The sequence below is a fragment of the Arthrobacter sp. JSM 101049 genome (genome assembly GCF_041679245.1).
In the GTDB taxonomy this organism is placed as follows: Bacteria; Actinomycetota; Actinomycetes; order Actinomycetales; family Micrococcaceae; genus Arthrobacter_H.
This window is the reverse complement of the sequence record NZ_JBGFFC010000002.1, coordinates 113,616-171,286: the sequence shown is the minus strand read 5'-3', so window position 1 is coordinate 171,286 and position 57,671 is coordinate 113,616. Positions and strand designations below refer to the sequence as shown.

Below are 57,671 nucleotides of genomic sequence, written 5' to 3'. Positions count from 1 at the left end.
CAACGCCAGCCCGAGGCGAGGCGGCAGCGGACGACGGCCTCGAGCTCCCGCAGCCCGTCAGCGCTGCAGGACTGGCCACCAGCGACCCGTCGGGTGGCATCCCGCACGAAACCCCCATCATGTCGACGGACGCGGACAACTCGCGGGAGGAGCCGTCGTCGGACCCGGTCGAAGGCACCAGCGGGGAAACACCCGCCCCGGAGGCTCGCAGCTTCCGGCTTCCCGCCGGGCACCGGGTGCGGACCCTGGCGGCCAGCGCCGACGGTGCCTGGCTCGCCGTCGCCGCGGAAACCGGCCACACGTTCCTGCTGGAAACCGCCACCGGCAGCTGGCACCACGTCAGCGAAGGCGGCCACGGCGCCGTGCAACGGGTCGCCTTTTCCCCCGATGGCCGGTGGCTGGCCTTCGCCGAACCGGTAACGGCCTTCGGGGACCGCAGCCGGATCCTGCTCGTCTCCACTCAGGATCCCGCGGAAGCCCCGATCGAGGCGACGGACGGCCGGTTCCGCGACCATGCGCCGTCGTTCACCCCCGACGGGAAGTACCTGGCCTTCTTGTCCGATCGGAGCTTCGACCCGCTGTACGACACGCACGGCTTCGACCTGTCGTTCCCCGCATCGACGAAGCCCTTCCTGATCGCGCTGGACGACCGCACCCCCTCGCTGTACGGGCCCGGGGTCTACGGGCAGGGGACCACCGGCGAGGCCGCGTCCGGCGAGACGACATCTACGGTCCCAACGATCGATCCTGCCGGCGGGCAGCCAACCGGGACCAGCGGCGGCGATGCCCCGGCACCGCAGACCACGGTCGTGTCCGAGGGACTGCCATCGCGCCTGTTCGCCGCCCCGGTTCCGCAGGGACGCTACGAATCGCTGGTCGCCGTCGCCGGCGGGCTGCTGTGGCTGTCCGACGTCTCCACCGGGGTGACGGGCGACGGCCGCGCACCCGACGCGGCTGCCGAGGCGAAGCACCTGGAGCGGTTCGACCATGAAACCCAGCAGACCTCGATCCTGCTCGAGGCGGCCGAGTCCTTCGCGGTCAGCGGCGACGGCAAGCGCCTCGTGGCGGTCAACGACGGCACCGTGCGGGCCGTTCCCACCGACAGGCCCGCGGAGAAGGACTCGCCGGATGCCCAGGACGTCGACCTCGGGCGGATCCGGGTGCGGCTGGACCCGCCGGCCGTCTGGGCGCAGGCCTTCGACGAAGCCTGGCGCCTCCAACGCGACTTCTACTGGGTCGAGGACATGGCGGGTCAGGACTGGGACGCGATCGCCGAAACCTACCGTCCCCTCGTGGACGGCCTCGGCGGGCACGACGACCTCGTGGACCTGCTGTGGGAGCTGCATGGCGAATTGGGCACTTCCCACGCCTACGTGACGCCGATGCCCTCGACGGACGGCGAGCGGCAGGGCCTGCTCGGCGCGGACCTCGAGTTCGTGGACGGGCAATGGCGGATCGCCGACGTCCTGGCCGGGGAGTCCTCCGACCCACAGGCCTATTCGCCCCTCGCGGCACCCGGTGTCGGCGTCCGCGCCGGGGACACGCTGCTGGCGGTCGACGGGATACCCGTCCCGGACTCCGGGCCCGCCCGGCTTCTCCAGGGGGCCGCGGGGAAGACCGTCGAGTTGACCGTGCGTGATGGCGAGCAGTCCCCGGCCCCCGGATCGGTCCGCCGTGTCGGGGCGGTTCCCGTACGAGACGACCAGCGCCTGCGCTACCACCAGTGGGTCGAGCGGAACCGGCGCGAGGTCCGTGAGGCATCGGAGGGGACGTTCGGCTACCTGCACATCCCCGACATGATGCCGCTGGGGTGGGCACAACTGTTCCGGGACCTGGACCAGGAGGCCTCGCGGGACGCGTTGCTCATCGACGTGCGCCGCAACCGGGGTGGGCACACCTCCCAGCTCGTCGCCGAGGTCATCTCCCGCAAGGTGACGGCCTGGTCCGTGGCCCGTGAGATGGAACCGTGGACCTACCCGGCCAGTGCCACGCGGGGCCCGGTGGTCATCCTCACCGACGAGTGGGCCGGATCCGACGGCGACATCATCACCCAGGTCAGCAAGCTGCGGGGGATCGGGCCCGTGGTCGGCGTCCGCACCTGGGGCGGGGTGATCGGCATCGACGGGCAGTTCGACCTCGTCGACGGGACCCAGGTCACGCAACCGCGCTACGCCACCTGGTTCACCGGGGGAGTCGGCTGGGGTGTGGAGAACCGGGGAGTGGACCCCGACATCGAGGTCCCGTATCCGCCGCATGCCTACCTGGCCGGACAGGATCCCCAACTGGAGCAGGCCGTGGCAGTGCTCAAGGAGATGTTGCGCGAGATCCCGACGCAGCTGCCCCCGGAACGCGCCGGGTACCCGTCGCGCCGTCCGGGCCCCCTGCCGGAACGGCCCCAGGCGGCCACCGGGCACTGAGACGCCCCCAACAACGCACAGGGCGCCGGAACCTCCACGGTTCCGGCGCCCTGTGCGCGTTGTGCGGCCAGGCCGCGGGCTGCTGCTAGCTGACCAGTGTGGCGTCCAGGGTGATGCTCGGTACCGAGGCCAGCGCCTTGGAGACCGGGCAGCCCTCCTTGGCGCCCTGGGCGGCCTCCTGGAAGGCTGCCTCGTCGATGCCCGGCACGGTGGCCTTGAGGACCAGGCGGATCTCGGAGATCAGCGGTCCGTTGGTCGTGTCGAAGTCGACCTCGGCCGTGGTCTCGAGTGACTCCGGGGCGAAGCCGGCCTCCTTCAACGTGTTGCTCAGGGCCATCGAGTAGCACGAGGCGTGGGCAGCGGCGATGAGCTCCTCGGGGCTGGTCTTGCCCTCGGCCTGTTCGGCGCGGGCCTTCCAGGTGATGTCGTAGGTGCCGATGCCGGACGTTTCGAAGGTGGTCTGACCGTTGCCGGTGAAAAGGTCGCCGTTCCAAACGGTGCGGGCTGAACGGGTTGTAGCCATGGTGACTCCTCCACATCTGGGCTGGACGCCCGGTTCCGGACGCCATCTCCCATCCTATGGCCCGCCGCCGGGGTGGCAAGCCGATGACCCCGGACACACGACGACCCCCGCTGGAACTGGTAGGTCCACGGGGGTCGTGCGAAGGGTGCGGGTCAGACCCAGAGGACGGCGATGGCGATGTTGACCAGGGCCAGGCCGCCGACGGCATGTGCGATGCCGGTGGGGACCTCGTCGCTGTTCTTGACCTTCTTGCGCCCGATCCAGGCGGCGACGAGGATGCCCAGCCCGATGATCAGCTTGATGCCCAGCTTGATCCGGTTGGGTTCGCCGTCGCCCATTTCCAGCAGGCCGAACATAATGATCCCGGTGACGACCTGGGTGATCGCGCCGATCCACTGCCACAGCCCCACGGTCGGGTTCTTGAAGGAGGCGAGCCAGCCGCCGAAGATCGCGGCCGCACCGAGGATGTGCAGGAAGATGAGCAAGGTGAAGAGGATGTCCATGGGCCCAGTCTAGGGCCGACTTCGACGGCCTGTCGAAACCGCTGTGGGTCCAGTGCACGACGACGGCTGGTGGCTTCCGTTCGGAAGCCACCAGCCGTCGTCGTGCAGTGCCATGGCCGCCCGGGCGGCCGGGATGCCTAGAGGCCGAGGTCGGCCTCGAAGGCGCCCTCCTCCAGGCGCTTGCGCAGCGTCTGCAGGAAGCGGCCGGCGTCGGCGCCATCGACCAGGCGGTGGTCGTAGGTCAGCGACAGGTACATCATGTGGCGGATGGCGATGGTGTCATCGCCGTCCGGCCCGGTGACGACCATCGGGCGCTTGACGATCGCCCCGGTGCCCAGGATGGCGACCTGCGGCTGGTTGATGATCGGCGTGTCGAACAGGGCGCCAACGGAGCCGATGTTCGTGATCGAGAACGTGCCGCCGGAGAGCTCGTCGGGGCCGATCTTGTTGTCCCGGGTGCGCTTGGCGACGTCGGCGATCTTGCCCGCCACCCCGGCCAGGTTCAGGTCGCCGGCGTTGGCGATGACCGGAACGAGCAGGCCCTTCTCGGTGTCCACCGCGATCGCCAGGTGCTCTGCATCGTGGTAGGTGATCTCCTGCTTGTCCTCGTCGTACTCGGCGTTCAGCTTCGGGTGCTGCTTCAATGCCTCGGCCACGGCCTTGGCGATGAACGGCAGGAACGTCAGCTTGGTGCCGTTGACGGCCTGGAACTGGTCCTTGGCGGCGGTGCGCAGCTTCGCGACGCGGGTCATGTCGACCTCGTGCACCTGGGTCAGCTGCGTGGAAACGTCCAGCGACTCGCGCATGCGGCGGGCGATAACCTGGCGGATTCGCGGGGCCTTCTCCGTCTTCCCGCGCAGGGAGGACGGCACGACGGCGGCCGGTGCCTGGGGTGCCGAACCCTGGGCTGCTGCCGGGGCAGGTGCCGAGGCCTTCTTTGCCTCCACCGCGTCGAGGACGTCCTGCTTGCGGATGCGCCCGCCCACGCCGGTGCCGGAGACCGTCGAGAGGTCGATGTCGTTCTGCGATGCCAGGCGGCGTACCAGCGGAGTGACGTAGCCGTCGTTGCCCGCAGCCGGAGCCGGAGTGGAAGCGGCCGGGGCGGCTTCCTGCTTCGCGGCTTCCTGCTTGGGGGCTTCCTCCTTGGGTGCCTCCTGCTTGGGAGCTTCCTCCTTGGGCGCCTCCTGCTTCGGGGCTTCCTCCTTGGGTGCCTCCTCCTGCTTCGGAGCCTCTTCCTTGGGGGCTTCCTGGGTGGGGGCCGAACCCGAACCGACGACGGCCAGGACGGAGCCGACCTCGGCCGTTTCGTCCTCATTGACCTTGATTTCCAGCAGCGTGCCGGCAACGGGCGAGGGGATCTCGGTGTCGACCTTGTCGGTGGAGACCTCGAGCAGCGGCTCGTCGACCTCGACGCTGTCGCCGACCTGCTTGAGCCAGCGGGTGACGGTGCCTTCGGTGACGCTTTCGCCCAATGCGGGCAGGGTGACGTCGGCCCGTTCGCCGGAGTCGTCCGAGCCGCCGGACTGGGCGGGGGCCTCCTCCTGCTCCTGCGCGGGCGCTTCGGAGGCCGGCGCCGAATCCTCGGCAGGTGCCTCGGCTGGTTCGGAGTCCTCGGCAGGGGCCTCGTCGGACGAGCCCGATCCCGAGCCGTCGCCGATGCGCACCAGCGGCGCTCCGACGTCGGCGGTCTCGTCCTCGGGCACGAGGATCTCCTCGATGACCCCGGCAATGGGGGAGGGGATCTCGGTGTCGACCTTGTCGGTGGAGACCTCGAGCAGCGGCTCGTCTACCTCGACGCTGTCGCCGACCTGCTTGAGCCAGCGCGTCACGGTGCCTTCGGTGACGCTTTCACCGAGGGCGGGCAAGTTCACGGTTTCAGACATGGTGTCCCCGTTCTCCTAAAGCTATATGTCTTGACTTGGACGGCCGGCTACGAGAGCGGAGCGGCCGGTGTTCGGCTTGGTTCGAGCTTAGTCCACGCTGACCGGGCTCCGGGAAGCCCGGTCAGCGTGGACGCCCGAGCCGGTTAACCGTGAAGCGGCTTGCCCGCCAGGGCCAATGCCGTTTCGCCCAGGGACTCGTTCTGGGTCGGGTGCGCGTGCACCAGCTGGGCGACATCCTCGGGGTAGGCCTCCCAGTTCACGATGAGCTGGGCCTCGCCGATCTGCTCCCCGATGCGGCCGCCGATGCCGTGGACGCCCACGATCGGGCCGTTCTTCACGCGCACCATCTTGATGATGCCGGACGTGCCCAGGATGGAGGACTTGCCGTTGCCGGCCAGGTTGTACTCCTGGATCTCGACCTGGTCCTCGCCGAACTTCTCCTTGGCCTTGGGCTCGGAGTAGCCGACGGAGGCGATCTCCGGCTCGCAGAAGGTGACCTTCGGGATGTTGATGTCCTCGACGACCACCGGGTTCTGCCCGGCGATCTCCTCGGCCACGAAGATGCCGTGCTGGTAGCCGCGGTGGGCCAACTGCACGCCCGGGACGATGTCGCCGATGGCGTAGATGTTGCCGACGCCGGTGTGCTGGCGCTCGTCGGTGATCACGAAACCGCGGTCCACCGTGATGCCCTGTTCCTCGAAGCCCAGGCCCTCGGTGACCGGGCCGCGGCCGACCGCGACGAGGACGATGTCGGCCTCGAGGACCTTGCCGTCGGCGAGGGTGACCTTGGCGGAGTTCTCGTCCTGCTCGACCTTCTCGAAGAAGACGCCGGTGTTGAACTTGATGCCGCGCTTCTTGAAGGCACGCTCGAGGTTCTTGATGATCGAGGGGTCCTCGTTCGGGACCAGCGACGGCAGGCCCTCCACGATGGTGACCTCGACGCCGAAGGACTTCCAGACGGAGGCGAACTCGACGCCGATGACGCCGCCGCCGAGGACGATGGCGCTCTTCGGGATGGAATCCATGTTGAGCGCCTCAGTGCTCGTCAGCACGCGGCCGCCGATCTCCAGGCCCATGGTCTTCGAGGTCGAGCCCGTGGCCAGGATGATGTTCTTGCCCTTGTAGGCGACGCCATCGACATCGATCGTGTCCTGGGAGACCAGGCGTCCGTTGCCCTCGATGACATTGACCTTCTTCATCTTCAGCAGCCCGGACAGGCCCTTGTACTTGCCGGCGACGACGCCGTCCTTGTACTTGCGCACCGCACCCATGTCGATCGACTCTAGGGTGGTGTTGATGCCGTACTTGGCGCCTTCACGGGCGTTTTCGGCCAGTTCTGCAGAGTGCAGGTACGCCTTGGTCGGGATGCAGCCGGTGTGCAGGCACGTGCCGCCGAGCTTGGCCTTCTCCACGAGCCCGACAGTGAAGCCGAGCTGGACGGCGCGCAGTGCGGCCGAATAGCCGGCGCTGCCGCCACCAAGGATGAGTACATCGAATTCTTGCGTTGTTGCCGAATCGGCCACGTTAACGCTCCCTCGCGAGTGAGATCGGGCCCCCGTGCTGCGGGGGCTCATTCCTTGTGTTTTGCCTGATCGACGGGTCGGCCGGGCAGGCACTGCCTACTGTTCTTTCACCGTTCACCTTAGCGTGGTCCCGGGCCCATCCTCCACACGCCGTGACCGGCGGAGCCGGGCGTGGTGACCAGTTTCACGGGCGGCGGCCGGGAACTACTTTGCGGCCAGCCGTTCGGCGAATGCCAGCAAGGTGCGCAGACCGGCTCCGGTGCCGTTTTTGGGCACGTAGGCGTAGGGGGCGACGTCGTTGAAGGCGGGACCCGCGATGTCGATGTGTCCCCAGGGGATCTTCTGGCCGTCCACCTCGCCGACGAACTCCTGCAGGAAGACGGCGGCAGTCATCATCCCCCCGTTCCGGTCCCCGGCATTGGCCAGATCGGCCACGGTCGAATCGAGTGCAGGCCGCAGCTCTTCGGGCAAAGGCATGCCCCACGCCGTCTCGCCGGACAGGGTTGCCGCCTCGACCAAAGCATCGCGGACGCCGTCGTCGCCCATGATTCCGCTGGTCCGACGCCCGAGCGCCACCATCTGGGCCCCGGTGAGGGTCGCGATGTCGATGACGACATCGGGCTTTTCGGCGCTGGCCGCGACCAGCCCGTCGGCCATCACGAGCCGGCCCTCGGCGTCGGTGTTCAGGATTTCAACGGTCTTGCCGCCAAACATGGTGAAGACATCGCCGGGACGTGCGGCGTTTCCCCCGGGCATGTTCTCGGCCAGACAGAGCCAGGCGGTGGTACGCACCGGAAGCCCCAGCTCGGCGATGGCCGAGATCGTCCCCAACACGGTGGCCGCGCCGGCCATGTCGGACTTCATGTGGTGCATGTTTGCCGGCGGCTTGAGCGAGATGCCGCCGGTGTCGAAGGTGATGCCCTTGCCCACCAGTGCGAGGTGCTGGGAGGCCTTGGCGGGTGTGTATTCCAGTTTCACCAGGCGTGGTGGCCGGGACGAGCCCTTGCCGACGCCCATCAAACCGCCGTATCCGTCCTTTTCCAGGCGCTTCTCGTCGTAGACGGTCACCTTGACGGGGAGTGGCTTGGCCACCGTGCGGACTTCGTTGGCGAAGGATTCGGGGAAGAGGTCGTTCGGCGCGGTGTTGACCAGGTCGCGGACGCTGCGGACGGCCCGGCCGACCACTGCGGCCCGGCGCAACGCGGCCGGCAACGCCTGGTGGGTCGAAGCGGCCGTGGCGATGACCCCTTCGACGAGTGGGCCCTTCTCCGGGGCCTTGGAACGATGGTTGGAGAAGGAGTAGGCACCCAGTGCGACACCTTCGGCGACGGCTGCGGCCAGGTCGACGGTGGGCGCAGGCAGCGCAAAGACGATCTTGGCGATGCCGGTGACCTGGCGGGCGGCCGAACCGGCGGCGCGGCGCAGGGTTTCCGCATCGGGCGTCTCGCCGCTGATCTTGCCGACGCCGGTGAGCACCAGGACGCCTGCCTTGAGCGAATCGGTGGCCGGAAGCCGGACCACTTCGTCGGCGGCGCCCGTGACCCCGAGCGACGACAAGGAATCCTGGAGTGCTGCTGACTCGGCCTTGGGCAGTGGCGAGTCCAGCAGGCGCGGTCCCTGCTTGGCCTGGGCGACGGCGACGACGACGGCACCGGCCGCCACCCGTCGTGCGTCGGGCGAGACGGCAGTCAGCTTCAGTTCGCTGGCGTTGATCACGGATCAGTTCCTTAATGCGGCCTTCGGGTGGGGCCGCGGTTGGCGAATCGACGGGAATGTTACGTTCCCCTCGATCGTAGCGCCCAGCAATGTGTCCTGGGCCGCACGGGTCCCGGGAAGCCCGGGGGCCAACCGATAGACTGGCACAGGCGCCGGGAAGCATTCCGGCCGCGTCAGTGTTGAACCCCACGGTGCATGCCCCGAGTCCCTGGAAGGAGACATCATGCTCGATCCCCTGTCCCTGGTCAGGCTCAACGAAGAGGTCATCGATGATGAGCGTCTCCAGGGTCTCGGAATGCTCGTGTCCCTGACCGGCCATGCCGACGCCGGACACGTGAGCCAACAGATCCGCCGCGAACTGCTTGGCAACCTGGACTCGGAAGTCGTCGCGGTCTTCGATGTCGACCAGCTGGTGAACTACCGCGAACGGCGGCCGCGCGTCTCCCTGGCGGGGGACCATTTCGCCGAGTATGTTGCTCCCGCGATCGAGTTGTACCGCCTCACGGACGGCCTCGGCAAGGATTTCCTCTTCCTCACCGGCTCGGAACCCGACCTGCAATGGGAACGCTTCGTCGCCGCCGTCGTGCTGTTGGCCCGGGGGCTGAATATCCGCCTGACCGCCGGCATCGGGGCCGCCCCCTTGCCTGTTCCCCACACGCGCCGCATCGGTGTCACGGTCCATGGCAACCGGCCGGACCTCGGCGAGGGGATCTCGACCTGGAATCCGAGCGCCGAGATCCCGGCGGCCGCCACGCATCTGCTGGAGATGCGCCTCGACAAGGACGGGCGCGACGTCGTCGGATACGACCTGCACATTCCCCACTACCTCGCCGATTCGGAATATCCGCAGGCCGCGGTTGCCGCCCTGGAATTCCTCGGCGCAGCACTCAATCTCGGACTGCCGACCGACAGCCTGCGCGAATCCGCACGCAAGGTCGAGGGCCAGATCGCCGAACAAGTGGCAGAGACCCCGGACATCCAGCGGATGGTCTCCACCTTCGAGCAGCGGTTCGACGCGCATGTCCCGGAGGTCGAGCGCCGGTCGCTGCTGCTGCCGCTCGATGAGGACCTGCCCGACGGCGAGGACCTGGCCTCGGCGGCCGAGGCGTTCCTGTCCTCCCAGGCGGCCAAGGGCAGCCCGGACGAAGGTGGTCAGTGACCCGCCACACGGCACGGGCCGGATCGGGGCGCGCCTGGTGGGTGTGGGGGATCGGGGTCTTCGCGTATCTCGTGGCCGTCACGCAGCGCACCAGCTTCGGCGTCGCGGGCCTGGAGGCGACCGAGCGTTTCGACGCAACCGCGTCGATCCTGGCCACCTTCAGCGTCGTCCAACTCGTCGTCTACGCGGCGCTGCAAATCCCCGTCGGCCTGCTGATCGACAAATTCGGGTCCCGGCGGCTGATCGTCTTCGGGGCGGTGCTGATGGCCGTTGGACAGGCGCTGCTGGCCTTGGCCGGTTCCGTTCCGGCCGGGCTGGTCGGGCGGTTCTTCGTCGGTGCAGGCGATGCCATGACCTTCGTGTCGGTGATCCGCCTCATCTCCGCCTGGTTCCCGGGCTACCGGGTTCCCATGCTCACCCAGTTCACCGGCATGGTCGGCCAACTCGGGCAGCTGCTGAGCCTGGTGCCGTTCGTGGCGCTGCTGCACTGGGCCGGCTGGACCTCGTCGTTCCTGTCCCTGGCGGCCTTGTGCGTGGTGTCCTTCGTGCTGTCGCTGGTTGCCGTGCGCGACCAGCCGGCGGGCACGCCGCCGCTGCCGGCCGGGCCCCAGCCCAAGTCCTGGGCGGTCCTGCGCGATGCCTGGCGCGAGCCCGGGACCCGGCTCGGGTTCTGGACCCACTTCGGCCTCCAGTTCTCCTCCAATGTCTTCCTGCTGGCCTGGGGTTTTCCGTTCCTGGTGTCGGGGCAGGGCCTTGAGCCGACGACGGCCTCGGCGCTGATGACGATCTTCGTCGTCGTCGCACTGGTCTTCGGTCCCTTCTTCGGCGCCCTGGTGGCCCGCCATCCCCTGCGAAGATCGACCCTGGCCCTGGGGATCATCGCCCTGATCGCCCTGGCGTGGGCCGTCGTCCTGTCGTGGCCGGGGACGGCACCGGTCCCGGTCCTGGTGGTCCTCATCGTCCTGGTGGCGGTCGGGGGTCCCGGCTCGATGATCGGTTTCGACTTCGCCCGGACGTTCAACGCCCCGCGGATCACGGGCACGGCAACGGGAATCGTGAATGTCGGGGGATTCACCGCTGCCCTGGGCAGCGTCTACTTCATCGGATTGATCCTTGACCTGCACTTCGCCGCCCGTGGGGGAGCCGGCGAGCTCTACAACCTCGACGCCTTCCGCTGGGCACTGGCGTTCCAATTCATTCCGCTGGCCCTCGGCGCGGCGGGGATCATCGCGACACGGCGCAAGGCCCGGGCGAACCTTGCCGAAAGCGGCGTGATTGTCGTGCCCCTTCTCCAGGCCATCGCAGAGCGCCGGTGGCGCCGGGACGGGCGCCCGGGTATCTGAAACGCCGGGCCGGCGGCGTCGACATGCCCCTCACCGGCCCGGGGCCGGGGGATACGCACGGCCGCCATCCACAAGCTGATGGAAGGGGCCGCTTCCGGTCGGCCCCGGGTCCACGGTGGGATCATGAACAGCTCACAGGGTCAACTATCAGTCACCGATGCCGAGGGGGTGATCTCCTTGGTGCCACACATGCTGGGCTTCCACCCGCGGGAAAGCCTGGTCGTGCTGATCATGCGGGACGCTTCCCTCGAGGCGACGCTGCGCGTGGACCTGCCCGCTCCCGACATCGGTCTGGCCTCCTCCCGCCGGCTGGCCCGCCACCTCGTGGACTACATGCGTGCGGCCCCCGAGGCGAACGGTGCCTGCCTGGTCCTCTATTCGGAGCCGGCACCCCGCCCGGGGGCGGGCCTGCCCTACCAGGGCTTCGTCGACGTCGTGGCAACCCAACTCCAGCGCAGCGGATACCGCATACCGGACGCCTGGGCCGTGGGGAGCGAGCGCTGGTGGTCGTACTTCTGTTCGGAAGCGGCGTGCTGCCCAGCCGAAGGGCGGCCGCTCGAGTCGGTGGCCCTTTCCGAGGCCAACTTGGGAATGGTCGTCCGAGGGTCCAGCCCACTGGCGGACCTCTGGGATGGCACCACCAGTGCGGACTGGCCGGGCGTGGAAGCCGTGCGTTCGGTCGTCGACGCCCAAGAGGCATCGGGGACCGGGTGGCGGGAAACGATCCGGGGGCTGGAACGGTGGTGCCTGGCCCTGGATCAGGACCCCGAAGACCTGCTGTCCCGGTTGCGGGCCAATCCGGCGGACACCGGCGCCCTGCTGGCCGCCCTGCATGTGCAGATGGTCCGGGATGCACTGCCCTTTGCCGCCGGCGCCTCCACGGAAGGGGCCCGCAGCGCCCTCGTGGGCCAACTCCGCCATGCCGGATCGGGGGCCCAGCTGCGTGACCTCGGGGAATTCATGCTGGGGAACTCGGATCGGGCACCGCACTGGACAACGCTCGAGCGATTGTGGACCGTCGGACGCGGGGTACTGCCCGCGGCCCGCGGCACGGACCGTTGCGCGCTCCTGTGCATCCTCGCGTGGATTGAGTGGGCCAAGGGGCATAGCAGCGGAGCGCACGCGCTCATCACCACCTGCCGAACCGAGGATCCGGACTATCGGCTGGCCTCGCTGCTGGATGCATTCCTGGCGCGCGGGCGGCTCCCGCGGTGGGCCACGCAACGGGAGACGGCGTGGACCCAGGGAATTGAGGCGTGACCAATGACGGCGATGGCCGCGAAACGTGAGACACTGGATGTCGCAGACCCGGTTGGGTCCGTGTCCGTTGGAGGCGTTATGAATTGCCTCGTCCGGGATCCATGCGTGGATCCGGGAACAATGGGCCGAATGCAGGCGTTGGAACCTTAGACCCTGCATTCGGATCCGCCTTGTGGCGGAACCCGGACTTGACAGGGTCATAGTGGTGTTACCCGTCAGGTGGCGCCGCGGTCGATCCGTGAGAAAGGTTATTCGTGCCAGCTTCCAAATCAAGCTCCAAGGCCACCAGCAGCCGGGGCAAGAAGCCCGCTTCCGCAGCGGGCGCAGTGGATACAGCCGATGAGACGGACGAGTTGACGCCCCAGCAGAAGGCCGCCCAGACGCGTGCCAACAACAAGGCGAAGAAGGCCTCCCAGGCCGGACCCGATACCTCGTCGAACGACGTGGTGCCCGTTGCGGAACAGGACGAGGAGGGCGAGGGAACAGCCAAGCCCGATGCCGAGAAGTCAGGTGCCCCGGCAGATCCGGCGGCCCCGGAGGACGAAGCGCGCGGCTTCATCATCACCAGCGACGACGACGATGCCCCGCAGCAGCAGGTCCTGGTCGCCGGTGCCACGGCGGACCCCGTCAAGGACTACCTGAAGCAGATCGGCAAGGTCGCGCTGCTCAATGCGGAGCAGGAAGTCGACCTGGCGTTGCGGATCGAGGCCGGTCTCTACGCCACCGAGAAGCTCAAAGCCGGCGACGACCTTCCCAAGCGGCTGCGCTGGGACCTGGAACAGGTCGTCCACGACGGCAAAATCGCCAAGAACCACCTGCTCGAGGCCAACCTGCGCCTCGTGGTCTCCCTGGCCAAGCGCTACACCGGTCGGGGCATGCTCTTCCTGGACCTGATCCAGGAAGGGAACCTGGGCCTGATCCGTGCCGTCGAGAAGTTCGACTACACGAAGGGCTTCAAGTTCTCCACGTATGCGACCTGGTGGATCCGGCAGGCCATCACCCGGGCCATGGCCGACCAGGCGCGGACCATCCGCATCCCGGTCCACATGGTCGAGGTCATCAACAAGCTCGCCCGCGTCCAGCGGCAGATGCTCCAGGACCTCGGGCGCGAGCCGACGCCCGACGAGCTGGCCAAGGAACTCGACATGACCCCCGAAAAGGTCGTCGAGGTCCAGAAATACGGCCGTGAACCCATTTCGCTGCACACGCCCTTGGGTGAAGATGGCGACTCGGAGTTCGGTGACCTGATCGAGGACTCCGAAGCCGTGGTCCCGGCCGACGCCGTGAGCTTCACGCTGCTGCAGGAGCAATTGCACTCCGTGCTCGATACGTTGTCCGAACGCGAAGCCGGCGTCGTCGCCATGCGCTTCGGCCTGACCGATGGCCAGCCGAAGACTTTAGACGAAATCGGCAAAGTCTACGGCGTGACCCGCGAACGCATCCGCCAGATCGAATCCAAAACGATGTCCAAGCTGCGCCACCCCTCGCGGTCGCAGGTCCTGCGGGACTACCTGGACTAGAAAGTCTGGGCATCCGCGAGCGTTGCGGGACCATGCGGCGCTCGAGTGGGCCAAGGCTTCCGGCTATGTGAGGGACGGCTACCAGAGCCACTGGAAGGCCCTGATTGCCCTGGGTGTTCCGCCTGAGTCGGGGGCCCGTGTCCATGGGCGTCGCATGGCCGGCGCCGCCCGACATCGTTCGGCATGACAGCATGAATTGGCCCCGGCCCTCCCGTTGTTGGAGGGTCGGGGCCTTCCGTCGTTGGCGCGAGACCGGCAGGAGATGGTCAAGGTACTCAGCGCCGAGGGCATGTCTACGCGGGCAGCCGCACCGATTGTCGGGGGCAGCCACAAGACCGTCGTGAAGGACTCGCAAGCACGCCGCGAGGTGGTACCCGAGGTACCACCTGCCGACGCTCCCCAGTTCGATCCCGATCCGATCGTCACCGGACGCGACGGCAAGACCTACGTGCGGCCAGAACCCAAGCCGGAAGCAACCGAGGAGAAGGATGAAGTGACCATGGCTCTCGCCGAGCGCCCCAAGCTCAGCGGCCCGAACGGCGCGGCATCACCCGGGCCACGTCGCCGTCCCAAACTGTCGCACCGCGGCATAAGGCTGGAGCTATGAAATTCGAAACCATGATCACCGTTGCCGTCATTGCGGGTCTCGGCGTTGTCTTCCTGCCGCTCGATCCCCCGGTGAAGCCACTTATCGGGGCGGGCGTGCTATTGGTCGGCATGGCCGCTCTCGTGATGGCACTCAAAGGGAAGGCTAAGGCGTGATACTGATATTGAAGCACCGCCTGACGGCTTCCCTGGCTGTCACGGGCATGGTCATGGCATCTATGACCCTGATTGGCGGCGACGCTCACCCGGTTTGGTATGCCATCTTATGGGCCGCGTTCGCTGTTACCGTGGGATTTGCCTCGGTCTCTATCCGACGCGACCTCAAAGACGAGGCCGGAGGAAGACCCCGGGACGAATAGGCAGAACCATGGACATCTGGGCGACTCTCATTCCGGCCGTTCTCACAGGTGCCCTCGGCTACCTCGCCGGGTACTTGCGCGACCACAACCAGTTCAAAGCCAACCGCCTGGACTAGGCAACCACTTGCTGGTGGGCGGCGACCAGCCAACAACGGACGGCCGCCTCCTTCGGGAGCCGGCCGTCCGTCCATATCGATGCCTGCGCGCGCCGGGCAGGACCGCTTGCTCCGACTCCACCGGAGTCCGATAGTCCACGGCTGAAACGCAAAACAGCGGGAACCGTGGATCACGGTTCCCGCTGGCAGCTGGTCTTGGCGTCCGGTGAGGAGCCTCGGACGAGGAGGTTAGTCCTCGTCCGCGTAGACCGGCTTTTCGTGAAGCTTGCCGGTTTCGTCCTGCCACTCGGCAGTCATGGGACGGAGCTTGGCCTCTACGTCGCGTGCATGGTGGCCGCAGAAGAGCAGCTCACCGCCAGAGGTCTCAAGTACCGCCCGCACGTATGCCTGTGCGCCGCAGCGGTCGCAGCGATCGAGCGCGGTCAGTCCGCGTGTTGCCACTGATGTTGCTGTCATGGTGACCTCCTTAGATCTCGTATACCCAATACAACCAGCTATCGGCAGGGAATCATCTCGTCGGCGCGGCACTTTCGCTCACCGCGTAGACTCCGCACGCATTTGAGGGGATGGTCGTGGGCTGCGGCATACGGGCGTTCGGCCCGGGACGACCTTGGTCCGGGGACGGCGCGGGAAGCGCGAAATGACGGTGGCACGGACTATCGTTGACGTGGTCCATATTTCCACCGCCGGCAAGGAGTCAGTCCCCGTGGCACCGAGTTCTGAGTACAACGCACGCCACCTCTCCGTGCTCGAAGGCCTGGAAGCCGTCCGGAAGCGTCCTGGCATGTACGTCGGCTCGACCGATTCCCGCGGCCTCATGCACTGTCTCTGGGAAATCATCGACAACTCGGTTGACGAGGCTCTCGGCGGCTTCGGCCAGAGCATCACAGTGGTGCTGCACCCCGACGGCTCCGTCGAGATCCACGACGACGGCCGTGGCATCCCCGTCGACGTCGAGCCGAAAACCGGCCTGACCGGTGTCGAGGTGGTCTTCACGAAGCTCCACGCCGGGGGCAAGTTCGGCGGTGGTTCCTATACCGCGTCCGGCGGCCTCCACGGCGTCGGCGCCAGCGTCGTGAACGCCTTGTCCGGCCGGCTCGATGTGCAGGTCGACCGCGGAGGCAAGACCTACCAGATGCAGTTCCGGCGCGGGGAACCGGGGCGCTTCAAGGACACCGGCAAGCCCAAGCCCGATGCGCCGTTCGAGGCGTTCGTGGAGAATTCCGAGCTGGATATCGTCGGCAAGGCCAAGCGGGGCGTCACCGGAACCCGCATCCGCTACTGGGCCGACCGGCAAATCTTCACGGCAGACGCCAAGTTCTCGTACGAGGAGCTCGAAGCCCGCGCCCGGCAGACGGCCTTCCTGGTCCCTGGTCTGCGCATCACGCTGCGCGACGAGCGCAAGCTCGCCGGCACCGCGGGGGAGGATGGCGCCGTCGAGGAGGTCTTCCACCACGATGGCGGGATCTCCGAGTTCGTCGATTACCTGGCCAACGACCCGGGGGTAACGGATATCTGGCGCATCCAGGGAACCGGGACCTTCAAGGAATCGGTGCCCGTGCTCGACGATTCCGGGCACAGCCGGGTGATGGAGGTCGACCGTTCCTGCGAAGTCGACATCGCGCTGCGCTGGGGCATCGGCTACGACACCACGCTGCGCAGCTTCGTGAACATCATCGCCACGCCCAAGGGCGGCACCCACCAGACCGGTTTCGAACAGGCATTGCTCAAGACGTTCCGCAAGGTCGTCGAAGCCAACGCCCGCAAGCTCAAGGCCGGCAACGACAAGATCGAAAAGGACGACGTCACGGCAGGGATGACCGCCGTGCTCACCGTCCGCCTGGCCGAGCCGCAATTCGAAGGCCAGACCAAGGAAATCCTCGGCACCTCAGCGGTGCGGCAGATCGTCTCGCGCGTCGTTGAAAAGCAGCTCGGCACCCGCCTGACGTCCTCCGCCCGGGCCGACAAGCAGCAGGCCAGCACCCTGCTGGAAAAGGTCGTCAACGAGATGAAGTCCCGCGTCTCGGCCCGCGTCCACAAGGAGACGCAGCGTCGGAAGAGCGCCCTGGAGACCTCCTCCCTGCCGACCAAGCTGGCGGACTGCCGCAGCGACGACGTCAAGCGCTCGGAACTGTTCATCGTCGAGGGCGACTCGGCCCTGGGCACGGCCAAGCTGGCCCGTTCCTCGGACTTCCAGGCCCTGCTGCCCATCCGCGGCAAGATCCTGAACGTCCAAAAGGCATCGGTGGGCGACATGCTCTCGAATGCCGAATGCGCGGCGTTGATCCAGGTCGTCGGGGCCGGCTCGGGCAGGAGCTTCGACATCTCGGCAGCCCGGTACGGCAAGGTCGTGCTGATGACCGACGCCGATGTCGACGGCGCGCACATCCGCACGCTGTTGTTGACCTTGTTCTTCCGCTACATGCGCCCGATGGTCGAACATGGGCGCGTCTATGCCGCCGTGCCGCCATTGCACCGTGTCGAGGTCATCCACTCGGGGACGAAACCCAACGAGATGGTCTACACGTATTCGGAAAACGAACTGCACTCGGTCCTGAAGGACCTCGAAGCCCAGGGCAAGAAGTACAAGGAGCCGATCCAGCGGTACAAGGGCCTGGGCGAGATGGATGCCGAACAACTCTCGGAGACCACCATGGATCCCCGGCACCGGATGCTGCGGCGGGTGAACATCGCCGATGCCGAACGGGCCGAGCAGGTATTCGACCTGCTGATGGGCAGCGACGTTGCGCCGCGCAAGGAATTCCTCATTGCCGGCGCCGAGCGCCTGGACATGGAGCAGATCGACGCCTGAGCGGCTGCGTCAGGTCAGCAGGCCGGGGGCGACCAGTGCCAGCGTCGGCACGATGATCAACAGCACCGAGGTGGCCATGACGGCGACGCGCCCGGGCGCCGGAAGCTCGGCCACGGGGCTGAGCAGGCGCCGCAAGCGCAACGAGGACAGCTCGCCGCCGGGGATGCCGACGGAGGGACCCGGGACGGCAGAGGACAGGGCGCTGGCCCCGGCGGCCGCGGAGTTCCCGGCCGGCGGCGTGGGTCGGGCCGCTTGGTCCAGCGTGTCCATGCCCGCGGAAACTGCCACGAGCGAACGCAGCAGGTCCTCCCGTGAGACGCGCTCCAGCGCGGCGTCGTCGGCCAGCATCTCGATCAATTCCTGCACCGCGAAGCGGGCCAGGCGGGACGTCGGCAGCCACGGAAGCGCCTGGTGCCAGGATTCGAAGGCCAGGACCAGCAGGTCATGTCGCTGGTCCAGGTGGGCCCGCTCGTGCGCGATGACCCCGTGCAGGCCCTCCTCGTCGAGCGAGTCCAGCAGGCCCCGGGACAGAACCGTTAATGATCCGCTGAATCCCGGCAGGCAATAGGCCACGGGCGCCTGGTGCTCGACGACGACGGCGCCGGGAATGGAGGGCGAGGGGCCACTGAGCAGGGCGAGCAACCGACGGTGGCGGGCACGCTGCCGCGTGACCTTGTAGGCGGTCAGCAAGAGGGTGAACACCAGATGCCCGCCGATCAGCAGGGCGGTACTGAGGGCGAAGACGTGGATGACTGTCAACTGTTCGGCGCCCGGTTCCCCGACGAACACCCCCCAGAAGCCGCGCAGGGCGGACAGCAGGTTTCCGCCCAGCGGTTCCAGGCCCCAGACCAGGAAGGCCCCGATCATCGAGAGCCCACCGGCCAGGGCTATGGCCTGCCAGAGCAGGAGGGCGGTGAAGGGCGACCGCGAGGTCCAGCGGGAGCGTGAGAGCACCACTGGGGCCGGCCACGCCAGGATAATGGCGAGACCGAGCAGGAGGTAGGAGGCGGTCAGCATGGGGACCGGCTGGCGGCTACCGGGCCGCGGCTATGCTTTGGCCCCGTCGTCGAGGATGCGCCGCAGGGAGGCGAGCTCGTCGGGCGAGATCCCGCCAATGAAGCGGGCCAATACCGCCTCGCGGTCCATGACATTGCCCATGGCCTCGTTCATCAAGCCCACGGTGTGCTCCTCGCGGCTTGTCACCGCCCGGTAGCGGTGCGGCCGCGTGTCCCGTTCCCGGGTCACGAGCTGCTTCTTCTCCAATCGGGCGAGCACCGTCAACACGGTCGTTACGGCGAGTTCCTTGCCGTCATTGCCTTGGGCCTGCGCCAGCTTGTCGCGCAGGTCGTTGGCGGTCTGCGCTTCGGCGCTATCCCACAACAGATCCATCACCGAGCGTTCGAGGTCGCCGAGAGTTGCCAATGGTGTTCCTTATCTAGCCAACCAGGACATGCGCAGATCCGGAGCAGCGGGGGGCCGCCGGCGTCCGGAACGCTGCGCTGATACCAATCTACCCTGAATTCGCCCGAGGTTCTACATACAGTAGAAATGAAGTATTCTACGAGTTGTAGAAGTTCGGGTCGGACGACCGGCCCGCTGATCCCGCAGCGTTCGGAAGGTTGCACATGGACCCCCTCGAAATAGCGCGATGGCAGTTCGGCATCACCACCGTCTACCACTTCCTGATGGTGCCCCTAACCATCGGACTGGGCATCCTCGTCGCGGTGCTGCAAACCGTGTGGGTGCGGACGGGCCGCGCCGAATACCTGCGGATGACGAAGTTCTGGGGCAAGCTCTTCCTGATCAACTTCATCATGGGCGTGGCCACCGGCCTGGTGCAGGAATTCCAGTTCGGCATGGCCTGGAGCGAATACTCGCGCTTCGTCGGGGACGTCTTCGGAGCGCCGCTGGCCATGGAATCGCTTCTGGCCTTCTTCGTCGAGTCCACCTTCCTGGGACTGTGGATCTTCGGCTGGCAACGGCTGCCCCGGCTGGTCCACCTGGCGTGCATCTGGGCCGCCACCCTGGCCTCGGTGTTCTCCGCCTACTTCATCCTGGTCGCGAACTCGTGGATGCAGCACCCCGTCGGCGTCGAGATGATCGACGGCCGCGCCGTCATGACCGACGCGTGGGCCGTCTTCACCAACAACACCGCACTGGTGACCTTCCCGCACACCATCTTCGGCGCCTTCGCCGTCGCCGGCGGGTTCCTGATCGGCATTTCCTGGTTCCACCTCTACCGCCGTCGCGCTGCCGGCATCGACACCGTCGACGCCGACGGGCGGGTCATCGTGGGCGAGGACACTGCCCACGGGGTCGGCCGCGACAAGACCGACCACGCCGTCTGGCTGAAGTCCCTGCGCCTCGGCGCCGTCGTCGCCATGGTGGCCTTCGCCGGGGTGGCGCTGTCCGGCCACGCCCAGGCACAACTGATGTTCAAGCAACAACCCATGAAGATGGCAGCCGCCGAAGCCGCCTGCCACGACGGCACCGGCTTCTCCGTGCTGACGATCGGCAACCTCAAGGGCAACGGCGCCACCACCTGCGACGACGTCGTCGCCGTCTTCGAGCTGCCCGGCCTGCTGTCCTTCCTGGCCAACGACAACTTCACCACCGAGATCCCCGGCGTGAACACGCTGTTGCCGCAATACCAGGAGAAGTACGGAACCCACCTGCCCGACGATCCGATGTACGGGGAACGCGCGGGACAGGAGATCAACTACCTGCCCCTGATGGAGGTCACCTACTGGGGTTTCCGCCTCATGATCACCTTCGGCGGGCTCGCCGCCTTCGCCGCGCTGGTGGCCCTGTGGATGGTCCGCAAGGGAACCGTCCCGGAGAACAAGTGGATCTCCCGCCTGGCCGTCTTCGGGATCCTGGCGCCCTTCGGTGCCAACTCCGCCGGCTGGATCTTCACCGAGATGGGCCGCCAGCCGTTCGTCGTCGCCCCCAACCCCACCATGGACGGGTCGGTGGACCAGGTGTTCATGTACACCGCCGCGGCGGTGTCGCCGGGTGTCTCGGCGGGGGAGATGCTCTTCTCGCTCATCGCACTCACGGCCGTCTACGGAGTGCTGGCCGTCATCGAGGTCAAGATGCTCGTGCGCTACGTGCGCGGCGGCGTCCCCTCGGCGATGCCCGAATTGGCCGCAGCGCCCCCGGGCGGCCGCGACGGCTCGGACGAGGGGGCGGGACCCGACGGGTCCCAGGACGGCGGCGACGTGCTCGCCTTCGCGTACTAGACCGGCAACGACAAAGGATTGATGATGGAATTCCTCCCCACCCTCTGGTTCGTGATCATCGCCGTCTTCTGGTCCGGCTACCTGTTCCTCGAGGGCTTCGACCTGGGCGTCGGCATGCTCATGAAGCTGCTGGCCCGCAATGAACGCCAACGGCGCGTACTGCTGAACACCATCGGGCCCGTCTGGGACGGCAACGAGGTCTGGCTGATCACCGCAGGGGCGGCCACCTTCGCCGCCTTCCCGATGTGGTACGCCTCGCTCTTCTCCGCGCTCTACGTTCCCCTGGTCCTGGTGCTGGTCGCCCTGATCTTCCGAGCCGTCGCATTCGAGTACCGGGGCAAGGCCCACCGCCAGTCCAGCCGCAACGCCTGGGACTGGGCGATCAGCCTGGGCTCCTTCACCGCGGCCTTCGGCGTCGGTGCGATGCTGGCCCTGACGACGACGGGGCTGCCGCTGGATGCCAACGGCGACCGGGTCGGCGGCGCCTTCGCCTGGCTGAACGGCTACGCGGTCCTGGGCGGGTTGGCGGTGGTGGCGTTCGCGCTCGTCCATGCCCTGGCCTTCGTGGGCCTGAAGACCGACGGCGAGCTGCGGCAGAGGGCCCGCCACCTCATCGGCCGGTGGCTTCCGGCCGCGCTGCTGCCCATGGCCGCCTGGGCCGTCCTGGTGGTCGTGCCCACGGGCAAGCCCGCGGCCCTGACCCTGCTGGGCATCGCCGTCATCGGCGGTGTCGCCGGGTGGCTGGCCAACCGCAGCGGTGCCGAGGGCTGGTCCTTTGCCTGGTCCGGGATCTTCCTGCTCGGCGGGGTGTCCTCCATCTTCGTGGCCGTCTTCCCGGTGGTGCTGCCCTCGACCCTCGATGCGGCGTTCGACCTCACCGTCGCCAACGCCTCGTCCAGCCCCTACACGCTGGGCCTGATGAGCATCATCGCCGCCTTCGGCATCCCGCTCGTCCTGCTGTACCAGGGCTGGACGTACTGGGTGTTCCGCCGCCGCGTCTCCGAGCACCACATCCCCGCCAGCCACCACGTCACACCGGTGGTGTAGGCAGGCATGACGACGAGGACGACGACGGACCGCGCCCCGGGGCCGCACCGCGCCCTGCGCGGGATCCCCCGACGGCAACTGGCAGTGCTCGCCGGGCTCTCCGCGCTCAAGGCGGTCGGGCTGATCCTGTTGGGCCAGGCGGTCGCCGCCGGGATCGCCGTCGTCGCCTCCGCCGGTGAGCCGACCGCTGCCGCCGCCGGCTTCGAGGCCGGGATGCTGCATCTGGCTGGCTCGCTGGCCCCGGTGCTCGTGGGCGGCTGCCTGGGCGCCCTGTTGCGGTCGCTGTCCACGTGGGGGCTGGCCTACGCCTCCCAACGGGTGGCCCTGGGCGCCAAGGAACGGCTGCGCCACCGCCTGGTCACCGCCGTCCTCACCGGTCGGGCACGCACGGACGCGCCCGACGCGCCGCGCGGCAACGGCGCGGTGGCGGCCCTGGCCTCGCGGGGCCTCGACGGCTTGGATGAGTACTACACGACGTTCCTGCCCGCAGTGGTGGGTGCCGCCGTCGTGCCGGTGTTCATCGGTGCCCGGATCCTGGCCGCCGACTGGGTCAGCGCCGTCGTCCTGGTCTGCACCGTGCCGTTGGTGCCGCTGTTCATGGCCCTGATCGGCCTGCACACCCGCGACCGGATCTCCCGGGCAGCGGCCGGCCTCGACGCGCTGTCCAACCAACTCGCCGAGCTCGCCCAGGGGCTGCCCGCCCTCGTCGGACTGCGCCGCGCCGCGGGTCGGCAGCGGGGCCTGGGCGCCGTGTCCCAGCGGTACCGCGAGCGGACGATGGACACCCTGCGCACCGCGTTCCTGTCCGGATTCGCCCTGGAGCTGATTGCCACGATCTCCGTGGCGGTGGTGGCCGTGTTCGTCGGCGTCCGGCTGGTCTACGGGAGCCTGGGGCTCGAGGTCGGACTGTTGGCGCTGATCCTCGCCCCCGAGGTGTTCCTGCCGCTGCGCAACGTCGGGGCGGCCTTCCATGCCTCGGAGGACGGCGTCGAGGCGCTGCGGCGTGCCGAGGCCCTCAGCGGGGACGATACCGCGGACGCCGGGCCAACAGCACCTGCCGACAGGCCGGAAACCGGTGCCGTACGGGTCCACGGGCTGCGGGTCAGGTATCCCGGGGCCGGCCGTGACGTGCTCCGGGCAGCGGAGCTGGAGCTGCAGCCCGGGGGAGCCGCGGTGCTGGACACGGCGTCGGGGACGGGCAAGACGACGTGGTTGAAGGCCCTGGCGGGGCTGTTGCCCGCCGGGACCGCGGTCGAGGGCAGCCTGGTGGTTCCCCCGGCGACAGAGACCGCGTGGATCGGGCAGCACCCGCGTTTCACCGAGCCGACGGCCGCGCGGGAACTGGCCTTCCATGCCCCCGAGGCCACCGAGGCGGAAATCGCCGCAGCGCTGCGCGAGGTGAACGCCGCCGCCTTGAGGGACCGGCCCCTGGAGCGGCTCAGCCCCGGGGAGCAGCGGCGCGTCGCCGTGGCCCGCGGGCTGCTCCGCGTCCGCCGGGCCGGGGCCCGTCTGCTGCTGGCCGACGAGCCCACGGCCCACCTCGATGCGGTCAGCGCGGCCGCCGTGCGCTCCACTCTGGCCGGCCTGCGCGGCCAGGTGATGCTGGTCGTTGCCACCCACGACGCGACGCTGGCGGCCCTGCTGCGCGGGACCGAGAACACCCTTGCCGCCGATCCGGATCCGGAGCCGGAGTCCCTGGAAGCGCAGCCGGGGGAACCACCGAGCCCCGAACCCCCGGCCCGCGGGACGGCCGACGCCCCCGCCGCCGGGGATGCGGCCCGTCGTCCCGCTGCAGGTGCCCGCTGGCGGCTGCTCGCCTCGATCCGGTGGTGGCGCTCCGGCCTCGGTGGGGGCGTCCTGCTCGCGGCCGGCGCGGTTCTCTCCGGTGCGGCCTTGACCGCCGTCTCGGGATGGCTGATCGTCAACGCCAGCACCCGCCCGCCGATGATGGTCCTGATGGTCGCCATTGTCGGGGTGCGGTTCTTCGGGCTCGGCCGCGCCGCGTTGCGGTACGTCCAGCAGCTCGCCGTGCACCGTGCCGTGCTCGATTGGGCCACCGTGTTGCGGACCAGGTTGTGGGACGCGCTCTCGGAGCGCCCCGCCGGATGGGGGAAGCTGACGCGTTCCGGCGACGCCCTGACGCACCTCGTGGCGGATGTGGACGAACTGCGTGATGCCGCGCCGCGCGTGCTGGTCCCGCTTCCCGCGGCGGTCCTGGCGTGGGCCGGCTCCCTGGCCACCGCCGCATGGCTGGTGCCGTCCACCCTGTGGGTCTTCGCCGCCGCCGGTGTCCTCGGCTTCGGTGCGGGCCCCTGGCTGGCGCTGCAGGTCGAACGCGGCTCCGCGGCACGGGCCGCCCGCCACCGCAGCTGGATCGCCGGCCGCCTGTCCGTCCTGCTCGGAGCCGAAGCCGACCTGCGGGCCAACGGAGCCTCCGACCGTGCCGCCGGGGACTTCACCCGACGGGACCGCGCCGCCTCGAGCGCCCTGTTGCGCGCCGCAGCGGGCACCGGGCTGGGGGAGGCGGTGGCCGCGCTGTCTGCGGGGCTGGCGGCCATGGCCTGCATCGGCGTCGTCGCCGGTTCCGGTGCGGCGGGAGCCGACGCCGCGGCCCTGCTGGCCGTTGTGGCGCTGCTGGGGCTGAGCCTGCAGGAGCCGTTCGCCAATGCCTCCGACGCCGCCGCCCGGCTCCCGCTTTTCCGGGACCGGCTCGACGCCGTCGCCGAGGTCCTGGAACCAGCCACCAGTGTCGCGGCTCCGCTGCACGCCTCGCCGGCGGACTCCGCTGCCCACGCCGGCGGCGGGGCCAGCGCGGGTGCCGGGACGCTGTCCGGACTCGAACTCGAGAGGGTCGCCGTGACCTGGAGCGGGGAGGCGCCCGTGGTCGCCGACGTGACAGCCCGGGTCGCGCGCGGCGAATGGCTGGCCATCACCGGCCCCTCGGGTTCCGGGAAATCGAGTCTGCTGGCCGTCCTGCTGGGCCTCGTGCGGCCGTCCTCGGGCACCCTGCGGCTCCTGCCCGGTGACGGGACGGCCCTGGACCCCTGGTCGGACCCGGCCGCGGCGGCACCGCTGCTGGGACGGATCACCTGGTGCCCGCAGGAGGCGCACCTGTTCGACTCGACAGTGCGCAACAACCTGTCCTTGGGGCGCAGCGGCGACGACCAGGCCACGGACGCCGAACTGCGCGCCGCCGTGTCCGCCGTCGGACTCGGTTCCTGGTTCGCCGACCAGTCCGACGGGCTGGACTCCCGCATCGGCAGCGGGGGACACCGCCTCTCGGGCGGGCAACGCCAGCGCCTGGCCGTTGCCCGGGCGCTGGTCGCCCGCGCGGAGGTGGTCCTGCTCGACGAGCCGACCGCCCACCTGGGCCAGGACGAGGCGGCTGCATTGGTGTCCGACCTCCGCGGCGCCCTGGCGGGCACCGCCGTCGTCATGGTCACCCACGATCCGGCGATGGCAGCCGGGGCCGACGCGGTGCTCGACCTCGCGGCCGGCAGCCGCCGCGAGGCCCTGGCGGTGTAGCGGAGGCAGCTAGGGCCGCACCGGCGTCGTGCCGCGTCCTTCGACCTCCACGACCGCCGAATCGGCGAACGGGACGCTGTCCTCGTCCGGTGCGGCCAGGGGCGCCCGGCGGGGCGGCTCCGGCTCGAATCCGGGGAGGAATTCGGCAGCGGCTTCAGCCGACGCGGCCGGGGCGCGGTCCGCGGCGGAGGACGCCGCCTGGCGGGCGGCAGCGGATCGGCCGGTGCGCTTCGGTGCCTCGGTGGAGGCGCCCGGTCCGCCGTCGGGCGCCCGGTCGATGGGCGGGGCGGGTTCGCCGACCGCCTCCGGGGCGATGGGCGCCCCGCCGAGGACATCGACCTTGCTGGCCAGCGGCACCCCGGAACCATCGCGACGGCCGTGTTCGATCGGCAGGGCGCGGGAGACCCCGGCGGACGTGGCGGCCCGGGCCGGACCGTGGCCGGCCCAGGCCAGCGACAGGACGTCCTCGCCCTTGAGGAAGCGGTGGGCGCGCACGCCGCCGGTGGCGCGCCCCTTGACCGGGTATTCGGACAGCGGCGTGACCTTCACGGTGCCGGCACCGGTTCCGGGCAGGGTGGCACCCGCGGCGGCGATCGTGACGACGACCGCCTGGTCGTCATCGGGGTGGGCGGAGCCGAAGAAGATGGCCTCGTCGTCACCGGCGAGCTTGATGCCTGCCATGCCACCGGCCGTCCGGCCCTGGGCCCTGACCGACGCTGCCGGGTAGCGCAGCAGGCGGGCCTGGGCGGATATGAAGACCAGGTCGTCGTGCTCGCTGGGCACGCATACCCCCACGACCCGGTCGCCGGGCTTGAGGGTGATCGCCTCGAATTCGTCGCGGTTCAGCGGGTAGTCCGGGGTGACGCGCTTGACCACGCCCCGCGCGGTCCCCAGCGCCAGCACCTCGTTCAGCGGCACCAGCCCGACCACGGTTTCGCCCTTGGCCAGGGGGACGAATTCGCCCACCGGCACCCCCTCGGAGAGGTGCGGGAACGCCGCCGCCGCCGGCAGCACGGGCATGTCCAGCACCTGCAGGCGCAGCATGCGCCCGGTGGAGGTCAAGGCGCCGATCTCCCCGCGTGCGGTCACCGGCAGCAGCGAGGCCAACACGTCGTGCTTGACCCGGGGGCCGTTCGCGGCCAGCGGCTCGCGGGTCGAGGTGCGCGCCAGGCGTCCCGACGTGGAGAGCACCGCCCAGCACGGGTCGTCGGCGATCTCCAGGGCCAAGGGGGCCTTGGCGCTGGCGCCGACCGGGGCGGGCATGGTGGTGCCCTTCAGCGGGGTGGCCGCCTCGGACTTCAGCAGGACCGTGCGGCGCGGGGTGGCATAGCGTTCGGCCACCTCGGCCAGCTCGCTGGAGACCAGTCCGCGCAGCAGTTCGTCGGAGGCGAGGATGGCGCTGAGCCGCTCGATCTCGCGCTGGAGTTCGTCGCGTTCCTTCTCGAGTTCGATCTGCGAGTACTTGGTCAGCTGCCGCAGCCGCAGTTCCAGGATGTGGTTGGCCTGGATCTCGGTCAGGTCGTATACGGCCATCAGCCGCTGCCGGGCCGCTGCGGTCTCGTCCGAGGTGCGGATGATCTGGATGACCTCGTCGATGTCGACGATCGCGATCAGCAGCCCCTCCACCAGGTGGAGCCGGTCCTTCTTCTTGCGCAGCCGGAAGGCCGTGCGGCGGGTGACCACCGACAGGCGGTGGGCGACGTAGACCTCGAGCAGTTCGCGCAGCCCCAGCGTGCGTGGCTGCCCGTCGACCAGGGCCACGTTGTTGATGCCGAACGAGTCCTCCATCGGGGTGTACTTGTACAGCTGCTGCAGCACCGCGTTGGGGTTGAACCCGTTCTTCAGCTCGATGACCAGCCGCATCCCGTTCTTGCGGTCGGTCAGGTCCACCACGTCGGCGACGCCGGAGAGCTTCTTGGCGGTGACGGCGTCCTTGATCTTCTGGATGACCTTTTCCGGGCCGACCATGTAGGGCAGTTCGGTGACGACCAGGCCGCTGCGGCGCGCGCTGATCTGCTCGAGCTCGACCTTGGCCCGGGTCTTGAACGATCCCCGCCCGGTGGTGTAGGCGTCCTTGATGCCGTCGAGCCCGATGACGATCCCGCCGCTGGGCAGGTCCGGGCCGGGAACGAACTTCATCAGCTCCGACAGCGTGGCCTCGGGGTTCTCCACCAGGTGGCGGGCCGCGGCGATGACCTCGCCGAGGTTGTGCGGGGCCATGTTGGTGGCCATGCCCACGGCGATGCCGGTGGTGCCGTTGACCAGCAGGTTCGGGAACGCCGCCGGGAGCACCTCGGGCTGGACCAGCTGGTTGTCGTAGTTCGGGATGAAGTCGACGACGTCCTCGTCGAGGTGGTCCGTCATGGCCACGGCGGGGGAATCCAGCCGGGCCTCGGTGTAGCGCGGTGCCGCCGGGCCGTCGTCAAGCGAGCCGAAGTTGCCGTGTCCGTCGATCAACGGCAGGCGCAGGGCGAAGTGCTGGGCCATGCGCACCATGGCGTCGTAGATGGCCGTGTCGCCGTGCGGGTGCAGCTTGCCCATGACCTCGCCGACCACGCGGGCGCTCTTGACGTGCCCCTTCTCCGGCCGCAGGCCCATCTGCGTCATCATGTAGAGGATGCGGCGCTGCACCGGCTTGAGGCCGTCACGGGCATCGGGCAGGGCGCGCGAGTAGATGACCGAGTACGCGTACTCCAGGAACGACCCCTCCATCTCGGAGGTCACGTCGATGTCGACGATGTTCTCGACGAAGTCCTGCGGTGGTTCCGGTGTCTGCCTGCGGGCCATGGTGTGATTCCTCGAATCGGTGCTGAAGCTTGCCACCCTCCGGTGGACGGCGCCGCGATGGGCGCACGTCCCGATGCGCCCGATCGCAGCGGATCGGCGCGGGAAGGCCGTAGGCTAAGCCTATGGTGCACGAGGTGGAAAACGCTGAATATCCGGCCCATTGGGAAGCCGATGTCGTGCTGCGGGACGGCTCCACGGCCCACCTGCGGCCCATCGGCCCCTCGGACGCCGAGGCCCTGCAACGGTTCCACACCGGCCAGTCCGAGACCTCGATCTACCTGCGGTTCTTCACCTTCAAGTCCAAGCTGACCGCCCGCGAACTCGCCCGCTTCACCCAGGTCGACCACGTGAACCGGGTGGCGATGATCGTGCTGCGCGGCACCGGGATCATCGGCGTGGGCCGCTACGACCGGCTCGACGATCCCGCCGAGGCCGAAGTCGCGTTCAACATCGCCGACAACACCCAGGGCAAGGGCGCCGGGTCCATCCTGCTCGAGCACCTCGCCGCCGCGGCACGAGAGAACGGGATCGAGCGCTTCAGTGCCGAGGTGCTCCCCGAGAACCGCAAGATGCTCACCGTCTTCGCCGAGGCCGGATACGAGGTCAAGCGCAAGTTCGACGACGGGGTGGTCATGCTCGAATTCCCGATCGACCCGACCGAGAAGTCCCGGGCCGTCATGGAATCGCGCGAGCACCGCGCCGAGGCGCAGTCCCTGGCGGGATTGCTGGCACCGCGCTCGGTGGCAGTCATCGGGGCCAGCCGGCGCTGGGGCTCGGTGGGCTACACCCTGCTGGAGAACATCATCGAAGGCGGTTTCACCGGGCCGGTGTATGCCGTGAACCCGGATGCCCTCGAGCTTGCCGGCATGGTCTCCTTCGGTTCCCTCGCCGAGATCCCCGAACCGGTCGACCTGGCCGTGATTGCCGTCCCCGAAAGCGAATTGGAGGATGTCGTGGCAGCCTGCGGCGCCCACGGCGTGCGCGGGCTGCTGGTGGCCACCGGTACCTTCCTGACCGACCAGGCCGAGGCCCTGCGGCGGCAACGCGAGCTGGTGCGCATGGCCCGCAGCAACGGCATGCGCCTGATCGGCCCCGCCTCGCTGGGACTGGTCAACACGGCACCGGGGGTCAGCTTCAACGCCTCCATGGCACCGGGGATGCCCCGCCGTGGCGGGGTGGGCCTGTTCAGCCAGTCCGCCGCCATCGGCGTGCTGCTCTACTCCGCGGCCAGCCGGCGGGGCGTCGGGGTCTCGAGCATCGTCTCGGCGGGCAACCGGGCGGATGTTTCCGGCAACGACGCCATGCAGTTCTGGGAGGACGACCCCGAGACGAGCGTGGTCGCGCTGTTCCTGGAGAGCTTCGGGAACCCGCGCAAGTTCTCGCGCATCGCCCGCCGGCTGGCCCGCAGCAAGCCCGTGCTCATGGCGAAATCGGACGTCATGGGCCTGCGCCTGCCGCCGGGGCACGCGGTGCGCACCACCCAGGCCCCGTTGGGGGCCGTGGATGCCATGCTGCGCCAATCCGGGGTCGTCCGCGTGGCCTCGAACGAGGTGCTGATGGACGTCGCCCAGCTCTTCGCCACCCAGCCCCTGCCCCGCGGGAAAGGGCTGGCCGTCGTGGCCAGCTCGTGGGCCCTGGCCCGCGTCGTGGAGGACAACGCCGAACAGCACGGCCTCTCGATCGTGTTGCGGGAACGTCAACTGGAGCTCGACGACGGGGCCTCCCGGGCGCTTCCCCGGCTTCGCCGCACCCTGGACGGGTTGCTGGCCAACCCCGACGTCGACTGCCTGGTCCTCGCCCTGCTGCCCGTGGTGGGCATCTCCCACCACGAACTGGCCACGGTCCTGTACGAGGCGGGCCGGAGGGCCGGGAAACCGGTGCTGGCCTCGTTCACCGGCCTGATGGACCCGGGGGAGCCGGCCTCCGGGCTCCTGCAGATGCCACCGGAGCCCGGCGACGCGGCCGCAGCAGCCGCCGACGAAGCCGACGACGGCGAAGGCGGGGGAGCGGCAGCCGCCGGAACCTCCGCCAACGGCCCAGCAGCCACCGTCACGGCGGGCGGCGGGGCCGGTCCTTCCCCGCAGGCCGCACCGGACCCGATGGCACCCCGCCGCCAGGACGCCCTGCCGACCTATGCCTCGCCGGGGGCGGCCATCGAGGCCCTGGCCGAGATGGTGCGCTACGTGGCCTGGCGCGAACGGGACTTCGGGGAGTACATCGAATCCCCGGGAATCGACCGCGGGCGGGCCGAGGAACTCCTGGAGGGGTACATGCGCCGCGTCCAGGGCACCGACCTGCTGCCGCTGGCCCCTGCGGAGGCGGCCGACCTGCTGGGCTGCTACGGCATCCGGGTGCTGGAATCGGTGCCGTTTTCCACGGAGGATGCCGCGGTCGAGGCGGCGCACCGCATCGGGTGGCCGGTGGCGCTGAAGGCCACGGACCAATACCTGCGGCATCGCCTGGACCTCGGCGGCGTGCGCCTGAACATCACCGACGAGCAGGCCCTGCGGGCGAACATCCGGCACATGCAGCAGGTGCTGCGCCAGTACGGCGCCGATGACCTCGAAGTGCAGACCATGGCCGCCTCCGGGCAGGGCTGCGTCGTCCGTGCGCTGGAGGATCCGCTGCTCGGGCCCCTGGTCTCCTACGGGCTGGCCGGGGACGCGGTGAACCTGCTCGACGACTGGGCGCATGCGATCCCGCCCCTGACGGACACCGACCTGTCCGACTTCGTACGCAGCCCGCGGGCCTCCCGCAAGCTCTTCGGCTACCAGGGCTTCCCGGAGGTTGATGTTGCCGGGCTGGAGGACTTCCTCCACCGCGTGGCCACGCTGAAAGACGACCACCCCGAGGTGGCGCTGATGGAGTTCAACCCGGTCCTGGTGTCCACGCGATCCGTGACCGTCCTGGCCGCCGACGTGCGCATCGGCAACCCGGCCCAGCGCACCGACAGCGCCCGGCGCGCCATGCGCTGAGGCACCGCGGGGAGGCCACTGGCCTGCCACCGACCCGGTAACGGGTCTGCCGGCGGGCACACCGTTAGACTGGAGGCATGTTCTCCCGTACTTCGGCCACCGGCCGTGACCTGCACAGCGCACTCGAGCGGGCGGGGTTCTACCCGCGGCTTGTCGCGGACGTCGTCGAAGACGCCCTCGACGGCATGGAGCCGCTGGCCCACCTGGTCCAGTTGGAGACCCACATCGAGCACACCGAGGTCCACCGGCACGTGACCGTGCTGGTGCTCACCGCCGAGGTGATGGTGATCGTGCACGTCGACGACCAGCAGATGGACGAGGCGGGAGATCAGGTCATGGCCCAGGTCTCCACCGAAACGGTGCCGATCGGCAGGATCTCCTCGGTGGTGCTCAGCTTCGTCTACCACCAACCGCAGGACTACCGCCCGAGCGACAAGAGCCGGGAACTCACGCTGGCGATCTCCTGGTCCGGCGGCCAGCGCGTGGACTTGGCACCGGCCGGCTGCGCGGACCCGCAATGCGACGCCGACCACGGCTACACCGGAACGCTGCAAAAGGAGGACGTCGTCATGCGCGTCAGCGCCGAGGCCGACGGCCTGCAGGCCGTGGACGATGCCCGCGCGTTCGCCCGCGCCCTGCGCAAGGCCACCACCTCCACGGCCATCGATCCGAAGCCGACCGCGGCCCCCGACCCGCGCGCGCCCCGCAGCGGCGGCCGGTTCGTCCGCGGGCACCACCAGGGCTGAGCCGGAGTGGGACCCGCCAAGACGACCAGACTCGAACCCGCCGAAGCGCTCCCCGCCGCACCGCGGTATGGCACCGCGGACCTCTCAGCGCTGCTGCCCAGTGCCGCAGCCGCACTCGGCATCCCGGGATACACCAACACGCTGGGCCTGCCCAAGGCCCCGAAGGTCTGCGTAGTGATGGCCGATGGCCTGGGCCGGTCCCTGCTGAAGGCCCGCGCCGGGCACGCGCCGTTCCTGCGCTCCACCCTGCCCGGCTCGCGCACCCTCGATGCGGCCTTCCCGACGACCACCGCGGCCTCCCTGACCAGCCTGGGGACCGGCCTGGAACCGGGACGCCACGGGATCGTCGGCTACGACGTCGTGGATCCGGTGGTGCCGCGGGTGGTGAACATGCTCGGACAGTGGCCCGCCGACCTGGAACCCGCCGTGTGGCAGCCCTACCCCACCGTGCTGGCCGACGCCGCACGGCACGTGCACGTGGCGACCGCGAGCTTGCCCCGCTTCCGGGACTCGGCCCTGACCCGCGCCGCACTGAACGGCGGGGAGTTCGTGGCCGCGGGCACCCCGCAGGCCCGGGTGCGGGCGGCCGTGGAGACGCTGGAGGCCCACGAAAAAGCCCTGGTCTATTGCTATTGGAACGAACTGGACAAAGCCGGGCACCGTTTCGGCTGCGATTCGCCACAATGGGTCGGTGAACTGGAGGAACTCGACGCGAACATGCGCACCCTCGCCCGCAGGGTGCCGGCCGGGACCCTGCTGCTGCTGGTGGCGGACCACGGCATGGTCGACGTGCGCCCCGAGGCGCGCATCGACTACTCCCGGCAGCCGGAGCTGCTCGAGGGCATCGCCTTGACGGCAGGGGAGCCGCGGGCGGTGCAGCTGCATTTCGCCCCGGACGCCAGCGAGGACCTGCGGGCGGAGGTGGTCCTGCGGTGGAAGCAGGCGTTCGGCGCGAAAGCCTGGGTGCTCACCCGCGACGAGGCGATCGGACGCGGCTATTTCGGCGCCGTCGACGAGCGGGTCAGGGACCGGATCGGCGATGTGCTGGTGTTGGCCAGCGGCGAACTCGCGCTCTACGACGGCCGCCGTGCCAGTCCGCGGGCGATGGAGATGGTCGGCCAGCACGGTTCGATGACGCGTGCCGAACGCGAGGTGCCGCTGCTGACGCTGGCCACCCCGAGGTAGCCCCGTCGGGAGGGATCAGTCGCGCTTCTTGCCGAAGACGATTTCGTCCCAGCTGGGCACCGAGGAACGCTTGGCCTTCTTGCGCGGGTGGCCGTGCTCGTCGTGGGCGTCCTCGTGCCGGGTCACGGTCTCGTCCGCGTGGCGGTAGTCCTCGGCGCGAAGCCCCGGAATGACCGTGTATTCGCTCGTGTTCGTGCTGACGCCGTCGTGCAGCGGAGCCAGGTGCCCGTCTTCGTCGTCGTCCTCCTCGTCATGGGGCGGGACGAAGCCGAGGCGGCGGGCCTCGCCCTCGTCGACGAAGTCCTCGTCGCGGGGGTGCGCCGCGGGGATGGATCCCTGCGACAGGAGCAGTGCCAGGGCATCGTCGCCCTCCTCGTCGACGCCGAGCCGCTGCCCGCGCCGGGCCCGCAGGATGTCCAGCAGCTCCTCGGATTCGCTCTCGCCCGGGCCAGTGCTCTGCGCGCCGGCCTCGGGCGCGTCGGCCTCCTCGCCGGCATCGGACTCGAAGTCGAAGGGCCGGTCGGCCACCGTGGTCAACCGGCGGTTGGTGAACGCGTTCTCGGCCGGTTCCATCTCGCTGAGGACCTGGGCCCAGCGATTCGAGTTCTGCAGCGACTTGCGGGCCGGCTGGAAGACCCACAAGGCCGGGGGCTCCTCGCCAATGCTGGCGTCGGTGTTCGACCCGCCCAGGTCGAAGGTCGCCGAGACGTTCCAGGACCCGTCGCTGCGGCGCCAGGCATCCCATTCCAGGGACGAGGCGCTGACGCCGAGGGCGTTGAGCCGGACGTCGACCATTTCGCCCAGCGAGGCGGGTTCGTCGCCAAAGGCCGAACGGTACGTGTCGTGGCCCTGGGGAGTGGACACCTCGATGTTGCGCGCCTGCTGCGCTACGTAGTCGCGCTCGGCGCGGACCGGGCCCTCATAGCGCAGCACGTGCTCCAGCGGCAGGCCCGATTCCTCGGCAACCTGTTCGGCGGTCGAGCCGGTGCGGATCCGGGTCTGGATCTCACGGGGGGAGAGGGCAGTCGGCGTGTGCTCCGCAGCCGAAGCGGCGGGACGGCCGATGGGACGCGTGGTGGCGGCGCGCAGCGCCTCGTCGATGCGCAGCACGAAGCTGGACCCATCGTCACTGCCCAACAGCAGGTGCTCGCCATCCTCCTGGACACCTACGAGCCGAAGTTGCTGCATACTTTCCCTCCACGGATGCTCACGTACGGGTAAGACTCTGCCACCGGAGGCGGGGTTTAGCCATCATTTGCCGTGGTGTGGCGCGGTTTGATCGGGATCGTCGCCCACCGGGAAGCGGGAGGTGACGGGGGCGACGGACCCGGTACCAACAGGGTGCTGGCTGCACCACGGGGTCGGCGCCACCGGGATTGGCTTTCTGGGTTCCGATGGTGGACAATCTGTCCGTCACGGGCACAAAACGCCCGTTCGCGGCGTTGTACGTCGAGGATCTGGAACGTCGGATCGACCTGTCTGGTCGGCCCGTGCGAGGGGCGGCGCCGTGGCCGCCCGAACCCCGATCCGACGGTGCAGGCACTGGCCTGCATGGACCTTTGACCAGCTATGACCACAGCATGATGGAGAGACGATGGCGACTGACTACGACGCGCCGAGGAAGAACGACGAGGAGACCAGCCAGGACTCCCTCGAGGAGCTGAAGGGACGCCGCTCCGACAAGCAGTCCGCGGTGGTGGACGAGGACGAGGCGGAGGCGGCGGACAGCTACGAGCTGCCGGGCGCCGACCTGTCCGGCGAGGAGCTGCTGGTGCGTGTCCTGCCGGCGCAATCCGACGAGTTCACCTGCGCGTCCTGCTTCCTGGTGCGCCACCGCTCGCAGGTGGCCAAGGAAAAGGACGGGCTGTTCTACTGCAAGGACTGCGAGGGCTGAGGCCTCCCGCGCCCCGGCATGCCTGATCACCTGGCGTGCCACCTATGACTGCCATGAACGACGGCGGTGCCCCCGGGATCTGCCCGGGGACACCGCCGTCGTGCTGTCCACGGGCCGGGATGCCGCCGGGGAGCCACGTGCCGTGATGCCGGCGGCGTGCCGCGTGCTGCGGCCTTCCGGCATGTGCCCGCTAGGCGCGGGTTGTTTCCTGCAGGGCGCGCGCCAGTTCCTCCGGGCGGCGCGTGGAGGCCAGCCAGTAGGGGGTGGCATCGTTCGGGTCGACGACTTCGAGCTTGACCACCGGGTCGATCCAGCCCCGCAGGCACAAGTAGGCGGTCCCGTTCAGCCGCGGCCCGCGCTCCTGGGTGGCGTCCTCGCCGCGGTGGACCGAGACCTCGCCGATGTAGCGCCGCTCGATGCCGGCGCGGCCGACCTTCAACCAGTCCTGGGTGAGGCTGATGGTCGAGGTGCCGGCGATCACGGCGATGCCGACGGCGAGGAACACGACGATCCCCGCGACGATGGACAGGGGCCGGTTCACCGGCAGGAACATGGCGGTGGCGGCGAATCCGGTCCCCACCACGAGGATCCACATCCACCACGCGGGCCAGAGTTTTTCACGGAAGATCTCGGAGGACGCCGTCGAGGCGTTCGAATCAGGCATGCCACCACCTTATTCGGCCCCAGGTCCCGATGACGCATTGGGGCTGGCCCGCAATCGGGCTAGAGTGATCACGTTCATGAACCGCAACTCCTTGGAGATCCCGGCCACGATGCCCGAGCAGCACACCACCCTTGACGTCCAGCTGAAGATGCTCGATCCAGGCCTGGAACCGCCGTCGTACGCCCATCCCGGCGACGCGGGGGCGGACCTGCGCACCCGGGAGGACGTCACCCTGGAACCGGGGGAGCGCCGCCTCGTCCCGACCGGCGTCGCGATCGCGCTGCCCGAGGGGTTCGTCGCACTGGTGCACCCGCGCTCGGGCCTGGCCACCCGCCACGGGCTCACCGTCGTCAACGCGCCCGGGACGGTCGACGCCGGCTACCGCGGCGAGATCGCCGTGACGCTGCTGAACACCGATGCCCGGACGCCGATCGTGCTGCACCGCGGCGACCGGATCGCCCAGCTGGTCATCCAACGCGTTGAGCACGCCGCGTTCGTGGCGGTGGAGGACCTCCCGGACTCCGTGCGCGGCAGCGGGGGTTTCGGCTCCACGGGCGGATTCGCCCCGGCGGCCACGCGCTGAGCACACCCACACCACCGTCACCATCTGCGGTCCGAGCGGACCGGGAGGAGCAACCATGATCTTCAAGCGCAGGAAGAACCAGGCGGCCGACACGACCGACACGGCCGACGACACGACCGACGCGAGCGAGGGCGGCACGGACGCCGAAACCACCGGCACGGGTGCGGCCCCGGTGGCGGCAGGCCACGAGGTGGGCCCCTTCGACATCGAGGACGCCCCCGAGCACGGGCACTACATCGACCTCGGGGCACTGAAGGTCGAACCGGTCGAGGGGATGCAGCTGCGCCTGGAGGTCGAGGAGGGCAGCCAGCGCGTCATCGCCGCCGCCCTGGAACTCGACGGCTCCCGCCTCCAGCTTCAGGTCTTCGCCGCACCGAAATCGCGCGGCCTCTGGGACGGCATCGCCGCGCAGATCGAGGAGAGCATCGCCGGCCAGGACGGAAAGATCGACCGCGTCGAGGGCCGGTTCGGCACGGAACTCATCGCCCGCGTGCCGGCCGAGGGCCCGGACGGGACCCAGGGCTACATGGTCGCCCGGTTCCTGGGCGTCGACGGCGGACGCTGGTTCCTGCGCGGGGTCATCGGCGGCCCCGCCACGCTGGACCGCGCACAGGCCGAACGCCTCGAGGACCGCTTTGCCCGGGTGGTGGTCGACCGGGGCGACCAGCCGATGCCGCCGGCCGAGCTGCTGCCGTTGACGATGCCCGCCGGGGCCGTGACCCGCCGCGCCGACGGCGAAGACGGCGAGGACGGCCAAGCCCCGGTCGGTGACACCTCCCGCCTGCAGGGCCGGCCCGAGCGGGGGCCGGAGATCACCGAAATTGGCTGACCGGCCCACTTCCCCACGGCCCGCTTCCCCTCGCCGCCGCGGCGCGGCGGCCGTGCACTCGGCGTCTTCCGCACCCTCCCGACCGCGCGGGGAGGGGGCACCGGAAAGGTGTTCGGTGCTCAGCCAGCTGCCCGAACGCGGGCGCGTCCTGGCGCGCGGCTACGTCGAGAACATCAGGATCCTGCCCGGCACGCAGGCCCCGCTCTTCACCGCCGGGGTCGTCGACGCCCCGGCCCCGCCCGGGGGGCGGCGGTCCCCGGCGACCCGCATCCGGCTGGTCTGGAACGGACAGCGGCGGGTCCCCGGCATCGAGGCCGGGACGCGGCTGCGCTTCGAGGGGATGATCGCCCGCGTCGACGGCGTTGCCACCATCTACAACCCCCGGTACGAGATCCTGCCGGACGACGAACACGCAGCGGAGGACGAATGAGCCAGGACCCGCAGAACGGGCGTACACCGGAACCGGAGGGCAGCGCCGCCGACGAGCTGGGGCGGCGTCTGGCCGAGGGGTCGGGCATCCACCGCACGGCCGCCGGACAGGTCGACGTGCTCAAGACAGTGGGCGGCGTCCGCGGACTCGTCGAGGCCCTGTTGCCCGGCATCGTCTTCCTCGGCGTGTTCATGGCCACCCGGGAACTCAACCCGGCGCTGGTCTCCTCGCTGGCCATCGCCGCGGTGTTCACCATCGCCCGGCTGGTCCGCAAATCCGGGCTCACCCAGGCGTTGACCGGACTGTTCGCCGTGGTGATCTGCGCGCTGGTGGCCCGCACGACCGGCAACGCCCGGGACTTCTACGTCCCCGGCTTCTTCACCAACGGGGCCTACCTGGTGGCCATGGCCGTCTCGATCGCGGTGCGCTGGCCGCTGATGGGCCTGGTCTTCGGCTTCATCCGCGGCGAGGGCACCGACTGGCGCCACGACGGCGGACGCCGGCGCGCCTACAACATCGCGACCTGGGTCATCGTTGCCGTCTTCGCCGCCCGGCTGCTGGTGCAGCTGCCGCTGTATGCGGCGGACAACATCGAGGCCCTCGGCGCCGCACGCATCGTCATGGGGATCCCGCTGTATGCGATGGGGTTGTGGCTGGCGTGGATGGTCTCCCGCCCGGCCGCCACCGCGGATCCCGGAACGGACGGGACCACGACCGGCTGACCGGCCGGCCGCGTGGCCTCAGGCGCGGAACGCGTCGGAGGCGTCCTCCGATTCGCCGTCGTTGCGCGAGCGGGAGTCGGTCCGCAGGATCGCCCGCAGCTCGTCCTCGGCGGCGATGGCGGTGATGAAGAACAGCTCGTCCCCGCCCTCGATCACGTCGTCGGGGCTGGGGGTGATGGCCAGGTCATCGCGCAGGATCGCCACCACGGCGGTGTCCTGCGGCCACGGGACCTCCCCGAGTGTGCTGCCGATGAGCGCCGCGTCGAGCGGGACCGTGAACTCCACCATCGAGGTGACGCCGGTCTGCAGGGTCATCAGGCGGACCACGTCGCCGACCTCCACCGCCTCCTCCACCAGTGCGGTCATGATCCGCGGGGTGCTCACGGCCACGTCCACGCCCCACGCGTCGTCGAACATCCAGTCGTTCTTCGGGTTGTTCACCCGGCCCACGGTGCGCCCGACGCCGAATTCGCTCTTGGCCAGCAGGGACACCACCAGGTTGACCTTGTCGTCGCCGGTCGCCGAGACGACGACGTCGACATCGGCGAGCCGGGCCTCCTGCAGGGTGGTCAGCTCGCAGGCGTCCCCGAACAGCCAGGTCGCACCCTGGACGCCGCTGCGGCCGACGACCTCCGGCTTCTCGTCGATCAGCAGGACCTCGTGGCCGTGGGAGAGCAGCTCCTTGGCGATGGAGGAGCCGACGCTGCCGGCCCCGGCGATCACGATCTTCACTGGATCTCCTCGTCGTCGGGATCATGGGTGGCGGGTGCCTTGGACAGGATCCGATCGATCTCGCCCGTGGCGGCCACGGCCATCATGGCGTGCAGGACATCGCCCTGCTGCAGCCGTGCCCCGGGGGCGGGGATCATCCCCTCGCCGAAACGGGTCACGTAGGCGACGCGGATGCCGGAGGCTTCCTCGAGGTCCGCCAGCGTATGGCCGTACCACTGGTCGTGGACCGACACCTCGCCCAGGATCAGCCGCCCCGACGCCTCGCGGAAGTCTCCGTTGATGCCCTGTTCGGGCAGGATCCGCCGCAGGACCTGGTCGGCGCTCCAGCGCACCGCCGCCACGGTCGGGATCCCCAGGCGCTGGTAGATCTCCGCCCGGCCCGGGTCGTAGATCCGCGCCACGACATGCGGGACATGGTAGTTCTCCCGTGCCACGCGGGTGGCCAGGATGTTGGAGTTGTCGCCGCTGGACACGGCGGCGAACGCGTAGGCGTTGGCGATGTCGGCACGCTCCAGCGTGTCCCGGTCGAAGCCGACCCCGCTGACCTTCTGGCCGGAGAAGCCGCGGCGCAACCGCCGGAAGGCGCGGTCGTCCTGGTCGATGATCGCCACCGTGTGGCCGGCGTCGTCCAAGGTGTGGGCCAGCGTGACGCCGACGCGTCCGCACCCCATGATGACGAAGTGGGCCATGCAACGCTCCCCGATGGTCGTGGTCTGGTCTGGTCCTGGCGGCGTCCGAGCCGCCGCACACGTGGCTTCCAGTCTCCCACGCCGCGGGGCCGCACGCCCGGTGTCGGTGCGGCGTGTATGACAGATGCGCCGCCAACGGGCTAACTTTGACTGGTGCTGACGTTCCTCGACGCGCTGAAGCGGATCCTGGTTGGCAGGCCATTCCGCACCGAACGGCTGAAACAGGCGCCGTTGCGCCGGCGGCTCGCGCTTCCCCTGCTCTCCTCCAACGCGCTGTCCTCGGTGGCCTATGCCCCCGACGAGGTCCTGATGACCCTGGCCATCGCCGGGGTCTCGGCCATCTACTTCTCGCCGTGGGTCGGCGTCGCCATCATGGCGGTCATGCTGGTGATCATCGCCTCGTACCGGCAATCGGTGAAGGCCTACCCCTCCGGGCGCGGGGACTACGAGATCGCCAGCGCCAACCTTGGCCCGCGGGCCGGGACCACGGTGGCCGCTGCGCTGCTGATCGACTTCGTGCTCACCGTGGCGGTGTCCATGTCCTCGGCGGCGCACTACGCGGTGGCTGCCTTCCCCGTGCTCAGCGGCCACCAGACGCAATTGGCCGGCGCCGGCGTCGTCCTGTTGGCCGTGTTGAACCTGCGCGGACTCGGCCGGTCGCGGCTGGGCAAGGCGCTGCCGACGTACCTGTTCATCGGCGCGATGCTGGTGATGATCCTCGCCGGGGCCATCAGCGCCGGCCTGGGGACGCTGGGCGCGGCGCCCAGCGCCGGATTCGAGATTGTTCCGCAGGCAGGATACGACTCCTCGCTGACGGGCCTGTTCGGCGCCGTGCTGGTGCTGCGCGCCTTCTCCACCGGTTCGGCGGCGCTGACCGGCATCGAGGCCCCCATTTCCAACGTGCAGAACCTGGCCCGCCCCCGGGCCCGCAACGCCGCCTCGATCCTGCTGATGCTCGGCGTCATCGCCACCGTGCTGACCCTGGGCACCATGTTCCTGGCCCGGGCCGCCGGCGTGCACGTGGTGGAGGACCCGCAGGCGAACCTGCACGCCGACGGCGGACCGCTGCCCGCCGACTACATCCAGCACCCCGTCCTGGGCCAGCTCGCCCAGGCCGTGTTCGGCGCCGGCAGCATCGGCTTCTTCGCGATCCTCGCGGCGACCGTCGCGGTGCTGTGGATGGCCGGGCACACCGCCTTCACCTCGTTCCCGAACCTCGCCTCGCACCTGGCCACCGACGGCTACCTGCCCCGCCAGCTGCGCAAGCGCGGGGACCGGCTGGGCTTCAGCAACGGCATCATCGCCCTGGGTGTGGGCGCCCTGGTGCTGGTGCTGATCTTCAACGCACACGTGGCCACGCTCATCCAGCTCTACGTCGTCGGGGTGTTCGTCTCCTTTACGCTCAGCCAGCTGGGCATGGTCCGGCACTGGACCCGCCAGCTGGCCAGCACCGCGAACCCGCGGGTGCGGCACCGGGTCATGCGCTCGCGGCTGCTGAACCTCGTCGGATTCGTGCTCACCGCCGCCGTGCTGGTCATCGTGCTGGTCACCAAGTTCATCTTCGGGGCCTGGCTGGCGGTGCTGGCGATCCTCGTGCTCTACCTGGTCATGTTCTCCATCCACGCCCACTACGCGGCCGTGGACCGGGAACTGGCCGTCGACGACACCGGCACCGCCAAGGCCCTGCCCGCCCGCGTGCACGCCCTGATCCTGGTCTCGACGCTGCGCAAGCCGGTGCTGCGGGCCGTGGCCTTCGCCCGGGCCAGCCGGCCCTCGAAGCTCGAAGCGGTCATCGTGGACATCGACCAGGAGGCCACCGCCCGGGCCGTGGCCGAATGGGACCGCCTGCAGATCCCGGTCCCGATCACCGTGTTGGCCTCGCCCTACCGCGAGACGGCGGCGCCGATCATCGACTACATCAAGGGCATCAAGTCCGATTCCCCCCGCGACCTCGTCGTGGTCTACATCCCCGAGTACGTCGTGGGACGCTGGTGGGAGCAGCTCGTGCACAACCAGACGGCGCTGCGCATCAAGACCCGGCTGCACTTCGAACCCGGGGTCGTGGTCGCCAGCGTGCCCTGGCAGCTCTCCGAGGAAACCCACGGGCGGGCCCTGTTCGAGGCCGAACGTGGCGACCACCACCCTGAGCATGCGGGCCAGGACCAGACCGGACAGAACACACCACAGCACGACGGCGGGAGCACCACGTGAGCACTCAGGCAGCACAGATCCCGGGGGAGCTGATCGAGGTCGAGATCGGTGCCCCGGCCCACGGCGGGCACTTCGTGGCCCGCCACGAGGGCCGCGTGGTCTTCGTCCGCCACGCCCTGCCGGGCGAACGCGTCAGGGCGCGGCTGACCGACGCCGGCGCGGGGGCCCGTTTCTGGCGCGCCGACACAGTGGAGGTCCTGGACGCCTCCGAACACCGCGTAGCGCACTTCTGGCCCGCGGCCGATTCGCTGGCCCGCCATGCCGCCGGGGAACTGCCGGTCGGTGGGGCCGAGTTCGGCCACGCGGAACTGGGATACCAACGGGAGCTGAAATCCGCCGTCGTCCGCGAACAACTCGAACGGCTGGCCGGGCTCCGCGCCGCCGAGGTCGGTTTCGCCGGTGTCGAGGCCGCCCCCGGGGAACGCCCCGATGGGCTGGGCTGGCGTACCCGGGCGGCGTTCAGCGTCGACGGGGCCGGCCGGCTGGCCATGAACGCCCACCATTCGGACCGGCTCGTGCCCATCGCGGACCTGCCGTTGGCGGTGGACGCGGTCAACGAGCTGGGCCTGGGCGGGATGGCGTTGCACGGGCTCGAGCGGATCGAGGTCGCCGCACCCTCCGGGGCGGGTGCCCCGCTGGTGCTCCTCGTCGAGCGCGACACGGCCAAGGCCGGCGCCGCCGCCCGTATCGCCAAGGCACTGCCGGAGGGCACGAACGTTGCGGCCATCACCCAGCAGGGGGGACCGGCCGCCGATGGGTCCGGGACGCTGCGACGGATCCGGGGCCGGACCTGGGTCGCCGAACGGGTGGCCGGGAACGACTACCGGGTCACCGGCGAGGGCTTCTGGCAGATCCACCGCAGCGCCCCCGAGGTCCTGAACGAGGCCGTGCAGCGGATCCTGGCGCCCGGGCCGGGACAGGTGTACGCCGACCTCTACGCCGGTGCCGGCCTCTTCACCGTGCCACTGGCCCGGGCCGTCGGACCGGAGGGCCTCGTCCTGTCGATCGAGGGGGCCCCGGGGACCAGCAGGGACGCCCGGCGCAATGTTCACGGGTTCGACCAGGTCGTCGTCCGCCAGGGGCGCGTGGAGAAGGTGTTGCGCGCCGAGGCGGCCCGGTTGCCGACCGGGTTGGACGGACTCGTCCTGGACCCGCCGCGGACCGGGCTAGGGCGCGCCGCGGTGGCTGCCGTGGCCGGTGCCCGACCGCGGCGGATCGCCTACGTGTCCTGTGATCCGGCGTCCTTTGCCCGGGACATCCGCGACTTCGCGCTCAAAGGTTACGCGCTCGAGTCGCTGCGTGCGCTGGACCTGTATCCGCATACCCACCATGTGGAGTGCATCGGGGCGCTTGTCCCGGCGGCGAAAGGATAGACTGGCCCCGAGCTCTGCCGCCATCCCATCGTGCCCCGCCACCGGTTAGGTTCGCCTTACTGGCGGGGGGCGCGGGCGTGCAACAAAGATGAAAGTCTGGCGAGAGGAGTCCCAGTGAGTAATGTGGACAGCTTTGGTGCCAAGGGCGTATTGGACGTCAATGGCAACGAATATGAAATTTTCCGGCTGAACGCGGTCGAGGGCAGCGACAGCCTTCCGTACAGCCTCAAGATCCTTCTGGAGAACCTGCTTCGGACCGAGGACGGCGCCAACATCACCGCCGACCACGTCCGCGCACTGGCCCAGTGGGACGAGAACGCCCAACCGAGCACCGAAATCCAGTTCACCCCGGCACGCGTGCTGATGCAGGACTTCACCGGCGTGCCCTGCGTGGTCGACCTCGCCACGATGCGCGAGGCCATCAAAGAACTCGGCGGCGACGCCACGCGCGTGAACCCCCTGGCTCCGGCCGAGATGGTCATCGACCACTCCGTGCAGATCGACGTGTTCGGCAACGACAACGCCGTCCAGCGGAACATGGACATCGAGTACCAGCGCAATGGCGAGCGGTACCAGTTCCTGCGCTGGGGCCAGACCGCGTTCGACGACTTCAAGGTCGTCCCCCCGGGAACCGGCATCGTCCACCAGGTCAACATCGAGTACCTGGCCCGCACCGTGATGACCCGCGAGGTCGACGGCACGCTGCGCGCCTACCCGGACTCCTGCGTCGGCACCGACTCCCACACCACCATGGTCAACGGCCTGGGCGTGCTCGGTTGGGGCGTCGGCGGCATCGAGGCCGAGGCGGCCATGCTCGGCCAGCCGGTCTCCATGCTCATCCCGCGCGTGGTGGGCTTCAAGCTCTCCGGCTCGATCCCGGCAGGTGCCACCGCCACGGACGTCGTGCTGACGATCACCGAGATGCTGCGCAAGCACGGTGTCGTGGGCAAGTTCGTCGAGTTCTACGGCGACGGCGTCGCCCAGGTGCCGCTGGCCAACCGCGCCACCATCGGCAACATGAGCCCGGAGTTTGGCTCCACCGCCGCCATGTTCCCGATCGACGACGTCACCCTGGACTACCTGCGCCTGACCGGCCGCTCCGAGGAGAACGTTGCACTGGTCGAGTCCTACACCAAGGAACAGGGCCTCTGGCACGATCCGAGCCGCGAGATCCGCTTCTCCGAGCGCCTCGAGCTGGACCTGTCCACCGTGGTCCCCTCCATCGCCGGACCGAAGCGTCCGCAGGACCGCATCGAGCTGACCAGCGCCAAGGAGCAGTTCCGCAAGGACATCCACAACTACGCCGCCGGCGACGCGGACGCCCTCAACGTGGGCCGTCCCTCGAAGGCTGTCGACGTGAAGATGGCCGACGGGCGCGAGTTCAACCTCGACCACGGCATCGTCTCCATCGCCTCGATCACCTCGTGCACCAACACGTCCAACCCCTCCGTGATGCTGGCCGCCGCACTGCTGGCACGCAATGCCGTCGACAAGGGCCTCGCGTCCAAGCCGTGGGTCAAGACCTCCGTTGCCCCGGGCTCGAAGGTCGTCACCGACTACTACGAGAAGTCGGGGCTGACCCCGTACCTGGAGAAGCTCGGCTTCTACATCGTCGGCTACGGCTGCACCACCTGCATCGGCAACTCCGGACCGCTGGAGCCGGAGATCTCCGAGGCCATCCAGGCCAACGACCTCTCCGTGACCTCGGTGCTCTCGGGCAACCGGAACTTCGAGGGCCGGATCAACCCGGACGTGAAGATGAACTACCTGGCCTCCCCGCCGCTGGTCATCGCCTACGCCCTGGCCGGCACCATGGACTTCGACTTCGAGGTCGACCCGCTGGGCCAGGACGACGCCGGCAACGACGTCTTCCTTAAGGACATCTGGCCGAACCCGGTCGAGGTCCAACAGGTCATGGACTCCTCGATCGACAAGGAAATGTTCGCCAAGGGCTACGACGGCGTGTTCGACGGCGACGACCGCTGGAAGGAGCTCGACACCCCGGCCGGCGACACGTTCGAGTGGGCCGAGGACTCCACCTACGTCCGCAAGCCCCCGTACTTCGAGGGCATGAAGGCGCAGCCGGAGCCGGTCTCCGACATTGAGGGCGCCCGCGTGCTGCTGAAGCTGGGCGACTCGGTCACCACCGACCACATCTCCCCGGCCGGCTCGTTCAAGTCTGATTCGCCGGCAGGCCAGTACTTGCTGGCCAACGGCGTGGACCGGAAGGACTTCAACTCCTACGGCTCCCGCCGCGGCAACCACGAGGTCATGATCCGCGGCACGTTCGCGAACATCCGCATCCGCAACCAGCTTCTGGACAACGTAGAGGGTGGATTCACCCGCGACTTCAGCCAGGCCGGCGGACCGCAGGCGTTCGTCTACGACGCAGCCGTGAACTACGAGGCCGCCGGCACCCCGCTGGTCGTCATCGCGGGCAAGGAATACGGTTCCGGCTCCTCGCGTGACTGGGCCGCCAAGGGCACCGCGCTGCTGGGCGTCAAGGCCGTCCTGGCCGAGAGCTACGAGCGTATCCACCGCTCCAACCTCATCGGCATGGGCGTGCTGCCGCTGCAGTTCCCGGAGGGTGAATCCGCAGCGACCCTGGGCCTGGACGGCACCGAGTCCTTCGCGATCTCCGGTGTGACCGAGCTGAACAACGGGACCACCCCGTCCACGCTGAAGGTCACCGCCACCGGCGAGGACGGCTCCACCAAGAGCTTCGATGCGGTCCTGCGCATCGATACCCCCGGTGAGGCCGACTACTACCGCAACGGCGGCATCCTGCAGTACGTGCTGCGCCAGATCTCAGCCAAGTAGGCAGGGACACCGCACCACAGGGGCGGGCCATCCGGGAAACCGGGTGGCCCGCCCTGCGGCGTTAAAGCCCGGCCGGGGCGGGGCGCACCCTAGACTCACCCCATGGAGAACCCGACGATCCCGTGGCCGCTCTTCGACCTGCGCCTGACCACCCGGCGCCTGGTGTTGCGCCCGATGACCGACGACGACATCCCCGCCTTCATCGCCGCGGCCCAATCCGGCATCCACGACCCGGCACGCAGTCCCTTCTCCTACCCCTGGACGTCCGTGCCGGAGGCCGAGCTCCCGGCGAACATGGCCGTGCACGTCTGGCGGACGCGGGCGCAGACCACGGCCGCAGCGTGGACGTTGCCCTTCGGCGTCTGGCACGAGGGGGAGTTGGTGGGCATGCAGGATCTGGTGGCCGTGGAGTTCGGCACGCTGCGCACCGTGTCCACCGGTTCCTGGCTTCGGCAATCGGCGCAGGGCCGGGGGATCGGCACCGAGATGCGCACCGCCGTCGTCCTGTATGCCTTCGACCATCTCGGAGCCGAGGTGGCCGAGTCCGAGGCCGCAGGCTGGAACGCGGCATCGCTGGGTGTCTCCCGCGCGGTCGGCTACGAGCCCAACGGCATCCACCGGAAGCAGTGGAGTGCTGCCGCAGAGGACGTGCAGCTGCTGCGGCTGACGCCCGACCGGCTGCATCGCCCCGCGTGGACCTTGCACGTGGAGGGGCACGACGGCGTGGCCTCCTTCCAGGGGCTGGGTGCCGCGGTGCACGCGGACTCGTGATCGGGTGAGGGGCGGCAGTACGATGGATTGATCTTCACGGCATCGAAAGGACGACCCCGCATGGGATTGCTTGAGACCATCGGCGAGCCGAGCGACCTGCGCCGGCTGAGCTTGGCGCAGTTGCAGGACCTCGCCGAGGAGATCCGGTCCTTCCTGGTCGCCAACGTCGCCCGCACCGGCGGGCACCTCGGGCCCAACCTCGGCGTTGTGGAACTGACCCTCGGCATCCACCGGGTTTTCGACTCGCCGACCGACTCGATCGTCTTCGACACGGGCCACCAGTCCTACGTGCACAAGCTGGTCACCGGCCGGCAGGACTTCTCCACGCTGCGCCAGCAGGGCGGGCTGGCCGGCTACCCGGAACGGGCCGAATCGGTCCACGACATCGTGGAGTCCTCCCACGCCTCGTCCTCGTTGTCCTGGGCCGAGGGCATCTCGCGGGCCCGCAAGATCGCCGGCGAGGGCGACCGCTACGTCGTCGCAGTCGTCGGGGACGGCGCCCTGACCGGTGGCATGGCGTGGGAGGCCGTGAACAACATTGCCGCCGACCCGCACCGGCGGGTCGTCATCGTCGTCAACGACAACGGCCGCTCCTACGCCCCGACCATCGGCGGTCTGGCCGAGCAGCTGGCCGGGCTGCGCCAACGCACCCTGGACAAGGTCCGGACCCACCCGGTCTACGAGGACACCCTGGCCTGGTGGAAGGACCGCCTGCAGCAGGGCGGGGCGGTCAGCCGCTTCACCTACAAGTCGCTGCACGCCACCAAGAAGGGCATCAAGGACTGGTGGGCCCCGCAGGGCCTGTTCGAGGACCTGGGCATGAAGTACATCGGCCCGATCGACGGACACAACCTCGCCGCCGTCGAGGAGGCGCTGCAGCAGGCGCGCAACTACGAGGGCCCGGTCATCGTGCACACGCTCACCGAGAAGGGCCGCGGCTACCCGCCCGCACTGGCGGACATGGCCGACCAGATGCACTCCGTCGGGGTCATCGACCCGGAGACCGGCGAACCGGTCCAGCGCCCCGGCGCCCAGTCCTGGACCTCCGTCTTCGGCGAGGAGATCGCCGACATCGCGGACGAACGCGCCGACATCGTCGCGGTTACCGGGGCCATGCTCATCCCCGTGGGCCTGTCCACGATGGCCGAACGCCACCCGGACCGGGTCATTGACGTCGGCATCGCCGAACAGCACGCCATGACCAGCGCCGCCGGTATGGCCTTCGGCGGGCTGCACCCCGTCGTCGCCCTCTACGCCACGTTCCTGAACCGGGCCTACGACCAGCTGCTCATGGACGTGGCACTGCACCGGGCCGGTGTCACCGTCGTCCTGGACCGTGCCGGGGTGACCGGTCCCGACGGGCCCAGCCACCACGGCATGTGGGACTTGGCGCTGCTGCAGTCGGTCCCGGGCCTGTCGCTGGCCGCCCCGCGCGATGCGACCCGGCTGCGCGAGGAGTTGCGCGAGGCCGTGGCGGTCAACGACGCGCCCACGGTCGTGCGCTTCTCCAAGGGCAGCGTCGGCCAGGAACTGGAGGCTATCGAGCGACTCGACGACGGCGTGGACGTCCTCGCCCGGCACGGCTCCGGGGACCGCGACGTGCTGATCGTCGCCGTCGGCTCCATGGCCTCGCTCAGCCTGGACGTCGCCGAACGGCTCGAGGCCCAGGGCGTCAGCTCCACCGTCGTTGACCCGCGGTGGGTCCTGCCGGTGGCGCGCTCCATCATCGGCCTGGCCGCCCGCCACCGCATCGTGGTCTGCATCGAGGATGGGGTGAAGGCCGGGGGCGTCGGCTCGCGGATCCGCCAGGAGATGCGCGCCGCAGGCGTCGACACCGCGCTGAACGAGGTCGGCCTGCCCGTGGAGTTCCTCAAGCACGGCTCACGCAACCAGGTCCTGGAGCGCGTGGGCCTAACCGCCAACCAGATCGCGCAGGATACGCTGGCGCAGGTGCTGGGCACCAAGGTCCCCTTCGCCCGCCCGCTGCCTGGCCAGGACCTGCCCACCGGCCAGATCCCGCGACTGTGAGCCTGCCGCAGGGACTGGCGGCATCGCCGGAGGGCATCGCGGAGGGCGACTTCGTGATGGCCCGTGCCTGGAAGTACGACGGCGGGGCCCACTGGGTCGTGCCCGGCCGGTACCTGGGTGCCGATGACCACGGGCACTGGGTCATTCAGCCCACCGGTTCGCTGGTCTCCCGCCCCGGCTCGGCCTTCCACGCCGCTTCCGATGCCATCTGCCTCTTCCCCCGGCACGGCGACTGGGTCGGCACGTTCTACGATGAACACCATCCGGAGCGGCTCCGCGTCTACCTCGACGTGTCCCACAACCTCGGATGGCGGCCGCTGAAGCCGGTCGGCTGGGAGTTCAACTCCATCGACATGGACCTGGACGTCGTCGGCACCGCCGACGGATCTGTCCTGCTCGACGACGAGGACGAGTTCGCCGAGCACGCGCAGCTGATGGCCTACCCGCCGGAGCTCGTGGAGCGGATGCGCTCGGCGGCCGCGGACCTGCTGGCACGGGTGCGGGACGGGGACGAGCCGTTTGCCTCCACCATCGACACCTGGTTCGCCCGCGGCAGGCGCCTGGTGGCGCAGGCAGTAGGCTAGTTCCCGAGGGGCCGCCGCCACCGATCGGTGGCCGGCCTGCCACGCCAACGCCATGACCCGAGGAGAACCCCCATGCCGATCCAGCGAACCTACCGGCGCGACGACGACGGGGTCCTGCAGTTCCGCGAGGCCTGGTTCGAACAGGCCGACGGCGAGCCGACCGGCCAATTCGTCGTGAACCACGGGACCGTGGGGCACCAGTCCACCACCCAGCAGGCGGTCGACGTGGACGCCGAGAAGGGCACCGCGCTGATGGAGGCCTTCGCCCAGCAATGCTCCGAGGACGGGTACGCCGAACTCGCGGACTCGGACCAGTCCTGGGTGATCGCCCAATATGCACTGAAGTCCGCCGCGGGTACCCAACGCGACGAGTACCTGCGCGACAAGGCGGTCGAGGCCCTGCGTGGGCACCTGGCCTGGCGCGGACTGGGCACCGTGGAATCCAGCGACTTCGCGCCCCGCAAGCTCAATATCCGCATCCTGTCCCCTGAACCTTCAAAGGCGGTCTCCGCGATCACCGTCTGCATCCGGCAGGCCAAGCTCGACTTCACCAAGCTCTCGATCGGCGTCGCCCCGTACGAGGACCCCGACGCGGCGAAGCAGAAGTACCCGATGCCGCCCAAGGGCCCGTTCTCGCTGTCCTGAGACCCGCTTCCCCGGCCCGCCCACCGGCCCATCCCGCGCCCCTCCCGAAAGGATCCCTCGACGTGAGCACCGCCAGCAACTCCACCCGCACCCCCGCCCCGCAGGCACACCCCGACATGGAGTACCGCCGCCTGGGCCGCTCGGGTCTCACCGTCTCCGTCGTGGGGCTGGGCTGCAACAACCTCGGCCGCAGCGGCACCGCCACCGAGACGCAGGAGGGGACCGACGCCGTCGTGCATGCCGCCCTGGACGCGGGGATCACGCTGTTCGACACCGCCGACACCTATGGCCGCGAACCCGGCCTCTCCGAGGCCCGTCTCGGCAAGGCCCTCGGCGGGCACCGCGACGAGGTCATCGTCGCCACCAAGTTCGGCATGGACGCCGGCGGCGCCAACGGGCGGGACTTCGGCGCCCGCGGGTCCCGCCGGTACATCATGCGCGCCGTCGAGGCCTCGCTCGGCCGGCTGGGCACCGACTACATCGATCTGTACCAGTTCCACACCCCGGATCCGCTCACCCCGATCGACGAGACGCTGGCCGCCCTGGACGACCTGGTCGCCTCCGGCAAGGTCCGCTACATCGGCCACTCCAACCGGGCCGGCTGGCAGATCGCCGAGGCCGAATTCACCGCCCGCTCCGGCGGCTACACCCGCTTCGTCTCCAGCCAGAACCACTACAACCTGCTGGACCGCCGCGCCGAGCTGGAGGTCCTGCCGGCCTCGCAGGCCTACGGGCTGGGTGTGCTGCCCTACTTCCCGCTGGCCAACGGGCTGCTCACCGGCAAGTACTCCACCGGCCGCGCCCCCGAAGGCAGCCGCCTGACGCATTCCCGGCAGAACCTGCTGGAGAAGGCCGACTTCGACCAGCTCGCGGAGCTGGGCGACTTCGCCGCCGCCCGCGACCTCGCCCCGGTCCAGGTCGCCTTCTCGTGGCTGGCCGCGCAGGCCCCGGTCTCCAGCGTCATCGCCGGGGCGACCCGCGTCGACCAGGTCCGGCAGAACGCAGCGGCAGCCAGCTGGACGCCGACCGCCGAAGACCTGGCCGAACTGGACCGGATCTTCCCGCGCGAGCCGAAGGTGGCCCTCTTCTAAGGGGGGCGCCATGTCCACGCCGCGGGGACTTCTCGACGCGACGCCGGAGTTCGAACGCTGGGAGGTGTTCGGGGACGGCCGCCAGCGCATCGGTGCGATGCGCCGCGTCTGGAAGTACTCGGTGCTGTTGACCCGTGTCGCCCTCGAGGGCGAGAACGGGCCCTACCTGGCCGAATCGCGGATCCGCTTCATCCCGGGCATCGACTGGGATCTGAGCTGGTTCCACGCCACGGGAATGGCCGAGCCGGTGCTGCTGCACAATCCAGCGAGCTGGACCCACACCGGCAGCCTGCCGGTCGTCGGCGAGACGCTGCGCACCCGCGACGAACGCGAGTTGCCGCCGGGCCTGACCCGGCAGGTGGCGGCCGGCACGCTGCCGGGCTACGGCGAGTACCTGGTCCTGCGCCGGCTGGTCGCCGCGGGCAGGCGCGAGGCCTCATGGTCTGCGGTCGACGACGCATCCGGCACCGCGCAGGACACCCGGTTGTCCGCGGTCGAGGACCCCGAACCACCGGACTACGTTCTGGCCAGTCTCGATGCCCCCGGCGCGGTCCTGCGCTTTGACCGGGAGGTCGACGGCGTCCGGCAGGCCAGCCATTGGGCCGTCGACCACCGGGTGGTCGCCAGCGAGTGGAACGGGGTTCATTCCATTGCCCTGCGGGACGACTCCGAGTCCGCCGGCTGGGAGGCCATCGCCGGACTGCAGCCGGGGAGCGCGGACTTCCTGCTCCACGGCGTCCGCCGCTGATCGACTACAGGTAGATCAGCACGTCCTGCCCGTCGATGGCCGCGGCATAGCGGCCCAGGGGCTTCTTGGCGGGACCGGCGACGGGGGAGCCGTCCTCATGGGAGAACTCCGAACCGTGGCAGGGGCACTTGAAGTCGTTCTTGCCCAGCCCGACCGTGCAGCCCTGGTGCGTGCAAATGGCGGTATAGGCCAGGACAGTGGACTCGTCCTGGCGGTAGAGCAGGTAGGTGTCGCCCTGCACGGCGACCGAGAGGCTGCCACCCACCGGCAGGTCCGCTGTGGTGGTCGCCTTGGCCGGCTGGCCCGTGGGATCCGGAATCGCCTGGGGTTCGTTGCCGCCGCCGCAGGCCGCCAGAGCGGCGCCGGCGCCGACCGCGAGCGTTCCCCCCAGGATCGTACGGCGTCCGGTCGCATGCGCTGTGAACTGTTCCATAGGCACATTGTGGCACCGGAGGGCCCGGACGGCGAGGGCTCGAACCCGCAACGCAGGTTCCCGCGACACCTACGGGTAGAGGAGGATCTTCCCGTCGGAGACCTCGGCGGCGTACCGCGTCAGCGCATCACGGGCGGGCCCGGCCGTGGCGGTTCCGTCCTCGGCGCTGAAGTGAGAGTTGTGGCACGGGCAGTGGAAATCGCCCTCGCCCGGGCCGACCTGGCAGCCGGCGTGCGTGCAGACGGAGGTGTAGGCCAGGACGGTCTGCTCGTCCTGGCGGTAGAGCAGGTAGGCGTCGTCGGAGCCCTCCCGGGCGACGTTGACCATGGACCCGACCGGGAGGTCGGCCGCGTCGGCGACGACCAGCGGCTTGCCGGAGGGGTCGGGGATGGCCTGGGGGTTGTTGTCCGGTGCCGCGGAGGAGCCGTCCCCGCACGCGGTCAGCGCGGTGGCTCCGGCGACGAGCGTGGTTCCCAGGACAAGGCGGCGGCAGGGGCGTGCGATGGTACTCATGCCAACGATTCTTTCATGTTGTGCGGCCCGGGTGCGCCGCCTCGGGCCCTGCGCCGCACGTGTCCGCCGCCGCTGCGCCCGAGGATCCTCAGTCCGTGTGGAAGCGGGTGCCGCGCACCCGCTCGGAGGCACCCACGCGGTCCAGGTACGGCGTGATCCCGCCCAAGTGCATCGGCCAACCGGCGCCGAGGATCATGCACAGGTCGATGTCCTCGGGTCCGGCGACGACGCCCTCGTCGAGCATCATGCCGATCTCCTCGGCCAGCGCGTCCTGGGTGCGCACGAGCAGCTCCTCGGCCGTGCTGGGTGAGTCCCCGAACTGGAGCAACGCCAGGGTGGAGTCCGGGATCGACTGCGTCCCGTCGTCGTTCCTGGCCCACAGCGACTTCAGGCCGTTGTCGATCAGCGCCTGCTGGTTGGCCGACACGCGGAACCTGTCGCCAAATGCGGCGTGCAGCGATTCGGTGACGTGTTGGGCGACGGGGATGCCGACCATGGCCAGCAGCGTGAACGGGCTCATCGGCAGGCCCATGGGGCGCAGGGCGTTGTCGGCGACGTCGGCGGGTGTGCCGTCGTCGAAGGCGTTGGAGACCTCGCCCATCAGCCGCAGCAGCACGCGGTTGACGACGAAGGCCGCCGAGTCCTTGACCAGCACCGCGGTCTTGCGCAGCTGCTTGGCCACGGCGAAGGCGGTCGCCAGCACGACGTCGTCGGTCTTCGGCGCACGCACGATCTCGATCAGCGGCATCACGGCCACGGGGTTGAAGAAGTGGAACCCGACGACGCGTTCGGGGTGCTTCAGGTCCGCCGCCATCTCCGTCACGGACAGGGATGAGGTGTTGGTCGCCAGGATGCACTCGGGGGAGACCACGGCCTCCACCTCGGCGAAGACCTGCTTCTTGACCTGCAGTTCCTCGAAGACCGCCTCGATGACCAGATCGGCATCGGCGAAGGCGTCCTTGGTGATGGAGCCGGTGACGAGGCCCTTCGTGCGGTTGGCCGCATCGGCGGAGATGCGCTTCTTGGCCAGCAGCTTGTCGACCTCGCCATGGATGTAGGCCAGGCCCTTGTCGACCCGTTCCTGGTCGATGTCGGTGATGACCACCGGGACCTTGAGGGCCTTGGCGAACAGCAGGGCGAATTGCCCGGCCATGAGCCCGGCGCCGACGACGCCAATCTTGGTGACCGGGCGGGCGAGTTTCGCCTCGGGGGCGCCGGCCGGGCGCTTGGCGCGCTTCTGCACCAGGTCCAGGAAGGCGTAGACCGTGTCCTGGAACTGGGGCGTCTGCATCAGTTCGGTCAGGGCGGCGCATTCGAGCCGGGCGGACTCGGCCTGGCTGATCGTCTTTCCCGCCTCGAAGACGTCGAGGACCTTGCCCGGCGCCGGCGCGGCATTCGCGGTCTTGGCCTCCACGAAGGCGCGCGCCTTGGCCGCTGCAGCGTCCCAGCGCTCTGCAGCCGCGGAGTCGGCGGCGGGGTCGACCGCGTGCGGGCGCTCGACCGCGGCTCCGCCGAGGACGGAGTCGGCCCAGGTGAGCGACTGCTCGATGAAGTCGGCGGGCTCGAAGAGGGCGTCGGCGATCCCGAGCTGGTGGGAAGCGGCGCCGTTGAGCGAGCGGTTGTTGTTCAACGGGTTCTCGATCATGACGGTCATCGCCGCTTCGGGGCCGATCAGGCGCGGCAAGCGGTAGACGCCGCCCCAGCCGGGGACCAGCCCGATGAAGGCCTCCGGCAACCCGATGCCGTTGGCCCCGGAGGAGACCGTGCGGTAGGTGCAGGCCAGGGCGATTTCGAGCCCGCCGCCGAGGGCGACGCCGTTGATGAAGGCGAACGTCGGGACCCCGAGATCGGCCAGCAGGTCGTAGGCCGCGTGCCCCAGCTCGGCCATCAACACGCCGCTGTCGGAGTTCTTCAGGGTCTTCACGGTGGTCAGGTCGGCCCCGGCCACCAGGAAGTGCGGTTTGCCGGTCACGGCCAGGGCGGCGATGTCCCCGGCGGCCGCGCGCTCGTGCTGGCGGGACAGCTCGCGGCCCAGCTCGATGAGGGTGGCCGGGCCCAGTGTCGTTGGCTTGGAGTGGTCCAGGCCGTTGTCCAGGGTCAGCAGTGCCAGCGTCTTGCCGGAGGGCAACTGGACGTCGGAGACCAGCGTATGGGTGACGATCTCGTCGGGCACCTGCTCGGCGAGCACCCCGAAGCGGTCAAAATCCTGTGCAGCCATGTCTCAGGCGTCCTTCCCGTAGTCGGCGTGGTGCGGGTTTTCCCAGATGACGGTGCCGCCCATGCCCAGCCCGACGCACATGGTGGTCAGGCCGAAGCGCACGGTGGGGTCGGCCTCGAACTGCCGGGCCAGCTGGTTCATCAGGCGCACGCCCGAGGAGGCCAGCGGATGCCCGACGGCGATGGCCCCACCATAGCGGTTCACCCGCTGGTCATCGTCGGCGATGCCGTAGTGGTCCAGGAAGGAGAGCACCTGGACGGCGAAGGCCTCGTTGATCTCGATCAGGCCGATGTCCTCGATGGACAGTCCCGCCTGGGTGAGGGCCTTCTCGGTGGCGGGCACCGGGCCGATGCCCATCACCTCCGGCTCGACGCCGGCGAACGCGTAGCCCACCAGCCGCATCTTCGCCGGCAGGCCCAGTTCCGCGGCGGTCTCCGCTGAAGTCAGTAGCGCGGCGGTGGCCCCGTCGTTCAGCCCGGCGGCATTGCCCGCAGTGACGTGGCCATGGGGCCGGAAGGGGGTGCGCAGGGCCTCCAGGTCCTCCATCGTGGTACCCGGACGCGGCGGTTCGTCGACGGAGTTCAGGGCCCAGCCCTCACCCGGGCGCCGCGCGGCCACGGGGACGAGGTCGGGCTGGATGTGCCCGTCCTCGTAGGCGGCTGCGAGCTTGGCCTGGCTGGCCATGGCGTACCGGTCGGCCCGCTCCTTGGTAATGGCGGGGAAGCGGTCATGGAGGTTTTCCGCGGTGTTGCCCATGTTCAGGGCGGCGGGATCGACCAGGCGCTCGGAGAGGAAGCGCGGGTTGGGGTCGGCGCCGGCGCCCATCGGGTGGTTGCCCATGTGCTCGACCCCGCCGGCGATGACGACGTCGTAGGCGCCGAAGGCGATCGAACCGGCGGTGCTGGTCACGGCGGTCATCGCCCCGGCGCACATGCGGTCAATGGCGTAGCCGGGAACGGATTGGGGAAGCCCGGCAAGCAGGGCGGCGGTCCTGCCAAGGGTCAATCCCTGGTCGCCGGTCTGCGTGGTGGCGGCGATGGCCACTTCATCGACGCGTTCGGGCGGCAGCGAGGGATTGCGCCGGAGCAGTTCGCGGACGCACTTGACCACCAGGTCGTCGGCGCGCGTCCCGTGGTAGATGCCCTTGTCTCCGGCCTTGCCGAAGGGCGTGCGCACGCCGTCGACGAAGACGACGTCGCGGACCTGACGCTGGCGTGGCAGCGGGCGTGTGGGGGTGGGGCTCACGGGAGATGCTCCTTGCGTGGGAAGAATGTGATCCAACCCATATGTTACTCACGAGTAACCAAAGCTGCAAGGAGGAGCCCGGACAGGGCTCGCCCACCGCCACGCAGGCTGCGGTGCAGCTCACGCGGTGGCGGCCTCCGTCGGTCAGGACCTGGAGGAGGAACGCCTGGCCGGCAGCGGTTCCGGATCCAGGAACGCGACGGTGATGATCGGCGCCGTCTGGCGCACCTGCCAGGGGCGGGCCCCCAGCGCGGACAGGGCCTCGGCGATGGACTCGGGTCCGATGTCCGCGGGGGGACGCCAAGCCAGCCGACGCAGGGTATCGGGGGTCAGGAGGTTCTCGATCGGCATGTCCAGCTCCTCGGCGCGCCGGGCGATGCGCGGCTTGGCGGTGTTCAGGCGCCGCGCGGCGTCCTCGTCCTTGTCGACCCACGTCCTGGCCGGCGGCGGGGCCGAGGAGGAAATGTGCATGGGGGGCAGATCGTCGTCGTTCCGCGCCTCCTGCAGGCAGCGCAGCCACCGGGGGGCCTCCTTGCCAGCAGCGCGCCCGTGGAAACCCGGGGTCTTCAGCAGCTGGGGAACGGTGGCCGGCATGGCCTTGGCGGCTGCGATGAGCGACGCATCGGGAATCAACCGGCCCGGTGCCACGTCCCTGTTCTCGGCCAGGGACTCGCGTTCGGTCCACAGCGCGCGCACGGCGGCAAGCTGGCGTCGGTCGCGCAGCTGGTGCAGCCCGGAGGTGCGCCGCCACGGATCCACCCGCGGTGCCGGGTCGGGCGCCGTGCGGATGGCCTCGAATTCCTCCAGGGCGAACTCCAGCTTGCCCGACTCCTCCAGCAGGGAGATCAGCGCCAAGCGCAAGTCGTCGAGCACCTCGACGTCGAGGGCCGCATAGCGCAGCCAGGGGCCCGGCAACGGGCGGGTGGACCAGTCGGCCGCCGAGTGCTCCTTGGCCAGGCGCAGCCCGAGCAGGGCCTCCACGATGTGGCCCAGGCCGACGCGGGGCAGCCCCGCGATGCGACCGGCGAGCTCCGTGTCGAAGAGCGCGTCGGGCGTCATGCCCAACTCCTTCAGGCAGGGCAGGTCCTGGGTCGCCGCGTGCAGGATCCACTCCACTCCGGAGAGGGCCTCGTTGAGGGGCAGCAGATCCTCGAAGGGCACCGGGTCGATGAGCCACGTGCCGGCCCCCTCCCGCCGGAGC

At 69.7% G+C, this 57,671-nt stretch carries 46 protein-coding genes (2 of these 46 cut by a window edge); 28 read left to right on the top strand and 18 right to left on the bottom strand.

What is annotated here, in order from left to right; all coding sequences use genetic code 11:
* Window positions 1-2,417: the 3' portion of a PDZ domain-containing protein gene (locus AB8M85_RS05935; RefSeq protein ID WP_372697861.1), read on the top strand. The gene continues 1,159 nt to the left of window position 1, outside the view; only the last 2,417 of its 3,576 coding nucleotides appear in the window; its start codon lies beyond the left edge, outside the window; the stop codon is at window positions 2,415-2,417.
* Window positions 2,418-2,502: 85 nt separating this feature from the next.
* Here the strand turns inward: AB8M85_RS05935 and AB8M85_RS05930 are convergent, their stop codons facing one another.
* The 5 genes from AB8M85_RS05930 to AB8M85_RS05910 form a co-directional block, all read right to left on the bottom strand.
* Complete coding sequence (locus AB8M85_RS05930) at window positions 2,503-2,940, bottom strand: OsmC family protein (RefSeq protein ID WP_372697860.1); 438 nt, start codon at window positions 2,938-2,940, stop codon at window positions 2,503-2,505.
* A gap of 152 nt (window positions 2,941-3,092) precedes the next feature.
* On the bottom strand, window positions 3,093-3,443 hold the full coding sequence (locus tag AB8M85_RS05925) for a hypothetical protein (RefSeq protein WP_372697859.1): 351 nt from the start codon (window positions 3,441-3,443) through the stop codon (window positions 3,093-3,095).
* A gap of 137 nt (window positions 3,444-3,580) precedes the next feature.
* Window positions 3,581-5,326, bottom strand: coding sequence for a 2-oxoglutarate dehydrogenase, E2 component, dihydrolipoamide succinyltransferase (gene sucB, locus AB8M85_RS05920; protein ID WP_372697858.1), 1,746 nt, complete (start codon window positions 5,324-5,326; stop codon window positions 3,581-3,583).
* Window positions 5,327-5,469: 143 nt separating this feature from the next.
* On the bottom strand, window positions 5,470-6,849 hold the full coding sequence (lpdA, locus tag AB8M85_RS05915) for a dihydrolipoyl dehydrogenase (RefSeq protein WP_372697857.1): 1,380 nt from the start codon (window positions 6,847-6,849) through the stop codon (window positions 5,470-5,472).
* A gap of 204 nt (window positions 6,850-7,053) precedes the next feature.
* Window positions 7,054-8,565 carry a leucyl aminopeptidase gene (locus AB8M85_RS05910; protein ID WP_372697856.1) on the bottom strand — a complete coding sequence of 504 codons (1,512 nt, stop codon included), beginning with the start codon at window positions 8,563-8,565 and terminating at the stop codon, window positions 7,054-7,056.
* Between the two features lie 223 nt (window positions 8,566-8,788).
* Between AB8M85_RS05910 and AB8M85_RS05905 the strand changes: the two genes are divergently transcribed.
* The 6 genes from AB8M85_RS05905 to AB8M85_RS05880 all read left to right on the top strand — a co-directional run bounded on the left by AB8M85_RS05905 (window position 8,789) and on the right by AB8M85_RS05880 (window position 14,609).
* On the top strand, window positions 8,789-9,724 hold the full coding sequence (locus AB8M85_RS05905) for a proteasome assembly chaperone family protein (RefSeq protein WP_372697855.1): 936 nt from the start codon (window positions 8,789-8,791) through the stop codon (window positions 9,722-9,724).
* The gene (locus AB8M85_RS05900; RefSeq protein WP_372697854.1) at window positions 9,721-11,067 is read left to right on the top strand and encodes a nitrate/nitrite transporter; all 1,347 of its coding nucleotides are present in this window, start codon (window positions 9,721-9,723) and stop codon (window positions 11,065-11,067) included. The genes AB8M85_RS05905 and AB8M85_RS05900 overlap by 4 nt, the downstream gene beginning before the upstream one ends.
* 123 nt (window positions 11,068-11,190) lie before the next feature.
* Window positions 11,191-12,327, top strand: coding sequence for a DUF4192 domain-containing protein (locus AB8M85_RS05895; RefSeq protein WP_372697853.1), 1,137 nt, complete (start codon window positions 11,191-11,193; stop codon window positions 12,325-12,327).
* Window positions 12,328-12,581: 254 nt separating this feature from the next.
* Complete coding sequence (locus AB8M85_RS05890) at window positions 12,582-13,847, top strand: RNA polymerase sigma factor (protein ID WP_372697852.1); 1,266 nt, start codon at window positions 12,582-12,584, stop codon at window positions 13,845-13,847.
* Between the two features lie 262 nt (window positions 13,848-14,109).
* Complete coding sequence (locus AB8M85_RS05885) at window positions 14,110-14,454, top strand: hypothetical protein (protein ID WP_372697851.1); 345 nt, start codon at window positions 14,110-14,112, stop codon at window positions 14,452-14,454.
* The gene (locus AB8M85_RS05880; RefSeq protein WP_372697850.1) at window positions 14,451-14,609 is read left to right on the top strand and encodes a hypothetical protein; all 159 of its coding nucleotides are present in this window, start codon (window positions 14,451-14,453) and stop codon (window positions 14,607-14,609) included. The genes AB8M85_RS05885 and AB8M85_RS05880 overlap by 4 nt, the downstream gene beginning before the upstream one ends.
* A 547-nt stretch (window positions 14,610-15,156) precedes the next feature.
* Here the strand turns inward: AB8M85_RS05880 and AB8M85_RS05875 are convergent.
* Window positions 15,157-15,384 (bottom strand): hypothetical protein, encoded by a 228-nt coding sequence (locus tag AB8M85_RS05875; protein WP_372697849.1) that lies wholly within the window; start codon window positions 15,382-15,384, stop codon window positions 15,157-15,159.
* Between the two features lie 250 nt (window positions 15,385-15,634).
* Here AB8M85_RS05875 and AB8M85_RS05870 point away from each other — a divergent pair, with 250 nt between their 5' ends.
* Window positions 15,635-17,740, top strand: coding sequence for a type IIA DNA topoisomerase subunit B (locus tag AB8M85_RS05870; protein ID WP_372697848.1), 2,106 nt, complete (start codon window positions 15,635-15,637; stop codon window positions 17,738-17,740).
* A gap of 9 nt (window positions 17,741-17,749) precedes the next feature.
* Here AB8M85_RS05870 and AB8M85_RS05865 read toward each other — a convergent pair whose 3' ends face one another.
* A complete protein-coding gene (locus AB8M85_RS05865) occupies window positions 17,750-18,757 on the bottom strand; it encodes a M56 family metallopeptidase (RefSeq protein ID WP_372697847.1) in 1,008 nt (335 codons plus the stop codon).
* A gap of 30 nt (window positions 18,758-18,787) precedes the next feature.
* Window positions 18,788-19,162 carry a BlaI/MecI/CopY family transcriptional regulator gene (locus AB8M85_RS05860; RefSeq protein ID WP_372697846.1) on the bottom strand — a complete coding sequence of 125 codons (375 nt, stop codon included), beginning with the start codon at window positions 19,160-19,162 and terminating at the stop codon, window positions 18,788-18,790.
* Between the two features lie 203 nt (window positions 19,163-19,365).
* On the opposite strand from AB8M85_RS05860, the gene AB8M85_RS05855 reads away from it, so the two are divergent.
* The 3 genes from AB8M85_RS05855 to cydC are packed head-to-tail and all read left to right on the top strand — an operon-like array spanning window position 19,366 to window position 25,554.
* Entirely contained in the window at window positions 19,366-20,982 is a 1,617-nt protein-coding gene (locus AB8M85_RS05855; RefSeq protein WP_372697845.1) for a cytochrome ubiquinol oxidase subunit I, read from the top strand.
* A gap of 24 nt (window positions 20,983-21,006) precedes the next feature.
* On the top strand, window positions 21,007-22,029 hold the full coding sequence (gene cydB / locus AB8M85_RS05850; protein ID WP_372698531.1) for a cytochrome d ubiquinol oxidase subunit II: 1,023 nt from the start codon (window positions 21,007-21,009) through the stop codon (window positions 22,027-22,029).
* A gap of 6 nt (window positions 22,030-22,035) precedes the next feature.
* A complete protein-coding gene (cydC, locus tag AB8M85_RS05845) occupies window positions 22,036-25,554 on the top strand; it encodes a thiol reductant ABC exporter subunit CydC (RefSeq protein ID WP_372697844.1) in 3,519 nt (1,172 codons plus the stop codon).
* 9 nt (window positions 25,555-25,563) lie between these two features.
* On the opposite strand, the gene AB8M85_RS05840 is transcribed toward cydC, so the two are convergent.
* Entirely contained in the window at window positions 25,564-28,341 is a 2,778-nt protein-coding gene (locus tag AB8M85_RS05840) for a DNA topoisomerase (ATP-hydrolyzing) subunit A (protein WP_372697843.1), read from the bottom strand.
* Window positions 28,342-28,463: 122 nt separating this feature from the next.
* Between AB8M85_RS05840 and AB8M85_RS05835 the strand changes: the two genes are divergently transcribed.
* From AB8M85_RS05835 to AB8M85_RS05825, 3 genes are all read left to right on the top strand, one after another.
* Window positions 28,464-31,316: a GNAT family N-acetyltransferase gene (locus AB8M85_RS05835; RefSeq protein ID WP_372697842.1), complete on the top strand. Its 2,853-nt coding sequence runs from the start codon at window positions 28,464-28,466 to the stop codon at window positions 31,314-31,316.
* Window positions 31,317-31,393: 77 nt separating this feature from the next.
* On the top strand, window positions 31,394-32,062 hold the full coding sequence (locus AB8M85_RS05830; protein ID WP_372697841.1) for a DUF5998 family protein: 669 nt from the start codon (window positions 31,394-31,396) through the stop codon (window positions 32,060-32,062).
* A 6-nt stretch (window positions 32,063-32,068) separates the two neighbouring features.
* Window positions 32,069-33,247 (top strand): alkaline phosphatase family protein, encoded by a 1,179-nt coding sequence (locus AB8M85_RS05825; protein ID WP_372697840.1) that lies wholly within the window; start codon window positions 32,069-32,071, stop codon window positions 33,245-33,247.
* 15 nt (window positions 33,248-33,262) lie between these two features.
* On the opposite strand, the gene sepH is transcribed toward AB8M85_RS05825, so the two are convergent.
* Window positions 33,263-34,435 carry a septation protein SepH gene (gene sepH, locus AB8M85_RS05820; protein WP_372697839.1) on the bottom strand — a complete coding sequence of 391 codons (1,173 nt, stop codon included), beginning with the start codon at window positions 34,433-34,435 and terminating at the stop codon, window positions 33,263-33,265.
* A 406-nt stretch (window positions 34,436-34,841) separates the two neighbouring features.
* On the opposite strand from sepH, the gene AB8M85_RS05815 reads away from it, so the two are divergent.
* Window positions 34,842-35,141, top strand: a complete 300-nt coding sequence (locus tag AB8M85_RS05815; protein WP_372697838.1) for a DUF4193 domain-containing protein — start codon at window positions 34,842-34,844, stop codon at window positions 35,139-35,141.
* Window positions 35,142-35,331: 190 nt separating this feature from the next.
* On the opposite strand, the gene AB8M85_RS05810 is transcribed toward AB8M85_RS05815, so the two are convergent.
* Complete coding sequence (locus AB8M85_RS05810) at window positions 35,332-35,805, bottom strand: DUF3093 domain-containing protein (RefSeq protein ID WP_372697837.1); 474 nt, start codon at window positions 35,803-35,805, stop codon at window positions 35,332-35,334.
* A 76-nt stretch (window positions 35,806-35,881) separates the two neighbouring features.
* Between AB8M85_RS05810 and dut the strand changes: the two genes are divergently transcribed.
* From dut to AB8M85_RS05790, 4 genes are all read left to right on the top strand, one after another.
* A complete protein-coding gene (gene dut / locus AB8M85_RS05805; RefSeq protein ID WP_372697836.1) occupies window positions 35,882-36,388 on the top strand; it encodes a dUTP diphosphatase in 507 nt (168 codons plus the stop codon).
* Window positions 36,389-36,443: 55 nt separating this feature from the next.
* Window positions 36,444-37,217 (top strand): DUF3710 domain-containing protein, encoded by a 774-nt coding sequence (locus AB8M85_RS05800; protein ID WP_372697835.1) that lies wholly within the window; start codon window positions 36,444-36,446, stop codon window positions 37,215-37,217.
* A gap of 115 nt (window positions 37,218-37,332) precedes the next feature.
* Complete coding sequence (locus AB8M85_RS05795; RefSeq protein ID WP_372697834.1) at window positions 37,333-37,647, top strand: hypothetical protein; 315 nt, start codon at window positions 37,333-37,335, stop codon at window positions 37,645-37,647.
* Entirely contained in the window at window positions 37,644-38,369 is a 726-nt protein-coding gene (locus AB8M85_RS05790) for a DUF3159 domain-containing protein (protein ID WP_372697833.1), read from the top strand. Before AB8M85_RS05795 ends, AB8M85_RS05790 begins: the two co-directional genes overlap by 4 nt.
* A gap of 18 nt (window positions 38,370-38,387) precedes the next feature.
* On the opposite strand, the gene AB8M85_RS05785 is transcribed toward AB8M85_RS05790, so the two are convergent.
* Together AB8M85_RS05785 and AB8M85_RS05780 are read right to left on the bottom strand one after the other, a co-directional pair.
* Entirely contained in the window at window positions 38,388-39,101 is a 714-nt protein-coding gene (locus AB8M85_RS05785) for a TrkA family potassium uptake protein (RefSeq protein WP_372697832.1), read from the bottom strand.
* The gene (locus AB8M85_RS05780) at window positions 39,098-39,790 is read right to left on the bottom strand and encodes a TrkA family potassium uptake protein (RefSeq protein WP_372697831.1); all 693 of its coding nucleotides are present in this window, start codon (window positions 39,788-39,790) and stop codon (window positions 39,098-39,100) included. The genes AB8M85_RS05785 and AB8M85_RS05780 overlap by 4 nt, the downstream gene beginning before the upstream one ends.
* Window positions 39,791-39,943: 153 nt before the next feature.
* Between AB8M85_RS05780 and AB8M85_RS05775 the strand changes: the two genes are divergently transcribed.
* The 9 genes from AB8M85_RS05775 to AB8M85_RS05735 all read left to right on the top strand — a co-directional run bounded on the left by AB8M85_RS05775 (window position 39,944) and on the right by AB8M85_RS05735 (window position 52,061).
* Entirely contained in the window at window positions 39,944-42,001 is a 2,058-nt protein-coding gene (locus tag AB8M85_RS05775) for an APC family permease (RefSeq protein WP_372697830.1), read from the top strand.
* The gene (locus AB8M85_RS05770) at window positions 41,998-43,374 is read left to right on the top strand and encodes a class I SAM-dependent RNA methyltransferase (protein WP_372697829.1); all 1,377 of its coding nucleotides are present in this window, start codon (window positions 41,998-42,000) and stop codon (window positions 43,372-43,374) included. Before AB8M85_RS05775 ends, AB8M85_RS05770 begins: the two co-directional genes overlap by 4 nt.
* Window positions 43,375-43,488: 114 nt before the next feature.
* A complete protein-coding gene (acnA, locus tag AB8M85_RS05765; protein WP_372697828.1) occupies window positions 43,489-46,194 on the top strand; it encodes an aconitate hydratase AcnA in 2,706 nt (901 codons plus the stop codon).
* Window positions 46,195-46,296: 102 nt separating this feature from the next.
* Window positions 46,297-46,965 (top strand): GNAT family N-acetyltransferase, encoded by a 669-nt coding sequence (locus tag AB8M85_RS05760; protein WP_372697827.1) that lies wholly within the window; start codon window positions 46,297-46,299, stop codon window positions 46,963-46,965.
* Between the two features lie 60 nt (window positions 46,966-47,025).
* Window positions 47,026-48,993: a 1-deoxy-D-xylulose-5-phosphate synthase gene (gene dxs, locus AB8M85_RS05755; protein ID WP_372697826.1), complete on the top strand. Its 1,968-nt coding sequence runs from the start codon at window positions 47,026-47,028 to the stop codon at window positions 48,991-48,993.
* A complete protein-coding gene (locus AB8M85_RS05750; RefSeq protein ID WP_372697825.1) occupies window positions 48,990-49,577 on the top strand; it encodes a DUF402 domain-containing protein in 588 nt (195 codons plus the stop codon). Before dxs ends, AB8M85_RS05750 begins: the two co-directional genes overlap by 4 nt.
* A 72-nt stretch (window positions 49,578-49,649) precedes the next feature.
* Window positions 49,650-50,222, top strand: coding sequence for a hypothetical protein (locus AB8M85_RS05745; RefSeq protein ID WP_372697824.1), 573 nt, complete (start codon window positions 49,650-49,652; stop codon window positions 50,220-50,222).
* A 116-nt stretch (window positions 50,223-50,338) separates the two neighbouring features.
* Window positions 50,339-51,313 (top strand): aldo/keto reductase, encoded by a 975-nt coding sequence (locus AB8M85_RS05740; protein WP_372698530.1) that lies wholly within the window; start codon window positions 50,339-50,341, stop codon window positions 51,311-51,313.
* 10 nt (window positions 51,314-51,323) lie between these two features.
* Window positions 51,324-52,061, top strand: coding sequence for a hypothetical protein (locus tag AB8M85_RS05735; RefSeq protein ID WP_372697823.1), 738 nt, complete (start codon window positions 51,324-51,326; stop codon window positions 52,059-52,061).
* Window positions 52,062-52,065: 4 nt separating this feature from the next.
* Here the strand turns inward: AB8M85_RS05735 and AB8M85_RS05730 are convergent, their stop codons facing one another.
* The 5 genes from AB8M85_RS05730 to AB8M85_RS05710 form a co-directional block, all read right to left on the bottom strand.
* On the bottom strand, window positions 52,066-52,494 hold the full coding sequence (locus AB8M85_RS05730) for a Rieske (2Fe-2S) protein (protein ID WP_372697822.1): 429 nt from the start codon (window positions 52,492-52,494) through the stop codon (window positions 52,066-52,068).
* Window positions 52,495-52,563: 69 nt separating this feature from the next.
* Window positions 52,564-53,007, bottom strand: coding sequence for a ubiquinol-cytochrome c reductase iron-sulfur subunit (locus tag AB8M85_RS05725; RefSeq protein ID WP_372697821.1), 444 nt, complete (start codon window positions 53,005-53,007; stop codon window positions 52,564-52,566).
* Window positions 53,008-53,095: 88 nt separating this feature from the next.
* Window positions 53,096-55,225 (bottom strand): 3-hydroxyacyl-CoA dehydrogenase NAD-binding domain-containing protein, encoded by a 2,130-nt coding sequence (locus tag AB8M85_RS05720; RefSeq protein ID WP_372697820.1) that lies wholly within the window; start codon window positions 55,223-55,225, stop codon window positions 53,096-53,098.
* Window positions 55,226-55,228: 3 nt separating this feature from the next.
* Window positions 55,229-56,470 carry an acetyl-CoA C-acyltransferase gene (locus AB8M85_RS05715; RefSeq protein WP_372697819.1) on the bottom strand — a complete coding sequence of 414 codons (1,242 nt, stop codon included), beginning with the start codon at window positions 56,468-56,470 and terminating at the stop codon, window positions 55,229-55,231.
* 144 nt (window positions 56,471-56,614) lie between these two features.
* On the bottom strand, window positions 56,615-57,671 hold the 3' portion of the coding sequence (locus tag AB8M85_RS05710) for an HRDC domain-containing protein (protein WP_372697818.1). It continues 236 nt past the right edge of the window; 1,057 of the gene's 1,293 nt are visible here — the last part of the coding sequence; its start codon lies beyond the right edge, outside the window; the stop codon is at window positions 56,615-56,617.

Bases quoted from the DNA above. Each gene is read 5' to 3' on its own strand.
- AB8M85_RS05930 (WP_372697860.1), bottom strand. From the start codon at position 2,940: ATGGCTACAACCCGTTCAGCCCGCACCGTTTGGAACGGCGACCTTTTC.
- AB8M85_RS05925 (WP_372697859.1), bottom strand. From the start codon at position 3,443: ATGGACATCCTCTTCACCTTGCTCATCTTCCTGCACATCCTCGGTGCG.
- sucB (WP_372697858.1), bottom strand. From the start codon at position 5,326: ATGTCTGAAACCGTGAACTTGCCCGCCCTCGGTGAAAGCGTCACCGAA.
- AB8M85_RS05905 (WP_372697855.1), top strand. From the start codon at position 8,789: ATGCTCGATCCCCTGTCCCTGGTCAGGCTCAACGAAGAGGTCATCGAT.
- AB8M85_RS05895 (WP_372697853.1), top strand. From the start codon at position 11,191: ATGAACAGCTCACAGGGTCAACTATCAGTCACCGATGCCGAGGGGGTG.
- AB8M85_RS05885 (WP_372697851.1), top strand. From the start codon at position 14,110: ATGGTCAAGGTACTCAGCGCCGAGGGCATGTCTACGCGGGCAGCCGCA.
- AB8M85_RS05880 (WP_372697850.1), top strand. From the start codon at position 14,451: ATGAAATTCGAAACCATGATCACCGTTGCCGTCATTGCGGGTCTCGGC.
- AB8M85_RS05875 (WP_372697849.1), bottom strand. From the start codon at position 15,384: ATGACAGCAACATCAGTGGCAACACGCGGACTGACCGCGCTCGATCGC.
- AB8M85_RS05865 (WP_372697847.1), bottom strand. From the start codon at position 18,757: ATGCTGACCGCCTCCTACCTCCTGCTCGGTCTCGCCATTATCCTGGCG.
- AB8M85_RS05855 (WP_372697845.1), top strand. From the start codon at position 19,366: ATGGACCCCCTCGAAATAGCGCGATGGCAGTTCGGCATCACCACCGTC.
- cydB (WP_372698531.1), top strand. From the start codon at position 21,007: ATGGAATTCCTCCCCACCCTCTGGTTCGTGATCATCGCCGTCTTCTGG.
- cydC (WP_372697844.1), top strand. From the start codon at position 22,036: ATGACGACGAGGACGACGACGGACCGCGCCCCGGGGCCGCACCGCGCC.
- AB8M85_RS05840 (WP_372697843.1), bottom strand. From the start codon at position 28,341: ATGGCCCGCAGGCAGACACCGGAACCACCGCAGGACTTCGTCGAGAAC.
- AB8M85_RS05835 (WP_372697842.1), top strand. From the start codon at position 28,464: ATGGTGCACGAGGTGGAAAACGCTGAATATCCGGCCCATTGGGAAGCC.
- AB8M85_RS05830 (WP_372697841.1), top strand. From the start codon at position 31,394: ATGTTCTCCCGTACTTCGGCCACCGGCCGTGACCTGCACAGCGCACTC.
- sepH (WP_372697839.1), bottom strand. From the start codon at position 34,435: ATGCAGCAACTTCGGCTCGTAGGTGTCCAGGAGGATGGCGAGCACCTG.
- AB8M85_RS05815 (WP_372697838.1), top strand. From the start codon at position 34,842: ATGGCGACTGACTACGACGCGCCGAGGAAGAACGACGAGGAGACCAGC.
- AB8M85_RS05810 (WP_372697837.1), bottom strand. From the start codon at position 35,805: ATGCCTGATTCGAACGCCTCGACGGCGTCCTCCGAGATCTTCCGTGAA.
- dut (WP_372697836.1), top strand. From the start codon at position 35,882: ATGAACCGCAACTCCTTGGAGATCCCGGCCACGATGCCCGAGCAGCAC.
- AB8M85_RS05800 (WP_372697835.1), top strand. From the start codon at position 36,444: ATGATCTTCAAGCGCAGGAAGAACCAGGCGGCCGACACGACCGACACG.
- AB8M85_RS05790 (WP_372697833.1), top strand. From the start codon at position 37,644: ATGAGCCAGGACCCGCAGAACGGGCGTACACCGGAACCGGAGGGCAGC.
- AB8M85_RS05780 (WP_372697831.1), bottom strand. From the start codon at position 39,790: ATGGCCCACTTCGTCATCATGGGGTGCGGACGCGTCGGCGTCACGCTG.
- AB8M85_RS05760 (WP_372697827.1), top strand. From the start codon at position 46,297: ATGGAGAACCCGACGATCCCGTGGCCGCTCTTCGACCTGCGCCTGACC.
- dxs (WP_372697826.1), top strand. From the start codon at position 47,026: ATGGGATTGCTTGAGACCATCGGCGAGCCGAGCGACCTGCGCCGGCTG.
- AB8M85_RS05745 (WP_372697824.1), top strand. From the start codon at position 49,650: ATGCCGATCCAGCGAACCTACCGGCGCGACGACGACGGGGTCCTGCAG.
- AB8M85_RS05740 (WP_372698530.1), top strand. From the start codon at position 50,339: ATGGAGTACCGCCGCCTGGGCCGCTCGGGTCTCACCGTCTCCGTCGTG.
- AB8M85_RS05735 (WP_372697823.1), top strand. From the start codon at position 51,324: ATGTCCACGCCGCGGGGACTTCTCGACGCGACGCCGGAGTTCGAACGC.
- AB8M85_RS05730 (WP_372697822.1), bottom strand. From the start codon at position 52,494: ATGGAACAGTTCACAGCGCATGCGACCGGACGCCGTACGATCCTGGGG.
- AB8M85_RS05725 (WP_372697821.1), bottom strand. From the start codon at position 53,007: ATGAGTACCATCGCACGCCCCTGCCGCCGCCTTGTCCTGGGAACCACG.
- AB8M85_RS05720 (WP_372697820.1), bottom strand. From the start codon at position 55,225: ATGGCTGCACAGGATTTTGACCGCTTCGGGGTGCTCGCCGAGCAGGTG.